Genomic DNA, 47,343 nt, shown 5'->3' with positions numbered 1-47,343 from the left:
TGGCCATTCTTGACGGTCCGTTCGGAGGTGCAGTCAGGGCAGGGCAGCATAGGCATCGTTGCGTAGCTTCTTAATCACCCTAACAAATTCATCATTACCTCTAGAGTTCTACCTGGAATTTTATTCACCACTACAACGCATCATTACCTCTCTAGTACTACCCATTTGGTTTGGTGTTAATTGTGATGTGAAGGTCTAATTCTCTCAGAGTTTCCATCACATTTTGATAAAAATTAGCAACAGAGCGAGGGTAGAGTGCGATCGCCCGTCTTGCCCCTTCACTGGTTTGAATCAGCAGCTCATGATCAATGAAATCAAAGTCGATTTGAAAGATGCGGCTGCCATAGGGAATCGTGGAAGTGGTCAGTCCCCGAACGGTTAAATAGAGGGGAATATGCCAGGAATGATTAATCCACGGAGTTTGGGCAAATCGGATTTTGCCGATGATTTGAGTCCACATGTGCAGGGTGGCATAGGTCTCTTGCCATGCGTCTAGGGGTAAACTCGGCCAAATATCTATTGGGGCAGGCTGATTTGACATCGTGGTTCCTTGCGAGTAGAAAAGGAGTGCGTGATCAATAGTTCTTCTGTTGCTCATCGGCAAAGCACCACGGCCATTGTTCTCCCAATTCCGCTGAACTGATCACCGCGTGTCCGCTTTCTTCGTAATGGTGGCGAGCGTGTTGATTTTTGGAGGAGTCGCAGCACAGCATTTTGCCGCAGGTTTGACAAATTCTCAAGTGAACCCAGCGATCGCCAACTCGAAGACATTCCTCACAGCGAAATACCGGGTAATTGGCTTTTGAAATCATAGTCTCTAGCGTCAGTTCGTTCAGGTGTTGACACGACATGAAGGATTCCTGTGAATGTGCAAGAGATGTACTTGATCAAATGGGATACAGCCATTGAGTTAAGGCGTTTGGCTTTGCACAGCGCGATCGCTCCTAATGCTTTCAACGTCGCTGCTTGAGCGTGCATTAATCCAGTTGCACTTTGAATATTCATGCCTTTAAGTATGGAATCGTGCAATTTACTTGATCGATCCATTTGTAGGACTGTTTGCACAAAATCAATATAGGTGGTCGCCTTCAAGCTGTCGCCTACAGCAAGTTAAATTTTTTACAGTACAAATTGGTAGATTAACCATGCCATCGCGGAGTAGAAGGCTGGCTCTAACTTAAGTTAGAATCCGAATTTGATCGAAAGTCCATTCATACAATTGATCGACCATCAATGTCTGAATGCAAAATCCGGTAGTGATGTCCTACACCCTTGGATGGGGCGACGACCTGTTTGCCCCCAGATGAAGCGGCTGTCACTACGGGCTATTGCCGTGAACCGACGACAACAGACCCTAGCCGTCTCAACGCCTCAACAGTACGGCTCTCGATGCCGAGGCAGCCTGTGAGAGATCCTGAATCTGAAGCCCCAGTTCCCTGAGGGAGTATCTCTGCCTTCCAGGCTGTTTCCTATGCCCTTGCCTCACACCAGTCTGACTGGCTACTGAGTTGAGCAATCACAAGTCAGGATATGAAGGATCTACACAAGGAGCTTTATATTCTGAAGTTTGGCAAGCGATATACTTTGGGGAACAGATGACAGTCCTTCATCGAGGGAGCATTCAATGATTACCCTGCCTGGAATTACCATCCACAGCAAAATCTATGAGAGCTTAGCTTCTTTGGTGTATCGGGGCATCAGAGAGCAAGATAACTGTGCAGTGATTGCCAAAGTTCTCAAGCAGGATTATCCCTCTCCTCAGGATTTAACTCGCTATAGGCAGGAATATGAAATTACTCGCTTTCTCAACATTGAAGGCGTAATCAAAGCATACAGCCAGCAAGACTACCAGCGCACGCTGGTTATGCTTTTGGAAGACTTTGGTGGAGAGTCCTTAGAATGCTGGATGCGGCGGCAACAATTAGACTTCTCTCCCATGCCGCTGTCGGTTTTTTTGACTATGGCGATCGCCATTACTGATACCTTAGGCAAAATCCATGCGGCTCATGTTATCCATAAAGATATTAATCCTGGCAACATTGTCTTTAATCCGAGGACTGGCGTTGTCAAAATCATTGATTTTGGCATCGCCACTCGCTTCAGCCGCACCAATCCCACATTCAAAAGTATTTATCTTTTAGAAGGAACCCCCGCCTATTTGTCGCCAGAGCAAACCGGACGAATGAACCGGATGCTCGACTATCGCACCGACTTTTATTCACTGGGTGCAACCTTCTACGAAATGTTGACGGGACAATTGCCGTTTCCCACTAAAGATCTTTTGGAGCTAGTTCACTGCCACATTGCCAGACCGCTGACTCCTCCGCATGAATTGAACGCAACGATTCCCCAACCTGTTTCAGATATTATCTTGAAACTGATGGCAAAGAATGCGGAGGATCGCTATCAAAGTGCTTGGGGCATCAAAGCAGATTTAGAACGCTGTGCCCAGCAATTGGCAGAAGTGGGTTTAAGTGAACCTATGCCATTGGGTCTGCAAGATATTTCTGAGCAGTTCCGCATTCCTCAAAAACTGTATGGGCGAGAAGCGAAGATTGCAGCATTATTGGCGGCGTTCAACAAAGTGGCAGGGAATGAGGGAGTAGGGGTATGGGGAAGTGGGGGAGCAGAAGAAGACATTACCCTACCACCGCATCGTGAAATGATGCTGGTTTCCGGTTATGCTGGCATCGGCAAAACGGCATTGGTGCAGGAACTCCATAAACCGGTCACAGCAAACCAAGGCTATTTCATCTCTGGCAAATTTGACCAATTTGGGCGCAACATTCCCTACAGCGCCATTGTGAATGCCTTGCAAAAGTTAGTGCAGCAACTCTTGAGCGAACCGGATGAACAGGTGGAAGTGTGGCGATCGCGCCTGCTCACTGCTCTGGGCAGCAACGGACAAATTATCGTAGATGTCATCCCTGAAGTTGAGTTAATCATTGGCAAGCAGCCACCTGTGCCCAAAGTTGGAGCAACAGAAGCACAGAATCGCTTCAATCTCACGTTTCAAAGATTTGTGCGGGCGTTTTGTGCAAAAGAGCATCCCCTAGTCATTTTTTTAGACGATCTACAGTGGATTGATTCTGCGACTTTGAAGCTAATTGAACTCATCTTACTTGATGAGCAAATCCAGTATCTGTTTTTGATCGGAGCCTACCGAGATAACGAACTGACTCCAACGCATCCGTTGGTTTTAACACTAGAGAGCCTGCGAAACCAGGGAGCAGTACTTCAGGAAATCACCCTGACCCCCTTAACCCTGGAACCGTTAACTCAACTGATAGCTGAGACATTACATCACAATCCTGATACCGTTCGTTCCTTAGCCCAAGTCGTGTTGTGCAAAACCGAGGGCAACCCTTTCTTTGTTGGTGAATTTTTGAAGCTGCTGTATGGCGAAAACCTGTTAACCTTTGATGCCCAACAGTTGAGTTGGCAATGGAACTTAACTGAGATTGAAGCTCAAGATCTCACGGATAATGTGGTGGAGTTACTGCTGCGTCAGCTGCAGAAATTGTCGGAAGCGACACAGAAAATTCTCTCCATCGCCGCTTGTATCGGGGCTGAATTTGATTTAGAGACATTGGCGATCGTTTGCGAAAAATCACCGAAAGCAATTTTTCAGGATCTACTAGCAGCCATACAAGCTGAATTAATTCAACCTTTGTCTGACTTGGACGAAGATTTGTTAGTTCAAGAGTATAAGTTTCTGCACGACCGCGTTCAGCAAGCGGCTTATGCTTTGATTGATAAATTACAGAAACAGGTTGTTCATCTCCAAATCGGTCGCAATTTGCTCGAAAAAACTTCTCCAGAGCAACGATCCGAGCGGTTGTTTGAAATCATCGATCATCTCAATCAAGGACTTGAGCTAGTCACTACTCGCTCAGAACGAACTGAAATTGCCAGATTGAATTTAATGGCAGGTCAAAAAGCAAAAACAGCAACGGCTTATGAAGCAGCTTTTAAGTATTTCACTACAGGGCTTAAACTCCTCAATTCAGAGAGCTGGCAGAGTGAGTATGACCTGACCTTAGCGCTATATTCAGAAGCAGCAGAAGCGGCGTATCTTCAGGGTCGCTTTGATGAGATGGAACAGTTGGTAGAAGTGGTACTTGATCGTGCCAAAACAGTGGTTGACAAAGTGCAGGCTTACGATAGCAGAATTCAAGCATATTTGTCTCAGGGCAACCTGAAAGAAGCACTAAAGACTGGATTGGAAGCGTTAAAGCTCTTGGGAATAGATTTAATAGAAGATCCAAGTCAGGCAGATATTCAAAAGGAATTGGAGTCAACGGCTGTATTACTCGCTGAACGAGAAATCGAAGACTTGATTAATTTACCAGAGATGACTGCACTAGAACCGCTGGCAGCTATGTCTATCCTGGCGAGTATGAGGTCTGCTGCATTTATCAGGTCACCAGCACTATTCATGCTGATTACTTGCAAAACGGTAAATTTATCAATCAACTACGGGAATGCTGTCTGGTCATCACTGTTTTACGCTGGCTACGGGTTTGTTCTATGTGGAGTTGTTCAAGACATTGAACTCGGTTATGAGTTCGGTAAATTGGCTCTCAGTTTGGCAGAACGACTGAACACCAGAGGAAATGCTAGAACCTTAATGTTTTCAAATGTCCATATCATGCACTGGAAGGTGCATCTTAGGAACACAATACCCATGCTGGCTGATGCCTATCAAAATGGAGTGAAAACTGGAGATTTTGAAGCTGCTGGTTATGCTGAATATTGCGTGTGCTATTACTCGTTCTTTGCTGGAGAAGAACTCACCCAACTGGAACAAAAAACAGCAACTTACAGCAAAGCGGTTGACCAAATTAGACGAGAAAGTCCCTCAACTTGGATTGCAATAGTGTGGCAGACCATTCTTAATTTGCAAGATAGGGCTGAGAGTCCCAGTCGTTTAGTTGGTCGGGTGTGCAATGAAGAACAGGCGTTATCACACGCTATTGCAGTTAAAGATGGAACTGCAATCCAGATGCTCTATTTGCACAAAGTCATGTTGTGTTATCTATTTGAAGAACACCATCAAGCTGAACAGACTGCTATTTTGGCAAGGCAACATTTTGAAGATGTGACAGCAATAACGGTTCTACCTATATTCTGTTTCTATCATTCTCTGGCGCTTTTGAGCCTATCGCCTGATGCTTCAAACTCTGAAAAAGCAGCTTGGCTAAGTTGTGTTAGCTCCAACCAAGAAAAGATGCAAAAGTGGGCGAGTCATGCCCCAATGAATTATTTACATAAATTTTATTTAGTCGAAGCAGAGAAAGCGCGAGTCTCAGGGCAATTTTTTGAGGCTGAAGAGCTTTATGAACGGGCGATCGCAGGTGCTGCTGAAAATGAGTATATCCAGGAAGAAGCATTAGCTTATGAATTAGCAGCAAAACATTATCTAGCGCGAGGTCGGGAAAAGATTGCTCAGACCTACATGAAAGAGGCGCACTATTGCTACGATCGCTGGGGCGCAACCGCTAAAGTTAAAGACTTAGAAACTCGCTATCCACAGTTCTTTTCTCAGTCTTCTAGAGCTGCTTCTGCTTCTGCATCAATTCCTGTTACTGCTGAAACTATCTCTAATCCCTTTCATACTGCTTTCGATTTAGCAGCAGTGATGAAAGCTTCACAGGCGATTTCTCGTGAAATCGAACTGAAGCAATTGCTGCGATCAGTGATGCAAACTTTAATTGAGAATGCTGGCGCACAAACCGGATATTTAATTTTAGAAAACTCAGGAGAATGGTTGATTGAAGCGGCTTGTGAACTCAATGCCGATGAGAATGCTTGTGCGACTCAGGTATTACAGTCTATTCCAATTGCCGATCAATTGCCAGAATCAATCATTCAATACGTGATTCGAACTCTGAAGCCTGTCACCTTAAATGATGCGACTCGTGAAGGTGCTTTTATTAATGAGCCATGCATTCAACAGAACCAGCCTCAATCTGTTTTCTGTTTGCCGCTGCTAAATCAAGCCAAGCTGGTCGGTGTATTGTATTTAGAAAATCGGTTGGCAGCTGGAGTATTTACACCAGAGCGATCGCAGGTCTTGCAGCTATTATCGACTCAAGCAGCGATCGCCATCGAAAATGCCAACCTTTACTCAGAACTACAGGCTAAGGAAAGCAAGATCACCCAGTTCCTTGAAGCAATTCCGGTGGGAATTGCGATCGTGGATGCGACGGGTTGCCCTTACTATGCCAACCAATGCAGCAATCAGCTCCTGGGCAAAGAAACTGATACTTCCATAGCACCGGAGCAGATCTCAGAGGCTTATCAGCTTTATGTAGCGGGAACGGATCAAATTTATCCACCGGAGAGCCTGCCTAATGTGCGGGCATTAAAGGGTGAACGCATCAGAACTGAAGATATAGAAATTCGTCGAGATCATGTTTCAATTCTAGTTGAAGCGCGGGGAACACCAGTTTTTGATCAACAGGGTAACATCACCCATGCGATCGCTACCTTTCAGGACATTACAGAGCGCAAACAAACCGAGAAGCTCCTAGCCGACTACAACTGCACTTTAGAGCAACAGGTCGCGGAACGAACTGCTGCGTTACGACAAAGTGAAGCAAATTACCGCAACCTGCTACAAACCGCGAATTCCGTCATCATTTGCTATGACACGCAAGGACGAATTCGATACATCAACGATTATGGGGTAAAACTTCTTGGCTATGAAGAACATCAGATTGTAGGGCGAACCTTATTTGAAACCATCATTCCAGACATCGAAACCTCTGGACGCGATGTGAGACCCATAGTCCACGATTTACTTCGTAATCCTCAATTGTACCCGAAAGGCGAGAGTGAACACCTGTGTCGAGACGGTCGGCGAGTTTGGGTTTTTTGGTCAAATCAAGCCATCTTCAATGACCAGGGAGAGGTCGTTGAAATCTTATCGGTGGGCAACGACACCACCCAGCGTAGGCAAGCAGAAGAGGCATTACAACGCAGTGAAGCCAAGTTTCGAGCTATCTTTGAAAACTCGCAGATTGGTATCTACCGAACCCGCCTCTCGGATGGATTAATTCTCAATGCCAATCGATGCTATGCCAATCTGCTTGGCTTTGATTCACCAGAAGAAATCATTGGGCTGGAACACACCATCGACTATTTTGTAAATCCCAGCGATCGCCAAAAAGCCATTGAGGTGATGAAGCGGGATGGGGAAGTGCGAAATTTTGAAACTCAGCTGCGAAAACGAGATGGGACATTGTTTTGGGGACTTTCCTCTGCTTATCTGAATGCAGACGATGGCTACCTCGAAGGGGTGACTGCGGATATTAGCGATCGCAAACAAGCAGAAGCTGCTCTACAAACGAGTGAAGAACGACTACGCTTAGCATTAACTGCTTCAAACCAAGGACTCTACGATGTTGACTTAAAAACTGAAGAAAGAATTGTTAACCCGGAATATGCTTTAATGCTGGGCTACAATCCAGCAACATTCCACGAATCCATTTCCGAATGGATTGCTCGTTTGCATCCTGATGACAGAGAATCAGTTGTCGCAAACTACCGTGCTTACATTGCTGGAGAAATACCTAGCTATCAAGCAGAGTATCGCCAGCGTACCCAGGATGGTCAGTGGAAATGGACTCTTTCTGTTGGCAAAATTGTTGCCTGGGACGAATCAAGTCAACCCATGCGGATGTTAGGAACCCACGTTGACATCAACGATCGCAAACAAGCAGAAGAAGCCCTACAAACATCAGAGACAAAGCTAAGGACTCTAGTTGAGGCAATTCCCGATCCATTGTTTGTACTGTCTGCTGAAGGGCGACTCCTTGAAATAATGGTACTGGAACCAGATCTGCTGTGGCAACCCTATGAGGAGATGATTGGTAAAACCATGCATCAAATCGGAAAGGAACAAGCCGATGAGTTTCTAGGTTATATTCAGCAGGTGCTGAGAACCCAGCAAACCCTCACGGTCGAGTACAGCGTGTTTCTAAATGGACGAGAAGCCTGGTTTTCGGCTCGCATTGCCCCAATTGATCACGATCAGGTGATTTGGCTGGCCCGAGATATTACGGCGCTGAAGCAAGCAGAAGAAGCCTCAATCTTAGAGGAGCGCAACCGTATGGCACGCGAAATTCACGACACACTCGCTCAGTCGTTTACAGGCATTCTGGCTCAGGTGGGAGCGGCAAAACAGGTGCTAACGGATGATGTAGACGCAACTCAGGCACACCTAGACCTGATCAAAGAATTGGCACGAACTGGACTGACTGAAGCGCGGCGATCGGTTGTCGCGCTCCGTCCTCAGCTTTTGGAGGAGGGCAGTTTACAGAGCGCTCTACATCGTCTCGTCGCTCAAATCAGAGCTGCCGCAATGGATACCACCCTACATTATGAGATTGAGGGTGCAGTATATTCTCTACCGACTGAAGTCGAGAGTAACCTACTGCGGATGGGGCAAGAGGCATTAACCAATGCGATTAGACACGCTAATGCTGACGAAATTCGAGTGGAGCTAATCTACGAGCGTGACCAGGTTTGCTTGCGTGTGCAAGACAATGGGCAGGGCTTTGGAGTCGGGAATATTCCAGCCTCTGAGGGTTTTGGCTTACTCGGCATGAGCGAACGGGCAGAACGCATTGGTGCACAACTCACGATTCGGAGTCAACCTGGACAGGGGACAGAGATCATCGTCACCGTCAACCCTTGAGTGAGCATCACAATGAGCCAAGCCACGACCATTCGAGTTTTGATTGCAGACGATCATGCCATTTTTCGGCAAGGATTAGCCACAATTATTAACCATGACCCAGATATGCAGGTGATTGCTCAAGCCGAAAATGGGGAACAGGCGATCGCTCTATTTGGGGAACACCAACCGGATATCACACTTATGGATCTCCGCATGCCTGAAGTAGAAGGAGTTGCCGCCATCGGTGCAATTTGTGCTGCTGCTAAATCGGCTCGGATTATTGTACTGACCACGTATGATAGCGATGAAGATATTTACCGGGGATTGCAGGCAGGTGCAAAAGGATACCTATTGAAAGAAACTGAACCTGACGAGCTTCTGAATGCTATTCGTACCGTTCATCGAGGTCAGCAGTATATTCCGCCCGATGTAGGAGCAAAACTGGCACAGCGCCTCAGCAATCCAGAACTGAGTGAACGAGAACTGGCGGTACTTCGCTCACTGGCACAGGGAATGAGTAACGCTGATATTGCGGCTGCTTTGAGCATTGGTGAAGGTACTGTTAAATCCCATGTCAATCGGATTTTGAATAAGCTAGATGTGAGCGATCGCACCCAGGCTGTGATTGTTGCCGTTAAGCGCGGCATTGTCAGTTTGTAAGATGTACTTTCGATCAAGTTCGGATTCTAACTTAAGTTAGAGCCAGCCTTCTACTCTGCGATGGCGTGATTACTCTATCAATTTGCACTGTAAAAAATTTAACTTCCTGTAGGCGACAGCTTGAGAGCGGCCACCTAATATTGAACTTATACAAACAGTCATGCGGTCAGGAGATAAATCTATGACCTCTACTTTCACCGATACAGACCCAACACTACGCCAAGGCGATTCCGGTGCTGCTGTTAATGAGCTACAACAATTGCTCAATGCGAATGAAATCAACATTACAGTCGATGGAGTCTTTAGCGGTGCGACGCGAGTCGCAGTGGTTCAGTTTGAGAAATTTTCTCGTCGCTGGCGAAACCTTCGATAACGCAGCAATCCCTGATCTCAAGACGCTGCGAATGCCCTGAGTCATAGGGTTCTTCTCAGCTTTTATTGCCAGGTTCCCTGCTTCAATGGTCTGTCTGACTGCTCTCCCTTTCTTGATTGCACAGGCACACGGACAGAAGCCGCTTAAGATCTTTACCTTTCGGTAGCAAACTTGCGGTCAGCACCGAGACGTAGTTTCGAAGGAATCGCAGCATACCTCAATAAGGAATTCATTATGCAATATCTTTCACAGGACTTAATTCTTATTGCACTCAATACCCAAACTGGGAAAACTCGCTTCTCTTGGTACTCTGCACTCGACTATGGCTTGGTTGGTTCTTTGTTACTAGACTTAGTACTACAAGGCAAACTTGAGATCGACAACGACAATCGTGTGATCGGTGCGATCGCAGGCAACACAGGCAATGAATTCTTAGATCAACGCCTCAGTGAGGTTCTAGCATCGTCTCGTCCTCGAACTGCAAGGTTCTGGGTGACTCGTTGGAGACGAAGATACCTAGAAATTCAAACAATTGTGTTGCAGAACTTAGTTGATTTAGGTGTTTTAGAACGACAAGAGCAACGCATTCTTGGGCTGTTCCCAACGCAGCGATATTTTCTAACCGATGAATCTATTCAACGCGAGGTTGTCCAGCAAGTTCGTGCAGCCGTGTTAGAAGGCATTGGACTGGATTCTCGGATGGCAGCATTGGTTAGTTTGATGCAAGCCTCTCACCTGACCGATGCGGTGTTCAGACCTGAAGAACGTCCTGAAGCGCGATCGCGAATTAAGGCGATCGCAGAAGGGGAGCTGATCGGTGAAGCAGTTTCAAAGGCAATTTTAACCGTTCAAGCAGCCACGACTCTGAGTGCAATCAATGGGGGATGAAATCGTTAGGAGTTGTATAGAACAATAGCTCGGAAATTTTTGACAGGAAAGCTTTTCTGTCAGAACTGTTCAGAGTGTTTTTGCTTGATGTAAACGTAGAAAAATGAACGATGATCGTAGTCACGGTCCCTTACTTGTACCCCCTTCAACCCAAGATTGGATGCAAGGTGTGCTGAGTGCAAAGGTCGTGCTGGTGATGTATGGAGACTATCAAGACCCTAGAAGTGCGGACGTTTACAAGCTAATTAAAGGGATCAAACGAGAGCTTAGTGCTACTTTTGGAGAAGATTATTTATGCTTCATCCTCCGTCATTTTCCACAAGCACAGATTCATCTCCATGCTCAACGGGCAGCCCAAGTCGCCGTTGCCGCCGCCGCCCAAGGAAAGTTTTGGTTAATGAGCGATACTTTATTTGACCATCAACGAAGGTTGGAGAACGGTTATCTTGTCGAATACGCCAATGATTTAGGGCTTGACGTTCCTCAATTTCTCAGAGAGTTATCTAAACAAGTGCATGTCGATCGCATCAATGAAGACATTGAAGGTGGAATACAGAGCGGAGTAACGACTGCCCCAGCCCTATTTATCAATGGAATTCGGTATATCGGGCACTGGAATACGACGGAGTTGATGGCAGCCATGATTGCTGCAAGTCAGTAAGTTCCCCGATCCCTACTCCCAATTCACATCTGACTTGTTGGTTAGTACTAGTCAGCGATCGCGCGTTCGATCGCTAGGTTTTGCCTGTTTTATTGAACAAATTGCCAATTTTTGAACCATGCTAACAACTACAACGTCAACCATTGAAGCCAATTACAAAGGCTTAACGCACACTCGATTGCAGCAAGTACTTGATTATATTCAGGCTCACCTCGATCGAGAATTGTCACTGGCTGAACTCGCAGAAGTGATCAACGTTAGTTCGACTTATTTTGCGAGTTTGTTTAAGCAAGCAATGGGGATTTCGCCCCATCAGTACGTGATTAAACAGCGCGTGGAACGAGCAAAAGTAATGTTGAAGAAAACGGATTTTGCAATCTCCGACATCGCTCTACAAGTCGGCTTCTCCAGCCAAAGCCATCTGACACAACAATTTAAGCGCCTGACTGGAATGACCCCAAAACAGATTCGCTAACTTCCAAGCACTACATACACGAATACATACATGCACGAGTCAAGGAGACAAAGATGAGGATCAAAGCAATCAAAGGACATCAGGGAATCGGAACGGAAGTGAAAGACACGACTTACGTGGAGGCTGCCCGGTGGGGTAAATATCGGGGGTGGCGGTATGTTTTGGGATTAGTAGTCATCCTCGTTGCGCAGCTGGTTGTCGGGACGGTCGCTAGCGCACTGGTCGCGATCGCGATCGCTGGACAGGAGGGACTTGCGGCGTACACACAGCAGGATTTCTCCGCGATCGGTTCCGTAGGGGGCTTCCTGGTGATCATGGCAGGTTTCCCATTTTTCCTTGCGGGAATCCTCATTGCCGTGTCCCTCATCCACCGCCGCTACCCCCGGACGCTCATTACGGCGCGGGAGCGAATACGCTGGAGCCGCATCGGCCAGGGGTTCGTGGCGTGGTTCGTCCCGCTAGGTCTGGTAGAGGGGTTGGGACAGTACCTCTTCTATCCTGACAACTTCTCGTTCACCGCGAATCTCGCGACGTTCGCGCTCTTTGTGCCGTTGGCGCTGGTTCTCACCGCGCTCCAGACCACCACCGAGGAGTTATTCTTTCGCGGATACATCGTCCAGGGCGCAAGCACGATCTGGGCCAACCGCATCTTTCTGGCGCTTGTATCGACGGTTGTCTTCGCCGTGCCGCACCTCTTGAACCCGGAGGCGATCGCGGGTGGCTGGCTCACGATCTTTTTATACTACTTCGTTGGTGGGGGGCTGGTGTTGGCGGTTGTCTCGCTGGTGGACGGAACGACCGAACTCGCCATCGGCGCACACTTCGCCAATAACATCTTCGGCTTTCTCGTGGTTAACGCCGTCGGAACCGTCGTGACCACGCCAGCTCTGTTCACAGTCAGCCAGTACTACGCAACCTTCCATGCGCTATCGATGCTGGTGATAGTCCCCATATTCCTGGCGATCGCTTACAAGGTGTTCAAACACGACAAGGTATCCGAACCCGTTTTCCTGAGCGATCGGATTGGTCGTCGGTGATCCCGTCAGTTCGTTGCTGAAGGTCAATTTAATTACAACAGGAGAAACAAAATGATATTGCAAGATAAAGTGGCGTTAGTTACAGGCGGAACTTCAGGAATTGGTCGTGCAACGGCGATCGCTTATGCCCAACAACAAGCAAAGGTAGTGGTGGTAGGTCGTCGGATTGATGAAGGTGAAAAAACGGTTCGATTGATCAAGGAAGCTGGCGGAGAGGCGATTTTTGTGCAGGCAGATGTTACGAAAGAAACCGATGTTAAAGCAATGGTTAATAAAACGGTTGACGTTTTTGGTTGGTTGGATATTGCCTTTAATAACGCAGGAATGGGCGGCGAAAACCCTTCACTGATTGAGCAAACAGAAGCGGAATACGACCGCACTATGAACGTCAATGTCAAAGGTGTTTGGTTGTCGATGAAATCTGAAATCGCTCAGATGTTGAAACAGGGAAGTGGTTCTATCGTTAATATGGCATCTGTGGTTGGAGTCGTTGCACTTCCTAACATACTCCTCTACACCGCGAGTAAACATGCGGTAGTAGGCTTAACAAAAGCGGCTGCACTCCAATATGCCAAAGCGGGGATTCGCATCAATGTCGTTGCACCAGGGGCAATCCAAACAGATATGTTTGAAGCAGTTACAGATGAAGCCAAAGCTTACTTGACAGGACTTCACCCGATCGGACGAGTTGGAACACCGATTGAAGTTGCAAATGCAGTCCTGTTTTTATCATCTGACCTGGCATCGTTCACAACAGGTGAAACGTTGATGGTAGATGGTGGGTATGTAGCGCAGTAGTCGATCGGCAATGCAAAATATTGCAGTAATTGAATGTGCGATGGCTAGTTTTTGACTGTTTTGTTGAGCAAGTTGCCAATCTTTTCTTGCTAACCTATGAAACAGAACTAAGATTGTATCTTCGTCCACAACGTCAACTAAGAATGGATCGTACGAAAATGAGTATTCAGCAATTAATTACGCCTGAAAAGCACGACCTAGGTGGGTTTAGCGTACAGCGAATCTTACCGAGTGAAACCCTAAAAATGGTTGGCCCCTTCATCTTCTTTGATCGCTTAGGCCCATCTATTTTCCCGCCTGAAAAAGGCGTCGATGTTAGACCGCATCCACACATCAATCTAGCGACGGTTACCTATTTGTTTGAAGGAAGCCTTCTGCATAGAGATAGTCTAGGTACAGTACAAGAGATTTTTCCGGGCGAGGTGAACTGGATGACTGCGGGCAAAGGTATTGTTCATTCTGAACGATCGCCCGAGAGCTTTAGAGAGAAAGAATCTACTCTTCATGGCATTCAGACCTGGATTGCCCTCCCCGAAAGCGCTGAAGAAGTTGAACCCAGCTTTTCACATTATCCGGCGACTGATTTGCCGAGGTGGATTCAAACAGGCACCAGCGCGACTTTGATCGCCGGTAGCTACCAGTCTCACCAATCACCCGTTAAAACCTACTCTGCTACTCTTTACCTAGCGCTCGTTTTCACGGAGGGTAGTCAATTTCAGCTATCGCCAATAGAAGGTTTAGAAAGGGCAATTTATAGCGTCACATCCGGCCTATTCGTAAATGGAAAGCCGTTAGAGCCATATCGTCTAGCCGTTTTAACACCGGATGAATCAGTAAATATCAGTGCGGGGGCTGAGGCAAAAGCAATGATTATCGGTGGGGCACCAGTGGGCGATCGCACAAAGTACTGGAACTTTGTGTCGAGCCGCTCAGCGCGTATCGATCAGGCAAAGCAAGATTGGCAAGACCGCCGCTTCCCGGCGGTTCCCGGTGAAACTGAATTCATTCCGCTCCCTGATAATTCGGATCACGATAGTAGCGTGACCCCTCTGAGTTGATGATGGTTTAAGCGTTTTTGCTGAGCGAGAGAACAGCAGCTTAGCTCGTACAGCAAGGCTTTCTACTATTTCGGATTAAGACTATTTCATTCGCAAAACGCTTGGGAAATGATATGGAAGTCGGAATTGACAGTTTTGCCTCGGTTGGAACGAGTGAGAATGGTGAAACCGCGGATGCCGCGCAGTCTGTCGCCGAACTGCTGGAGAGAATAGAGCAGGCGGACCGTTCCGGCTTGGATATCTTCGGTATTGGCGAGCATCATCGGCATGAATTTTTAGATTCGGCAAACGCGGTTATTCTCGCCGCTGCCGCCGCACGCACCAAGCGCATCCGTTTAACCAGCGCGGTTACAGTGCTGAGCGCGGCTGACCCAGTGCGTGTGTTTCAACAATTCGCTACGCTCGATTTGATTTCAAAAGGTCGCGCCGAAATGGTTGTTGGGCGCGGCTCGTTCACCGAAGCCTTTCCGCTATTTGGATTTAGTCTTGGCGATTACGACGAGATTTTCGCTGAGAAGCTCGAACTCTTGCTCAAAATTCGGGACAACGAAACGGTCGATTGGTCGGGCAAATTTCGCCCCGCGCTGGAAAACCAAGCAATTTATCCGCGTCCGCTGCAAAAGCCGTTTCCCATCTGGCTCGGGGTCGGCGGTACACCGCAATCTTTCCGCCGCGCCGGAATGCTTGGACTGCCGCTCGTTGTCGCCATTATCGGCGGCGAAACGCATCGCTTTCGCTCGCTCATGGATTTATACCGCGATGCCGGAGAGTACGCCGGACACGCGCCCGAAACGTTGAAAGTTTCATTGCATTCAATCGGTTATGTCGCCGAAACGACCGAGCAAGCCGTTGAAGAATTTTTTCCGGGCTACGCCGAAACCTTTACTAGAATCGGCAGAGAGAGAGGCTGGCCGCCTGTTACGCGCGCCGCTTTTGACGCGCAGCGCAGCGCGACCGGCGCGTTACTGGTCGGCAGTCCCGAAGAAGTCGCGGAGAAAATCCGCCGTCACAGCGAATCGCTCGGCGGCATTTCACGAATAACGTTTCAAATGGATAACGCGCAGATGAACCACGCCCAACTGATGCGCTCCATTGAACTGATTGGAACGCAAATGTCGCCACTCTTAAACAATTAAAATATGCGGGCATGGTTCAACTTAAGTTCCGTTAGGGTAACAAGACAGAGAGGCGAGTTGGAACACCGCTTAAAGTTGTAAGTTCAGCCCTGTTTTTATCATCTGACATGGCATCGTTCGTAACAGGTGAAACGTTGATGGTAGATGGTGGGTATGTAGCGCAGTAGTCGCTCGATAGTGCGAAATGTTTGATACAGCACTTTAAGCGACTCACTAAAGCAACACTGAAATCGGCTCGCTAATTCCATAGGAATCTGCAAGAAGTTGAGTGTTCGAACTGACTACACTCAAGTGAACTAAGACAAAGAGAACTTAGGAGCTGATGATTATATCCAAAGTTGGAGAATAGAAAAAGATGATGAACCAAAACAAAGAGATTTACGAGTGTGTCATTGTTGGTGGCGGTTCCGCTGGACTCAGTGCGGCCCTGCTTTTAGGCAGAAGTCGCCGTCGAGTGTTAGTCTGCGACAAAGGGAATCCGCGTAACGCTCCCGCACACGAGTCGCACAGCTTTTTCACCCGCGATGGCATAAGTCCACATGAACTTTTGAGCATAGGGCGCGACCAACTCAAACCTTATAAAAACGTTGAATTTCAAGCGATCGGGGTCAAGGAAATCAACCTATCCGGCAATCAGTTTGAAGTTGTGTTTGAGGATGGCACGATAAAAAAAACGCGCAAAGTTTTGCTGGCTTTCGGGGTAATGGACGAATTTCCAGCTCTCGAAAACTTTGGTGATTTCTGGGGCAAAAGCGTGTTTCATTGTCCCTATTGCCATGCCTGGGAAGTGCGCGACGAGCCGCTTGCCATTGTTGGAAATGGCGAAACGGGCATTGAAATGGCGGCATTGCTGAAAAATTGGAGTGCTGATCTAGTCCTCTGCACCAACGGCAAAGCTGATCTAACCGCTGATCAAAGGACACTGTTGGAAAATCACAAAATCCTTGTCCGCGAAGAGAAAATCATCCGACTCGAAGGCGATAACGGACAATTGGAAAACATCGTTTTTGAGACAAATGAGAAAATTGCGCGTCGTGGAATACTAATCCGACTAAAGCAAACGCTCCGTTCAAACCTAGCTGAAAAGTTAGGTTGTGAGTTGAATGAATTCAATTTAATCAAGACGACCAATGTTTTTAACGAAACTAGCGTCAAAGGTGTTTATGCGGCAGGTGACATCACTTCACCCATGCAAGTGATCGTTGCTGCTGTTTTTCAGGGTAGCATTGCTGCCAACGGCTTAAATCACTCTCTAATTATGGAAGATTTCGTCTAAATCAGGGTAATTCAATCTTCATCACAACAAGCATCGTGGCTGGTCTAGTTTCATAGACCAAGAGAGTAGGGAAAGTCATGCGTGTTAATTATATGTCAAGTCTATAGAGCGATCTAATGATGCAATCTTTGTGGTTTTTTGTTCTTACCTTACCACCCTTGCTGCTCGACGCTGGACACTTCGCGCTGGAGACTCATCCAGAGGAGGTGGCAACGTTGATCCGCGCGTTCTGTCGAGGAACGCGCGGATCAACGCTGTGTCTTGAAGGTGATTGCACAAGAATCTGACAAAACATCCTAAGAATCTGAAAGAAACAGAGCATTAGGAATCATTACGCTCAGACTATAAGACAGTAGATAGGAAGCAAAAACGCATTCTTCGCGATAATGGACATTCCATGAAACTCTATCATATGCCCGGTGCCTGTTCGCTGGCTGATCTCATCGTTCTTGAATGGATTGGATGCCGCGCGAAATCGTCAGGATGAGTCTTGAAAGTATCAAGTCACCAAACTATAGCTGTAGACAATTATATTAGGACACAAACTATAAGTCAAGATAGTCGCCGTAAAACAGCCATCATTAATCACGTAACTAAAAAGGAGTTTGATTGTGCAGAGCATCACACTTGACACTATCACTGAAGCCGTTATTGATCATGGCGATCGCGGCAAATCTAACCCGCGACTCTATGATATTTACACGAGATTGGTTCCACATTTGCATGACTTTGTGCGTGAGGTGAATCTGACAGAATCAGAGTTGCAGCAGGGACGTAATTTTCTCAACCAGGCAAGTCATCACACTCAAGAGATTCCCACGGGAGAGATCCATTTGTTGACGGATCTACTCGGGATCTCAGAGTTGGTAGAACTGCTGGACGATGCCCATCGCGGCACAGAGAGCAATTTAGAAGGACCCTTGTATGTGCCGAATGCACCAGAACGGCAGATGGGCGATCGCTTGGGTATTGATACAGAAGGAGATTCGCTTTTCCTGTCAGGCAGGGTTTTAGATTTGAACGGTCAACCGATCGCCAATGCTCTGATTGATGTTTGGCAACCCAATTCCAAAGGATTATATGATGGTCAAGAGCCATCTCAGCCGTCGGGGAATTTTCGCGGACGTTTCAAAACGAACAAGAGTGGAAAGTATAGGTTTGAAACCGTCGTGCCACTAGGTTACAAAGTGCCAAGCAGTGGTCCATGTGGCGAGTTGCTGGGACTCTTGGGACGGCATCCCTGGCGGCCGGCTCACATCCATTTCAAAATCAGTGCTCCGGAGTACACTCCACTGACAACACAAATTTTTATTGCTGGCGATCCTCACCTGGATTCAGATACAACCTTTGCCGTGCGATCCGCGATCGTTCAATTGCAAAAGCACGAAGCACTAGACGAACTCAAGGCACACAATCAAAGTAAACCGTTTTACACGACTGAGTTTGATTTTGTATTGAAACCCGTTACTCTCTAGCGGAGAATCATCAAGCAATGGTTGCCCATTATGTCTACACCATCAATTGAGAACAATCTGCTAATTGGCATTTGGAAGTTAATTTCTGCAACTGCCATTTACGCTGATGGAACGGTGACTCCAGACGTGTATGGAACTCATCCGGTTGGCTACATCACTTACACATCAGATGGTCACATGATGGTGATGTTTTCTAGGAGCGATCGCTCACCGCTGAGTCAGGAGGTCAGCTCACCGCTGACTCCCCAGATGCAATCTTTACCCGTGGAAGAGCTTGCTCAAGCATTTACAACATTCAATGCTTACGCTGGAACTTATACGTTGAGTGGCAACACAGTAACTCACCAGATCAAAATTGCATCAATTCCTAATCGCGTTGGTACAACGTTAGTTCGCACCTTTACTCTTAATGAGAGCCGACTAACGCTCGTGACACCGCCAGTCTTGAGTGATGGTGTTGAAGCGGTTTTTGAGCTGCTGTGGGAACGCATTATAGCAAGGTGAGTTTGTTGTCGATAAAGAAGTAGAGGCAAGTACGATCACGTTTCACTCACTGAAAACGTCGCTATCCTCGGTTATCTCGACAGATGAACTGGCTCACTGGCGAATGATCGATTGCCGCTCCCTACCTGTTCGTCATTCTGCGTTGGGCGATCAACACTCAGGTCGGACTACAAGGCTTTGAGAACTTGTCACGATTTGTAGACCCCATGAATCTCGATGCTGGTGTGCGTGCCGCGCTGGCTACCGAAGCAGAATCAAAGCCATCTTAGAGGCGGCAAACGCGGCGATCGCGCTCAGGCAACAATGAAAAATTCTTGTCGTTCTGAAGTGACGGTAGGCAATGGATGCTTGCTCCATCTTGAAGCCTGTTTAACGCAGCATTGTTAAGACGGTGCTCGATTGCTGCATAGCAATTGTGATGCAACAGACAAAAACACACCATCAATTTACAACGGAAAAACCTCTCATGTCTGACATTACCCTTGGTCAAGAAAACTCTGCAAACATCGATATGAGTATCGGAATTATTGGTTCAGGAGCCCTCGGCTCAAACCTGGCGCGCCTGTTGGCAAAAAATGGCATCGCAGCCACCATAGCCAACAGGCGCGGACCGGAATCGCTGGCTGACTTTGTGGCCGAAGTGGGCCCCTCCATAAAGGCCGGCACTGTTGCCGAAGCCGCTAGTGCCGACATCGTCATTGCGGCTGTGCGCTGGGTCGATGCAGAGAAGGTATTCAGTATCCTGCCTGCATGGAATGGTCGCATCGTCATTGACAGCACCAACCCAGTCGAATTCCTCGACCCCGATTCACCTGATGCCAAAGACCCCAGCAATCCGCTGGCAGCCTACGGTATCAGGGCTGTTGATCTAGGCGGCAAATCCTCCAGCGAGGTGTTCAAGCAATACATACCGGGTGCACGCGTAGTGAAAGCCTTTAATCATCTAGAGGTGGACCTATTGCAGGAGCCTAAAGTGTCTGGTGGACAGCGGGTGCTGTTCTACTCAGGTGACGATGCCGATGCCAAAACCCAAGTGCGAAAAATCATTGACGGCACGGGCTTCTTCCCTGTGGATCTAGGCACTCTGGAAGCTGGCGGCACGATTGCGTCTTTGCCGTTTGGTTCATTGGCTGCGCACAACTTCATCAAGATCTGATCGCGCAGAAGAAGTCTCCGACGAGCATCGAAACTTCATCGCGTCGGTCCTAGCTGCGGGCCATAAGCGCGCATCGGGTTTCACGCCTGTGAAGCCGCTGGGCGTTGGTCCCTATGGGATGAATACCCGCATGGGTGGCTTGAGCGGAGCACCCGATTAGCGACAGCAACACAACCGGACTGAACCATGACATTTAAATTACTCCCACGCTAAAGATCAACGCCACCGACGACCCCAACATGGCCATTGCCGAGTGGAGCGTCTCAGGCCGGGTGATCAGCAACGGCAACCCCTATGAAATGAGCTACGCCACGTTTATGACTTTCAAGAATGGATTGATCGTCAACTACCGTGAATACTAGAACCCGATGGCGTTCATGGCCGCCATGAGCGGCGCGGAGTTCTGAGGCCATGAGTACCGCGCGCCGCTTTTGATGCACAGCGCGGCGCGACCGGCGCGTTACTGGTCGGCAGTCCCGAAGAAGTGGCGGATTTTAGCAATAACTCTCCGGGATAGCTTTGCTTAGCGCAGACATTGTTCTACAAGCGGGCTTCTCCAGCTAAAGCCATTTGACGCAGCACTTCAAGTGATTCACGAGAAAGACCTCCAAGCAAATTCGCCAGCACCATAAGAATCTGAAAATTTATCCTAAGAATCTGAAAGAAATCGAGTCTTGGAAATCATACATTGAAGTTAAGTTAGGCAAGAATCTGAAGCAGCATTCGCGGGAGCTTCCATTGCCTTACGTTACTATCAGCCAAGAAAATTCTGAAACCATCTATCTCTACAAGGAAACCTATAGCTGTGTCTGAAAATTCAGAAATTGGCTTAGAAGAACTGCTTCGTCCAGAAGATAGCATCCTGGTACTACTTGACTACCAGTTCTGTCAGTTCAAGTAATTGCTAAACGGATCGGAGTTTGATTTTGTGCTGAAGATCAATCTTGATTGAAATAGGAGAAACAGAATGATACTGCAAAATAAAGTGGCGTTAGTTACAGGCGGCACATCGGGAATTGGCGGAGCAACGGCGATCGTGCTCGGCGCTGCTGAAGCAAAAGTCGTGTTCTCCGGTAGACGCGACGCAGAAGGTGAAAAAACCGCCAAACTAATTTGCGAAACAGGCGCTGAATGCTTATACGTCCATTGAAACAAGTTCACTAACACCACAAGAATCTGACAAATCATTTTAGGAATCTGAAAGCATTCAAGCATTGGAACTTAAGACACTTTATATAAATAGAACCAGGAGTATTTAATCATGGTCAAAGAGCCAACTGTAGACGGACAAGCAAATTTACAAGCAACTACCAATTTGACACCAGCCCAAGAGTCTTTGCAAGCACTTTGGGAAGAGCATTTACAGTACGAGTTTGGCACTCACAGTACTGAAGATGCCCTCGCTACGATGGTTGAAGATGCTTACGTTAACCACATCCCGGTAATGATTGGGGGAGTTGGGAAACCAGCACTACGCGAGTTTTATTCCAAATACCTCATTCCACAGATGCCGCCGGACATGGAGCTGACCCCAATCTCGCGCACGATCGGGACGGATCAACTCGTGGATGAAATGGTGGTTAAGTTCACTCATACTGTTTGGATGGAATGGATATTACCCGGCGTTGCTCCCACCGGAAAACGTGTGGAAGTGCCAGTAATAGCGATTATTCGTTTTCGTGACGGCAAGTTAGCCCACCAACACATTTACTGGGATCAGGCAAGTGTATTGGTTCAAGTCGGCTTGCTCGATCCGAGTACACTTCCCGTCGTGGGCGTTGACAGTGCGCGTAAGGTGATCGATCCCAACTTACCTTCAAACACACTAATCGAGCGCGACTAAGTATAGGAGCCAGCAAATATCAATACCTAAACCCGCCATTTTGCAACCAGGATCGCAACTCGCCTGATCCAGCCACGTTCTATACCCGTGGTGAAAAAGGCTATCTGAATTATCCAGCCCTAGCAAAAGTTTAGAAACTTAGAAAACAAAATAACTCACATGAAAGTTTTGATTGTTCTTGCACACCCAGAGTCGAAAAGCTTTAACGGAGCAATGTTTCAGACAGCAATTGACACGTTCAAAGACTCTGGGCATGATGTTCAATATTCAGATCTCCATACTATGAGATTTGACCCTATATCCGATCGCCGCAACTTTATGTCAGTCAAAGATCCTGACTACTTTAAGCAGCAACTTGAAGAGATGTATGCAAATGAAGTTGGAGGATTCATTCCAGAAATTGAAGCTGAGATCCAAAAACTGGAATGGTGCGATCTGATGATTTGGCAATTCCCTTTGTGGTGGTTCAGTGTCCCTGCAATTTTGAAGGGGTGGGTCGATTGCGTCTTTGTTATGGGGCGTGTTTACAGTAATGGACATATTTATGAAACGGGCAGATTTCGAGGTAAGCAAGCAATGCTCTCGTTGACCACAGGTAGCACAGAAGAGGACTATCTTGCAGGCGGTTTTAACGGTGATATCCATGCTATTCTGCGCCCAATTCAGCGAGGGATGCTGCAATTCGTTGGTTTTGACGTTCTTGCGCCGCAGATTGTTTATGCCCCCGTTCGCCAAACAGATGCAGTTCGTCAACGTATCTTGAATGATTTTTCGCAACGATTGCGAACCATTGAACATGAGTTGCCGATCGCCGTAGGTCAGTATTGATCGGCATGGAACTGGCGGGACTGGATTTATGGGGCACGCAGCCAGGATCGTACTCATCCTGGTTGTAGGAGGCGCTTCTTATTGCTGGCTCCTACACGTATTGCTCATTGAGTTTTTGACAAAGTGACACAGCTATTCACAACAAGAGGTAACTAACATGATGCTGAAAGACAAGGTTGCTTTAGTGACGGGAGGGACATCGGGCATTGGTAGAGCTACTGCGATCGCTTATGCCCAACAACAAGCAAAGGTGGTGGTGGTGGGTCGTCGAATGGATGAAGGTGAAGAAACGGTTCGATTGATCAAGGAAGGTGGTGGAGAGGCTATTTTTGTGCAAGCCGATGTTACAAAAGAAGCCGATGTTAAAGCAATGGTTGATAAAGCGGTTGACGTTTTTGGTCGGTTAGATATTGCTTCTAACAATGCAGGAACGATTGGCGAAAATCCTTCACTGATTGAGCAAACAGAAGCGGAATACGATCGCACGATGAACGTCAATGTCAAAGGCATTTGGTTGTCGATGAAATATGAAATCGCTCAGATGTTGAAACAGGGAGGTGGTTCGATCGTCAACACGGCATCTGCGAATGGAGTCGTTGCATTTCCGACCTTTCCCCTCTACACCGCGAGTAAAAGTGCAGTAATAGGTTTAACAAAAGCGGCTGCGCTTCAATATGCCAAAGCGGGGATTCGCATCAATGTCGTTGCACCAGCGGTAATCGAAACAGATATGTTTGCAGCAGCGACAGGTGGGCAGGATGAGGTCAAAGCTTACATAACAGGACTCCACCCGATCGGACGAGTTGGCACACCGCTTGAAGCTGCAAATGCAATCCTATTTTTATCATCTGACCTGGCATCGTTCACAACAGGTGAAACGTTGATGGTAGATGGCGGGTATGTAGCGCAATAGTCGATCGGCAGTGCGAAATGTTTGATACAGCACTTCAAGCGACTCACTAAAGCAACACTGAAATTGGTTCACTAACTCCAGAGGAAACTCCATAGGAATCTGCAAGAAGTTGAGTGTTGGAACTGACTACACTCAAGTGAACTAAGACAAAAAGAACTTAGGAGTTGATGATGATGGCCAAAGTGTCTTCTACCTCACCACCACAAAACTAAAAAGAGGAATCGTTACCATGAGTACCCAACCGACCGAAGTGATCAAAGAGTTTCTGGCGAATACGGCAATCGAAAAGGTCGAGGCGGCTGCCCGTCGGCTCGTTGCGGAGGACGCAACATACATTTCCCTGAATTTCGACAACCCTGAACTGAAGCAAATCTTGCCTTGGACGGGAACCTCCAAAGGTCCCCAAGCGTTCATCGATACGTTCTCCCGGGTTGAGAAATGGTGGACGATCGAGGACTTCGCCGTTACCGCCATCTTCGGTGAAGGCGAGAACGTTGCTGTGTTCGGCAGGTTCACGTACCGCTCGGTCTCGCTGAGCAAGGCGGTGACCTCACCGTTCTCGATCCACGCAAAGGTGCACAACGGGAAGATCGTGTACTTTCAGTTCATGGAGGACACTTTCGCGACCGCTCGCACTTTCAGCCAGAAGGGAACTTGGACCATCAAAATCGCTCTGAACCAGCCGGAGTTCGAGGTGTAATAGCAGCCTACGACGCTTAATCATGCGCTGCACCGGAACGCCACAATTTAGTCGGTTGAGTTTTCAAGGTTATCTGCGTCCGGTAAGCTTCGTCGTTAGGCAACGAGGGTGAAGAATAGACTTAATCGGAATTAAAAAAGCAATCAATTCTTAAACCGATTCCAAATCTTCTTGCAGCTTATCTGTCCATTGAGATATCGAGCACTTTATTACCGATAAGGTCTAATGAAAAGAGAGTTAGCGATAAATTTTTTGTTCTCGTTTGTGGGCGGCGCAATGGTCTGGGCCTTGTCACCATCTTTATCTGGGCAGGTCGAACCGTGGGATGCGAAAGGTCTTTATTATTCCGCAGCACTTCTGATTGTTGGCCTTACCGTTGGCCTTGCTCGGCCTAAACATGTTTGGTCGCACTATGCCGGTATTATTCTTGGTCAACTGACGTATATGCTTTGTTTTCTGCCCAGCGGTCCGTTAATCCCTGTTGGAGTCGCTTTTTTAGCGGCTTACTCCATAATCGCTTTAGCAGGAGTAGCAAGTGGGGCCTGGTTTCGTCGCGTCAGCCGGGGTGCGCGGTGATTTTGCTGCCTAACAAGGCACTGCAGCGAACCCGGTTGTCGCGCTCCGGTTGCAATCCACGCTGTCATCGCAGGCCGGGTCGCTGAACTTGGGTCGTTGGGCGTTTCGGGTAATGTGAGGTGTGGAACGGATGACGGATAAACTTGAGCAGAACAAACAGACGGTCACAGCATTTTATGACCTGATGTTTAATCAAGGGCTTTCGTCATCAAAACCGAGGTCAAGGATGAAACCAGTAGCGCGGCGTAAATAATTTGCCAACGTCAGGATGTCTTCTTGCAAAACAAATTGTCCGGCGAGTGATAACCTCCATATCAACTATTTGAGGCAATCGAATGACGAAGCGATTAGTTAATCCGGTAAGTCTGTACGATGGGAGTCCGTTGGGTTTATCGCACGGGACAATTGACGAAGAAAGTTCGCTATTATTCATCTCCGGGCAGGTTGCTTGGGACCTTCAACACTTAGTCTCCGACAATTCCGTCGCAGGTCAGTTTAGCTTGGCCCTAGAGAATGTGCGAAGAGTCCTTACCGAAGCGGACTCCAATGTGGACGACCTTCTACATATGAAAATTTATGTTCGAGGGGAGCTTGAAGACCATATGGAAGTATTGGCACCTATCTTATCTAGCTTTCTCGGTAAGTCTCGCACGGCAATCACGGGAATTGGCGTTTCCTCCCTTGCATCTAGAGCAACGCTTGTGGAAGTAGAAGCAGTTGCTAGGTTGCGACGACTCTAACACCTGTACCTGTCCAATATTTCGCGACGAAAGACCCATGTAAATGCTACCCGTTTCTTACCCAATCAAAACAACACCGAAGTGATAACCAGCTAATGGAGCGGACGGCGCGTTGTCCTCACTCTGGGAGGAGGTTCTCTCACGATGAAACCTTCGTGACAATTTGAAAAACGCAGGAGCTTTACCACTGGGCAAAGCAACGCTTTCACACAGACAAAACACACCATTGATCTACACAGGAGAAACTCTCATGCCTTACGTCACTGTCGGTCAAGAAAATTCTGCAACCATTGATCTCTACTACGAAGATCTTGGGACAGGTCAACCGATTGTTCTCATTCATGGATTTCCATTGAGCGGACATTCCTGGGAAAAGCAGGTTTTAGTTTTACTGAATGCAGGATATCGAGTAATTACCTACGATCGCCGAGGATTTGGCAACTCCAGTCAGCCCTCGTTTGGCTATGACTACGATACCTTCGCCGCCGATTTGAATGCACTCATGACCAAGCTTGACTTGCAAAATACCGTGCTGGTCGGTTTCTCAATGGGAACAGGTGAAGTCACACGTTATCTTGGCAAATACGGCTCAGAGCGGGTGCAGAAAGCCGTGCTGATGGCTCCCGTTCCACCGTTTCTATTAAAGACAGACGACAATCCAGAGGGTGTTGATCAAAGTGTCTTCGATGGCATTATGAAAGCGATTGTCGAAGACCGTCCAGCTTATTTCTCTGCCTTTTTCAAAGAGTTCTTCAATGTTGATGTATTGCTTGACGATTCTCGTTCCGAGAGGTTACACCACCGCATCAGCAATGAAGCGATTCAAGCTAGTTGGAATGTAGCCGCAGGGGCTTCTGCTAAAGGGACTTTGGATTGTGTACCCTCCTGGCTCACCGATTTCCGCGATGATCTGCCCCGCATTGATGTGCCGACTCTGATTATTCATGGCGATAGCGATCGCATTCTGCCACTGGAGTCCACCGCAGCAAGACTGCCGAAGCTGATTAAAAACAGTCAACTGGTTGTCATTTCTGGCGGGCCGCACGCCATCAACTGGACTCACGCTGATCAGGTCAATCCCCTGTTGCTGGACTTTCTTCAGCAGGAATAATTAGTGACCTGCTGCATTGAGATATTGAATGAATAGTGGATAACCGGACAACAATTTTTGCAAACGGCAGTTATACAACGCGGTAAGCAGACTAGGAGCATACCCAAAAATGGTTAAGGGCAGGTTGGAAGCATTCAGTGATGGGGTAATTGCTATTATTATCACCATTATGGTGCTGGAGTTAAAAATACCCCATGAGTCAGATTTAGCTGCACTACGTCCGTTGATTCCAACCTTTCTAGGCTATGTGTTGAGTTTTGTGCATGTTGGTATCTACTGGAACAATCACCATCACCTGTTTCAGGCAGCCCGACAAGTCAATGGTTCAACTTTGTGGGCAAACCTACATTTGTTGTTCTGGTTATCATTATTTCCCTTTGTTAACGCATGGATGGGTGAAAGTCACTTTGCTGCGCTGCCTGTGGCGCTTTATGGTGTGGTTCTATTGTTGGCTGCGATCGCCTACTTCACTCTGACCCGCACACTTGTTTCTCACCATGGTCAAGATTCCACACTTGCAAATGCTCTTGGTCGAAACTTTAAAGGCAAGTCATCTGTATTGATTTATGCAGTTACAATTCCACTTGCTTTTGCAATTCCTTGGCTTGCATGTGCATTATACGCTCTGGTTGCAGTCCTGTGGCTCATTCCCGATCGTCGTATCGAAAAGGCGTTGAACCCATAAAGTTCCATGTTCGGAATGCTTGTTTGTGAAATTAGATGCATCGAGTGAGGCGGATGTCCGGGAATTGCTGCAGAAAGCGATAACTTCGTTAAGCTTCGCTAACGCGACCTATAGCAGACCCGTTGGTAGAGCCACAGTGGGCTCTTTGACGGTACGAATCAGGGCAAACTCATCATTACAGTTTCAGAAAATTAGGAACTAAAAAAACCATAAGAATCTGAAAGAAGTTAAGCATTGGAATCAACACAGTTGAGATAGAACAAACTGGGAGAATCTAACATGCTCAAAGAACAAATTGTAGACAAACAAGCAAATGTACAGGCAACCCCCAACCTGACACCTGCTCAGGAAGCTTTACAAGCGGTTTGGGAAGAGCATATTGGGCACGAGTTTGGTACTCACAGCACTGAAGATGCTCTCGCTTCAATGGTTGAGGACGCTTATGTGAATCACATTCCGGTAATGACTGGGGGAGTAGGGAAACCGGCGCTGCGTGAGTTTTATTCCAAGTACTTCATTCCACAGATGCCGCCGGACATAGATCTAGCTCCGGTCTCGCGCACAATCGGAACCAATCAACTCGTCGATGAAATGCTAGTTAAGTTCACTCATACCATCCAGATGGACTGGATGCTACCTGGCATTGCTCCGACAGGGAAACGGATTGAAGTAGCAGTAGTAGCGATTGTCCAGTTCCGTGATGGCAAGTTAGCCCATGAACACCTCTACTGGGATCAGGCGAGTGTATTGGTTCAGCTCGGCATACTTGATCCAGTTAAACTGCCCGTTGTAGGTGTTGACAGTGCGCGCAAGATATTTGACCCGAGCTTGCCCTCAAACGCACTGATCGATCGTGAAGCGATCGCGACTAAAGGCTAACGAGTGCTTGATTCGCGTCAAGGCATTTTCGATGAATTGGGGCGAACTTAAGCGATCGCAATTTGTCCGCTTCGTGAACTCGCAACTCGCGCTCATGCACGTAGTTATCAGGGTAATACTGCCCGGACAAGCCGAAACTCGTCACGAGTTCACTGCCGCTATACGTCGTAACGAAATGCGATGAAGGCTGGCAGATCGAAGGGTTGCTCAATACCCGGAAGTTAACGCTAGAACGTCAATTCTTCTGATACGACGTTGACTCCCTGATTCAGGCTCAACGTCAAGTGACCGACCTCGTTGCAGGTCTCAAAGCGAGTGGAGTAATCACTCCGATGCAAATTGATGCGAAACAACGAAATGAAACCAATCTTCATTAGGAGGACAATCATGAAACCTCAACTCATTTTCGGAGTACTAACGATCGCTACAGGATTACTCGGAGGTTCATGCACTCATCCCGCGATCGCACACAGCATTTCTTTACAGCAAACATCACCCGTTCTGATCGCAACTGCCTACACTGACTTAACCTTACCCACCTTGCGCCAAGGCGATCGCGGCAGAGATGTGCAATTGTTACAGCGCATTCTTCAAGACAATGGCTTTTTAGGAGCCGCAGGTGTGAGGTTAGGCAATCCAAGAGGGGCGATCGTTGATGGCATCTTTGGTGCGGTCACAGCGTCTGCGGTACGCGATCTCCAGCAACGATACAGAATTCCAGTTACAGGGCGAGTCAATCCAACCACCTGGGAAGTCCTGGATATGCACGAAAACCCCTATCGATTGCCGCTTCCCTGGAAACAACAGAACATTACTCAACTACAAGCCACAGGAGATTTTTAATGAACCGAAAGATTCTTTCAACCAAAATCACAATTACAACCACAATCGCAATTCTTTTCGGCGTACTCCTACTGTCCAATTTTCCATCCTTGGCTCAAGTCAGTTCACAAGTAATTCCCAGAATCGAAGTGATCGAAAGTTCTGAAGGGATTCCACCCAGCTATCGTTTAGTCATTAGCCGATCTCAGGACAATGTTTATGTTCTCTGCCCGACTGGCTTTGAGCCACAGTTAGACTATCTGCGAAATGTGAAGGCGATTCAATGTAAGCCGTTTACCAGTCCCTAGAAGTAAAAAGTGAAGGGCAACAGCATAACAACTCACACCACTTTTTTGCTTTGAACAGAGGAAAGATTTAGATGTCAAACAACAACAAAGCCATTTTAGAAGCGGCAAATGCGGCGAACGCTGCAGGCGACTATGAAGGATTCTTGTCATTCTGCACTGACGACACGAAATGGACGTTCGTAGGGGACAAGACCCTTAACGGAAAAGAAGCTGTTCGCCAATATATGGCAGAGACATACATAGAGCCGCCAAAGTTTACGGTCGCTAACTTAATCGCTGAGGGTGATTTCGTCACGTCAGTTGGCGACATCACACTGAAGGACGCAGACGGGAAGGTGGATCATTACTCGTACTGCGATGTCTGGCGCTTTCGCGGCGGCAAGATGGTCGAATTAAAGGCTTTCGTGATCAAGACCGAGTGAGATTACTAGGGACGCGGTGCGCATGAGAGGAGTGACGATGGCTATTAAGCCAGTTGATCACAAATCAGCATTTCATTGAGAATAATCTGATGATGATGCATTCAAGATTACAGCACAAGAATGATTTTGAGCATGGGAGTATACCTCAGACTGATTCTCTCCATGACTCTAACGTTAATTATGCTCTGATTGCGATCGCTCAAGAAGTCGCTGAGTTGCTGAAAAAATCCTATCTAGCACAAGCTGATGAAATCGACAGCATAGAGTTAATAGTTGGAAGCAATTTTGCTGATGATGATCAGTGGCTGAGGTAGGAAAAGCTGTCTAAGGAGACGTTGACTATACTCCGCTTAGTCGGTCTGCAGCACCTTAAACACCCCGCCCACCGCACCATATTCAAAGTTTAAATAAAGTTTGTCATGCACATGTATACACTCGCCCGCAGAACGTTTCGATACTGGATGCTCACTATCGTCGCGGTCCTCGTCAGTTCAGTTGTAAGCTTTCCCCTCCTCGCCCAGCCTTCGTTCGACACGGCTCAGCTCGACACCTTCGTCAAGGAGATGATGGACGCCTACGACGTTCCCGGCGTCGGGCTCGCGGTCGTCGAAGACGGCGAAATTAGCTACGTCCGGGGTTACGGGGTCCGTGACGTGGCCACTGGAGCACCCGTCACGCCCGACACCCAGTTCGCCATCGGTTCGACCACCAAGTCGTTCACGGCGCTTGGCATGATGCTGCTCGTTGAGGAGGATCTCGTGGACCTCGACACGCCCGTCAGGACCTACCTGCCCGAATTTAAGCTCTCCGACCCGGAGTCCACCCGCACGGCGACGGTCCGACACCTGCTCAGTCACACCACCGGCCTGGTGCGGACCGACGCCTCTACTTTCGACACGAGCGTCACCGCCGCGGACGTCATCGAGGCCGCCGCCACCACCCCGCTGGTCGGTAAACCAGGTGAAGTGTTCGTGTACAGCAACGTCAACACCATCATCGCCGGGGAGATCATCGAACGGATCACGGGAAGGTCGTGGGAAGACTTCACCCGCGAGCGCATCCTCGAGCCCTTAGGCATGACCACGGCGACGCTCTCTATAGAGGAGCTTAAACGGCAGGATAACATCGCCGTGCCGCACGTACTCGACGTGCTGAACGGACTGCAAACTGCCGACTTCCTGAACTATCGGGCCGACGCCCCGGCGGGAGCGATTAACGCAAGCGCCGCCGAGATGGCCCGTTACGTGCGCTTCCAGCTCGGCGACGGTGCACCGCTCGTGTCCCAGGCGAGCCTAATGGAGATGCACAAAGGCCAGGTTGCCGCCCCTGACTTCAGCCTGCCGGGCACCGTCGCCGCCCAAGCTCAAGCGGTGGCCGCGCGCCCGGAGGATGTGCCGCCCGCGCTCGTCACGGCCGCCGAGTACGGCTTCTATTGGGGCGTTGAGCGCTTTCTGGGGGAGAAGCTGGTGCAGCACAGCGGCAACGTGGACGGCCTGACGGCTAACGTGACCCTGCTGCCCGAAAGCCGTTCGGGCGTAGTCGTCCTCGCCAACGCCGAAGGGGCCAACATCTTTATTGAGACCGTGCGCCTGCACGTTGCCCAACTCTTGCTCGGTCGCTCCAGCCCCGACGTGAACGCCACCTTGCAAGCGCAACTCAAGGTGTTAGGTCAAGACAACGCGAGCCGAAAGGCTGATCTGGAGGCGGCCCACAGCTACCAGCCCAAACCCGGCGAGTTTATGCCTTTGGTAGGCACGTATGAGAGCCTTGCGGATCCTCAGCCGACCCAGGTGAGCGTGGTTGGTGGCCGCACCCTGATGCTCGAGTCCGGCTTTCAAGCGGTCCGCTTCTCAGTAGAACTGCTTCCGCTGGGCGGAGACCGCTTTATCGCGACCTCCCAGCCGCTGACGGGTTATGTGGTCCGCTTTGTCGAGGGTGAGGGCGGGCGCACCATCGAGCTAGAAACCCTGCTCGGCGCGCAGCCGCTGGCCGTACGGCGCGGAACAGATAATTGACCGGGTACGCGTCGGTTTGATTTTTGATGTAGAGGTTTGAAAACTGCGCGCGGAACCTAACGTTGAGAACTGAGTTGTAACGCGCTGCTGCGCTACGGCCCGTTAGTCGGCGTCGTGGGCAGCACCCTGATCTTCGCCCTCGCCCACGGCGTCAACGAGGTGTTCCCCGCGGTTCTAGTCGTTGGCCTCATCGCCGGTGAGGTGTTTCGGCGCAGCGGCTCGGTCTGGCTCGGCGTCGTCATCCACGCCGTCGTCAACCTGCCCACGGTCTTCGTGTTGGTGCTCATTAGAGCGTCCTGAACAACCAGCATCACTCGAGAGGAGTGTCTACCCGTGACTCGCTTGTTTTCAAACCATCCGCCCGATTCCGATGGACACACACACAACGCCGCGCCAACCCCGCGCGCTCGGAGGAAACCCATGCACATAGGAAAAACCTACGTCCGAAGCCTGCTCTTGCTCGGGGCACTACTGCTTGTCCTTAGCACCCGCGGGCAGTTCGCAGCCGCGCAGCCGCCCACGCCAGAGGCGACCGCGACTGCTGCGGTTGCCACCGCCGACAACGCGGTCACGCACGCCGAGAACGATCGCGTTCCCCAAGGCGCGGCCTGGACGCAGCACTACTTTCCGTCCTCGGACGGCTCTGAGGTCGAGCTGCACGCCGACATTCTGTTGCCCGAAGGACTGGCCGCAGGCGAGAAGGTGCCGGTGATTCTGGTGGTCGGGCCGTACTTGGGGCACTCCGGCCAAATAGCACTGGAAAACCACGCGCACACCGGCCCCTCCAACCGCTTCAATGACTTGATCGAAGGGGCCGACCTGTTCGGGCAGGGCTACGCCTTGGTGATGGTCGACCTGCGCGGCTTCGGCGGCTCCACTGGATGCATGGACTTTGCGGGGCCGGGTGCTCAGGCCGATATCAGGGCCGCAATCGACTGGGCCGCGACGCAGCCCTGGTCTACCGGTGCCGTCGGGATGTACGGCAAGTCCGCCGACGCCATCACCGGACTGATCGGCAACAACCTCAACCATGACGCGCTCAAGGCGGTCGTCGCGCAGGAACCCATCTGGGACATATACCGCAACTTCCGCTCGAACGGCGTCCCCCGCGCGACGATTGTCAGCATCCCCAGCATCTATAACACCGCTGCCATGCTGCCCCAGATGTCGGACGACGACGAGCGTTACCGGACGAATGCCGAGTACGAGAAGACAATCCCAGGATTATTTTGCCAATTTGACAACCTGGTCAAATACCAGATCGCCGATCCCGAGTCCGATCACTGGACGACCCGTGACCTGGCGGAGCAGGCCAAGGGCACCGACACGCCACTGTTTTTCACGCAGGGCTTCCTCGAGTGGAATAGCGAAGCCGAGGCGATAGAGGAGTTTCTCTCGAACCACCAGGGGCCGCAGCGCGGCTGGCTCGGCCCGTGGGAGCACGTGCGGGGCAACGACCGCTCTGTTATAGACGGGCGGCTGGAGATGGGCCGCGAGGGCTGGTTCGATGAGGTGATTTCCTTCTACGACCAGTACCTCAAGGGCGTCGAACCGACCGCGGCCTACCCAGCCTACGTTGTGCAGGACAGTACCGGTGCCTGGCGTGCCCAGGACACCTGGCCGGTTGTGGAGTACTCCGCCACCATCTCGCTTGGCGGCGGGTCGTATCTGGACGACGGCCTACTCGCCGACCCCGCAGCCGAGGCTCCCAACCGCTTCTTCGTCTGGTCTGCGCCGCTTGGGCAGCCAGTTCGCATTACCGGCACTCCGCGGGTATCGCTTGAGATCGAGGGCTACAGCAACGTCATGGTCGACCTCTACGACGTTGCCCCCGATGGCAGCGCCGTCATGTTCAACCAGCAGGTGGCGGTGGTGAAACCCGGCACGACAAGCTTTGAGCTGCGGTCGACAGACTGGACGCTGCCAGTCGGCCATGCGCTAGCCGTCGAGATCGGCACCATTCAGCCGGGGTTTGCGAGCGCAAACGACTGGGTCGACACGCCGTCTTACGAGACGATCATCGTCCGCGACGCGCGACTTGAACTCGCCCTAGACGACCCGGCCAATGACACACCAACGTCCGGCAACCCTGCACCGCGGCTGGATCTCTACCGGCAGCCGCCGTTCATGGAAAAGCTGTCCCCCGGCACCCCGAGCTTCACCCTGCCGACGGGAGACCGCTGACCCACATCCTATGCTGGGTTGTGCTGTACGCACGACTCAACGCCAATAGTTTCACGAAGGAATACCATGTTCGCTACAACGTATAGCCGACACTCACTCTTGACCGGGGCCGTGATGCTAGCGCATGGGGATTGAAGATCTCATCGACCTGTACAAGCCACTTCTAGAATGACGTTGAGGATAGAGCTATGGTTGAGCATAAGAACGCTAGGCTGCAACTGTTCGGGCTGTTGTGGTTAGCAGGCATGGCTGGGGTGATGACCCTGGTGTTGCTACCTTTGCCTTTGCTCCCAGAGGATGCCCCACCTGCCGCCGTGGTCAGGCTACTGATGCTGGTGCAGCCCACTGTTTTGCTGTCGGTAGCGGTCCTGACAGGTGTGCTCTTGGCTCACCGGTTAGGGCTAATGGCACCGGGGGCAGAGGCTCTGGCCGTTGGGCGATCGTGGCGGCAAGCCATGGTTCCTCAACTGTTGCCCGGTGTGGTGGGTGGGTTGATCAGCGGCGGACTACTGACGGCGATTACCCTGCTGTCTCGCCCGCTGCTGCCACCAGCCTATGGGGCGGCTGAGCCCACGCCGCTGCTAGTGCGATTTCTCTACGGCGGTATCACCGAAGAAATTCTGATCCGCTGGGGATTTATGACGCTGCTGCTATGGCTGGGCTGGCGATTTGGGCAGCAGCGCCAGGGTAAACCCCAGGCCCGATGGGTGGTAGTCGCCATTGCCGTCTCCTCCCTGGTGTTTGCCATGGCCCACTTGCCCTATGCGATCGCCCTAGGACTGCCTTTAACCCCAGCCCTAGTGGGGTTCTTGCTGATCCAAAATTCTTTGGTTGCAGGGGTTGCGGGGTATTTATTCTGGCGCTACGGGTTAGAGACCGCCATGATCGCCCACCTGACGGTTCATGCCGTGCTGGCTCTCATAGGCTGAGGCCCATGGCGGCACTGTGCTCACCGTCGAGGGCGAACGGCACACCGTTACTATGGAGGGCATCAACCCCTGCATCAATGAGATCGTTGCCGACTACCTCATCGACCTCGAAATCTTTGTAGGCGGCGATCGCTGTGTCCTCTAGACGCCCCAACGCCAAAACTAAGGATTTAGAAATTCCTATCGACAATCGTACTGTACGGAGAAACACCATGGATAAGCCCAAGTTTTTATCACCCTCGGCTATGGGGAATACATGCTGAATAAATTGCATTACTCGCACAATTTGGACACAGGTAGGAGTTGCAGCACTTGGACTGCCAACGATGCGGATTGAAATCGCGTGACTGCAATTGTTCCATGAGTTTCGCATCAGTGGCAGCAGGGACGGCTCCGTTAAAGTACCACTTGAACGAAGGAGAGATTTAGATATCAGCGAACAACAAAGCCATCTTAGAAGCGGCAAACGCAACGATTGCTGAAGGCAACTATGAAGGATTCTTGTCGTTCTGCGCCGACGACGCGGAGGCGGCTCATTTTCTTACTACGATGTCTGGCACTTTCGCGGAGGCAAGATGGTCGAATTAAAGGCTTTCGTGATCAAAACCAAGGTAACCTTTTTAGGGAGACCAGTCGCTTTACGAAGTACCTTAAGCATGGCTCAGCCGTTAGGCTAGATGGCACCTTGCCCTGTTTAATTCTATTCACCTAATTGAGATCTCTAGGCACTAGCCTGTGTCCATTTGAATCTCTTGGGTCAGTTAACGGCGTAACAGCTTGACGTGTAATAAATGCTAGTAGAGATGCTGTAAAAGCAAAGATAAGACCCATTTGATCTTGAGTAAGACTAATAACTCCAAATCCAGCTAGAAGCGCAAAAGATGCTTGAAGCAATCCTTGAAACATAACGGGTTCTTGTTGAATTCGCTTAATAATCCACATTTAGTTTTCCTCCGCTTCCAATCACTTCTATATGATTCTACTTAGCTTAAGCAGACACTTATGATGATAAAGACTACAATTAGAAACAGTATTACCCTTGCGGGTAATTTGTAGGCTCCATTCAAATCGGGCGAATGTCTAAATCTTAGAAAGATGCGGAAGTGGGATAAGCAGCGATCTAGAGTACTCAGTCTGTAGCTGTCTGAACTAAGCTACTGGCGCCACTTGCTGGTCAAAACTGTCCGAATGTCAGCCACTTGCTCCATCCCAGCAAATTCAGCGCTGGTCTATAGTCCAAACTGTGTATTAAATCGAAAACCGCTTGTCATAAGCGCATCGACTGCTGCTCCTGATCACACTCTCGCGGCGCGATGTTTTGGCTCATTTTTAGCAGCTTGATGCGCTTTAGCCTTAAATGCACCAGTTGAGGCCCTGACTTGGCTATGACACCCTGGCTTGCCACACGACAGCACTAGACCACGCCTTAAGTACTCCAAGCGCACGCTGGTCTCACGGCCGCACTCACACCGGGCACCAGCGCGAAACTCTCTAAATTCATCTCGCCACATAGACGTTACCGTCAGCAGACCAATCGGACTGACCGACTTCCAGTAGGCAAGTTTCTCCTGTAGGCGTAGATCTAGGGCCGCCTTGTGCTTTTCAGCTTGCTGCTCGGCTTGGAGCGTCAGCGCCACTGGGTCTCTCTGCCGAACAGCCTCTTCCAGCGCGGATGCCGCCACTTGCATACTCCTGGCAATCTCTCTCAGGTCTTCAAGGTCATACAAACGACGAATCGCATTAACGAGCTGCTCGTCAGATACTGTACGAGACGCACTTTTCACGCTTTTCAAGCCGTAGAAACTCAATACCTGCCGCACTCGCTCACGAGACACATCCATCGCGTCGGCAATCTCGCCATTGTTCCAGCCTTGCTGGTGCAGCTCGATGTAGCGCTTATGACGTGGCAGCGCTTCTTCAATGGGCCTAACTTTACTGGGCATTGCCACGAACTCACTCTCCTCGTTTTCTACTCTTTCCGTCACAGGATCATAGCTGCTGACAACGACGCCAATTTCTGAGGAGTAGCCGCCGTTTTATCCGCCTAGCGGGTCTCTCTCATCACGAGCTGCTCGTGGGAGTTCAGGAATGATCTGAAAGAACTGGCTGAGGGAGCTGATCCACTGATTTCTCCTACAGTGCCGGGTTAATTGTCATACGTGTAACCACCCAACTCACACACATCGACTTTCGCATGTTTCCTGGAGGTGCCGTCTGCAAATACGGCCTTGATATTGGATACGCAGGGCGTTCCAGCCACAACCGTTATACGACGAGACTCTGTAGGCTGGAGGGGCTGATCCAGGATATTTTTTCCCCTTGTGCTTTTATTGTCAATATAGAATTCGACAATTGGAATGGCAGATTCGTTGCCCAACGTAAAGTACGAGTCTTCTGCACCATTACCAAGCGTATAACCACCCAACTCACACACATCGACTTTCGCATCTTTCTTGGAGGTGCCGTCTACAAATACGGCCTTGATATTGGATACGCAAGGCGTTCCAGCCACAACCGTTACACGACGAGACTCTGTAGGCTGGAGAGGCTTATCCAGGATATTTTTTCCCCTTGTGCTTTTATTGTCAATATAGAATTCGACAATTGGAATGGCAGATTCGTTGCTCAACGTAAAGTGCGAGTCTTCGGCACTCGTTCGTGCCGAAGTGCTGCCAAAGTCCGCAGGGATCGAACAAGCAGGCGAAGACAGCGCGGCTACGGGAATTGCTAATGCCAATGCAAGTTTTGGAAGGTCCATTCCGGCACCAGAGGGTGTTTACTATACGTGTCATTTTTTCAAGATGCCATCGCACACATCGGGATGACAAACTGCTCTGGGAGCACCAGGGAGAGCCCTTGTATCAGCTGCTACAGCCGTAAATATTTAAATCTCGTAGAGCCCACAAAAACATGGCTTTGCTACTATAGGCGACTCAGTCTGTGCTTTGTGTCCTGTCTATGGTCAGGGAATGACGGTTAGTGCCGTGTCGGCAATAGAATTTCGAGACTGGCTTCAACAGCAGCCTAAGAGCTACCAGCCTTTGGAGACCTTTCGCTTCAGGCCTGTTAGTCGTCAAGAGTTGTTGACTTCCTTGCTTACGGGCTGAAGCAGTCTAGCGCAACGAACTGTCTGGCCGGTGGTCGCAGTACGTAAGAAAGAGTTTCAATCCTTGTGAGCTGTAGAAGTCCAGTGCGACGGCACCCGATCGCAGATCTTCTAGATCTTCTTACCCACCAGATGTCGATGCAGGCAGTGTATCAATTGGTGATAGCGGAGAATTGAAGCTCAAGCATTAACAACGCTTATGCATTGTCTTGAAAGGTATAAACGTTACCAGCAAATGAGTTCTCGTTCATAAGTTTCGTTTAAGCATTCTTTCGTAAGGCATAAGCACTTATTGAAAACGCTTTAACGTTACGAGTAAACGCTTAAGCAATATCAACAAACGCTTATAGGTTCTTTTGAAGAGTATAAGCATTTATTGAAAATGCTTTGACGTTACAAGCAAACGCTTGAATATTAGCTGTAGACCTTTCGAAGTTATAGGCAAACGTTTAAGCAATAGCAGCAAGTCTTAAGGCAAAACCCACCAACGACAAAGCTCTTGTCGCTAACTTTTGAGCAACAGCAGCTACGGTTCAAGCACTAAGGGGAGAGCAAGATGGTTGAGAGAACTTGTTTATACGCTCGACGTCTTGCAGGATATGCTGTCAGTCTATTTGCCGATCGCGCCTCAGCAAACTAAACACCTCGCCCTGAGCTGGGGTAATTAAAATCCCCGATCGCGAGATTGGACAAGGTCATCGCATGGCCAGTGACGTTTTTCGACGGGGCGGTGGGAAGATGCGATCGAGCTCCGTCAGATCTGAGGTGGTCAGCGTCAGGTCTAGAGCCGCGCGATTTTCTTGAATGTGGGCTGGATTGGTAGCTTTTGGAATGGCGATCATGCCCTCCTGATGGAGCAGCCATGCCAACGCCACCTGGGTCGGCGTAGCCCCATGACGGTCGGCGATCGCCTTGAGCTGAGAATTTTGAAACAGGCCCTTTTGCTCAGCCGGGGAATGCCCAACGGGGGAATAGGCCATGGTTGGAATATGGCGATCGCGGCTCCAGGGCAGCAGATCCCACTCGATGCCACGGTTCATCAAGCTATACAGCACTTGGTTGGTGACGATCTCATCGCCGCCGGGCAACGCGATCGCCTCTTCCATGTCGTTGCGATCGAAGTTGCTGACCCCATAGCTCTGGATCTTGCCGGCCTGTTTGAGAGATTGCAGCCCCGCTAGCGTCTCTGCCAGCGGTACTGCCCCCCGCCAGTGCAGCAAATAGAGGTCGAGGGAGTCGGTCTGAAGCCGTTTTAGGCTGCGATCGCAGGCCTCTACCACCCCCTGGCGAGTGGCATTGTGCGGATAGACTTTGCTGACCAAGAAAACCTCATCGCGCCGTCCGGCAATGGCTTCGCCCACCACCTTTTCCGCACCGCCCTCGCCATACATCTCTGCGGTGTCAATCAGCGTCATCCCCAAATCGAGGCCAAGGCGCAGCGCTGCCACCTCTGCCTGGCGCTGGGCATGCTTTTCGCCCATTCTCCAGGTTCCCTGTCCCAATGCAGGTACCGATTGTCCTGACGGTAAGCTCACAAGTTTCATAGTCTAGATGCTCTCAATATTGGCTGCCCCGCCTGGCTAAACCGTTCAAATATGGCCCAATCCCGAGTAAGTTTTGACCGACGGCTCAGCCAAAATCCTTACATGTCTTGTGGGATAGCCGTCTCGGCTGTCCTCCAGTCCAGGACAGCCGAGACGGCTATCCCACTAAACCATAAGCAACCCCCTAGTCAGGCTTAAACATCACCTTGATGCACTGATCTTTCTTGTGCTTAAACATTTCAAAGCCTTGCTTTGCTTCACTCAGGGGCAGGTGATGGCTTAGCACCACTGACGGATCAACATCGCCGTTCAGCACGTGTTCTACCAGTTTGGGAATGTACTTTGGACCAAACATCTGCCCCATTTTAAAGGTCAGGCCTTTGTTCATCGCTGCGCCCATCGGCATTTTGTCTACAAAGCCGCCATACACCCCCATGATGGATAGGGTGCCGCCTTTGCGACAGGCCAAGATCATTTGCCGCAGCACATGGGGGCGATCGGTTTCTAAGCGAATGGCTTGTTTAGCTTTGTCATACAATCCCTCCGGTCCCTGGCCGTGGGCTTCCATGCCAACCGCATCAATACAGGCGTCGGGACCCCGTCCTCCCGTCATTTCTTTAAGCGCTTCGAGCACGTCGACCTCTTCGTAGTTGAGCGTCTCAGCCTTGGCAAAGTCTCTGGCGAGCTGCAGGCGCTCAGGAAAGCGATCGATGCCAATGACGCGCTCGGCGCCCAGTAGATAGGCACTTAGCATGGCAAACTGACCCACCGGGCCACAGCCCCAGACCGCAACAATATCGCCGGGTTGAATCTGGCACAGGTCTGCTCCCATATAGCCGGTCGGAAAGGCGTCAGAAACAGGCAGCAGTTTTTCATCGGGAATGTCTTTGGGCACAGCGGTGGCGGTGTAGTCTGCAAAGGGGATGCGGATGTACTCAGCAAAGGAACCCGCATAACCGCCAAAGGCGTGGGAGTAGCCAAAAATGCCTGCGGTGCCATGGCCGTAGATTTTTTCTAGCATCCAACTGTTCGGGTTGGAGTTATCGCAGAGAGACCACTGCTGCTGGTTGCAGTGCCAGCAGTGACCACAGCCGATGATCGAAGAGACCACTGTGCGATCGCCTTTTTTCAGACGCTTCACTTCGGGTCCAACGTCGACAATTTCTCCCATGAACTCGTGCCCCATAATATCGCCGGGTTCCATGGTGGGGATAAACCCGTCGTAAATATGTAAATCAGAACCGCAAATGGTGGTAGAGGTTACTTTGAGAATCGCATCCCGAGGGTTGAGAATGGTGGGATCGGGCACTGTTTCCACTCGCACATCTTCCGCACCGTGCCAACAAACTGCTTTCATTGTGATTAATCCTTTGGGTGAGAGTGTCCTGATGGCTGACCTTCGTTTGTCGCAATTTCGCCTGCTTCCATTAGCATTTTGAAGCGGGCCAGATCGTCGCCAATTTGCTGTTCGGGTGATTCACCAAACAGCTTTGCCAGCAGGTCTCCAACGGCCCCACCCGGTGGGTTATAGGCTGTGACCACTTTGACTTCGGTGCCGCGGTTACCCGGGGCGGGCTTAAATTGAACAGAGCCAGCGTTGTCAACGTCTGCTCCTGGAACTGATTTCCAGGCAATCAATTCGTTGGGGCGATCGTCAATAATTTCTGCGTCCCACTCAACGGTTCCACCTAAAGGTCCTTTGGTGACCCAGTGCGATCGGCTGTCGCTGCTAACGGTCACGTCTTGAAGGTGCCTTGTAAAGCGAGGCAAGTTCTCAAGGCGACGCCAAAAGCTGTAGAGTTCCGCTGCGGGTTTATCGATCGTTACTGTCTTTTCGACTTTGATGTTTTGGCTCACAATAGTTGCTTCCTACGAGTACTTTGGTCTTAAAACCACGTTGACTCTGCCATGCGCAAGTGACCACTAGAAAAATGAGATCCAGTGCGCTGGGTTTTCCAACATGTTCAACGGATGTACCAAGCACTACCTCTCTCAATGGGCCTATCTTGGACCTTTGTCTACCTAGGCACCAACCTGAAAGATCCCGCGCTGCTTTTGTGGTTGCCAGCTGATAAAAAAGCGTGTAAGTGGTTAAATCTACGAAGTAAACTTGTAAGGTTTTACTAAAGAAAACTACCTTTCTAATTCACCTATTCGGCTCGCTAGCTAAGGTTCACCAAATCAGCATTAGGGGGCAGGTGCCTTAAGTCCTAAAACCAGTACTCACTAACGCTAGGCACAACGGTTACCGGTACTATTTGAGCAATGTTTTGGCAACTCCCCAGTGAACGACCCATTGAACTTTGCAGCCCTTTCCCCCACTACCTGCGCCGATGCCTTGGGGCGTGAGCACTGTATGGATAGGGGCATTCGAGAACTGTGGCCCCGCATTCCCCGGCTGGCTGGCCCCGCCTACACCGTTAGCTGCCCACCGGGCGATAACCTGATGCTGCACGCCGCCATTTACCGGGCTGCCCCTGGTGCGGTGATAGTGGTGCAGGCGGGTGACGCCGACTACGCCATGGCGGGGGGGAATGTCTGTGCGATCGCCCAAAATCGAGGTATTGCCGGCTTTGTGGTCGATGGCGTGATTCGCGACCTGGCCGAGGTGCGCGAGGCTCAGTTTCCGGTATTTGCGCGAGGGGTAATGCCAGTGCCGGGGAAAAAGCAGCAGTTAGGCACGCTGAACCAGGCGATCGTCTGTGGGGGAGTGCGGGTCAACCCTGGAGATATCATCGTGGCCGACGAAGAGGGTATTGTTGTGATTCCAGCGGCTCAGCAGGCGGCGGTTTGGCAGATGGCCCAGCAGCGCACCGACCAAGACGCCGCCCAATCACTAGCGGATTGGGAAACCAACCACCGTGCCAAAGTCGAGCGGATGTTGCAGGACCTAGGTTTCGAGCCGGGCGGGTAAATCCTTTCCCCACGCACCACAACATGCAACCGTGGCTTTGCCGTGGACGCTATAGGGGTATCTGCGAAATTTGATTGGCGATGGGTTCGGGATTACCTGCTGAAAGATAGGTTTCAAAAGTAAAAAATCTCAGTCCGTAGCTCTCTGCTAAAGGCGGCAGAATACTGAACTATTGGGGATGACACGCCAAGGGAGTGCTTTTGCTACCTTGCTCAGAGGCTCATCCCTTGGCTTAAGAAGCTGCCTTTGAAGGATTAACCAATGAAAACAAATTTGTTTGCTAAAACTATCGGTCTCTGTGCGATCGCACTGATTGGGCTAGCGGGTTGCGATCGCCCCAATACTGCTCAGACCGACACCGTCACCCCTGGAGAACCCGCTACTCAGACCGATGCCCCTGGCAACCAAACGCTGGATATCAGCGATGCCGCTGACCAAATCGAAGACGCCCTCGACAGTGATGAAACCCTGAGGCCGTTTGATTTAGATGCCGAAGACGAAGACAACACCATCGTGATTGAGGGCACCGTCGACGACGCAACCCAGGTGACTCTAGCCGAAGACGTGGCTAGACAAACGGCTCCAGACTTTACGCTGGTCAACCGCGTCGAAGTTAAGTAATCGACAGCCATAGTCGCGTTGGTTAGCCCCTCACCCAGCCCGCCGCCCCTCCTACAGAGAAGCGGCTTGAAATAGGGTTAGCCCCAGCAGGCCGACTAACCCCAGCAAACCGGGCAAGGTGACAAACAAGAGGTTGCGGGCATCGTTGTGCGATCGCGGCGAATCTTCAAGCAGCCTAGAGTCATTCATGGTTAAGACACCAATTAGTAAACGGTACAGCCGTTAAACGGAATGCCCCAGTCTTGCCCCAGGCTGGGGTGCAATCAGCCTTACTTCTTCAAAATTCGGTGGAGAATTTCTTGCTTGAGCCGAATCAACTCTGGGTTGGCCAGGTCGCGGGGGCGAGGCAAATTGACCGCCACATCCAGCTCAATGCGACCGTTTTGAATCACCACGACGCGATCGGCCAGCACCACCGCCTCTTCCACATCGTGGGTCACCAGCAGGGCGGTAAACCTTTGCTCTTGCCACAGGGTTTCAATCAACCGCTGCATGTCAATGCGGGTGAGGGCATCGAGGGCACCTAGGGGTTCGTCGAGCAGCAAGAGATGGGGCTGCGTCACCAAGGCTCGCGCCAGAGCCACCCGCTGCTTTTGCCCCCCCGACAGCACCGTAGTCCAGTCTTTGGCGCGGTCGTCGAGGCCCACCTGCTGCAAGGCCCAGTGGCTGCGAGGGCGCGCCTGCGCACTCAGACCCAGCGAGACGTTCTCTAAAACGTTGCGCCAGGGCAGCAGGCGCGCGTCTTGAAACATGACCCGCGCCTTGGCGTTGAGCCCCGCCAACCGCTGGCCATCGAGCTTGATCTCGCCGTGAGAAGGGTCTTCTAACCCAGCCAGCAACCGCAGCAGCGTACTCTTGCCGCAGCCGCTCTTACCGACAATGGCCACAAATTCCCCCGGCGAAATTTCCAGGGAAAAGCGATCGAGCACCGTCAGCTCACCAAAGGCCTTGGTCAGATTGTTGATCCAAATGTGGCTGCCGTAGGCGGTTTGGGTTTGAGATGAAGGGGTTTGGGTGTAGGTCATGGGAGTGGGGAGGGGGAGAGTAGGAGGGTAGGGAGTAGGAGGGTGGGGAGTGGATGGGTGGATGGGTAGATGGGTGGAAGCGTAGGTGAGTAGGGAGTGGGAGGCTAGGGAATAGGAGGGTAGGGTAGGGAGTAGGAGCGGGGGAGGTAGAGGGCTAGGCAGTAGAAAGGCTAGGAAGTGGGGCGATCAGCCAATTCATCCACCCATCTACCCATCCACCCTCCTACCCTCCTACCCTCCTACCCATCCACTCACCCACCCCTCTACTTCAAGTTCTGACTGGGGTGCCAGGCGATGGTGATCTTCTCCAGCCAGCGCACGGAGGAGTCGGCCAGCTTGCCCAGCAGGGCGTAGAGCAAAATGGCTACTACCACCACGTCGGTCTGCATAAATTCGCGAGCGTTCATGGCCATGTAGCCAATGCCGGAGCTGGCGGCAATCGTCTCGGCCACAATCAGGGTGAGCCACATGTTGCCGAGGGCATAGCGCAGCCCCACCAGCATGCTGGGCAGGGCACCGGGCAAAATAATTTGCGAAAACAGCTGGCGACGGGTGAGGCCATAGACGCGGCCCATCTCAATCAGCCCGGGGTCAATGGCGCGAATGCCGTAGAAGGTGTTGACGTAGATGGGAAACAGCACCCCCAGGGCGACCAGAAAAATGCGGGCTTCGTCGCCGATGCCAAACCACAAAATCACCAGGGGAATCATTGCCAGGTGGGGAATGTTGCGCACCATTTGAATGGAGCTATCGGCAAGCAGCTCGGCGGGGCGAGAGACACCGTTCAAAACGCCAAAAAAGAGGCCGATGCTGCCGCCGATCAAAAACCCGACCACGGCTCGCCAGGCGCTAATGGTCACATGCTTAAACAACTCGCCGCTGAGGGTGAGGCGAATGGCCGCCTGCACCACCTCGGTGGGGGCGGGCAAAATACGGCTGTTGATCACGCCAATCTGGGCTAAGACTTGCCACAGCAGGATTAGGGCGGCGGGCACGACCCAGGGAACGATGTTGTCCCAGGGTATGCCGTTGGTTAGGTCAGACAGACTATTTTTTCGTTGAATGGTTTGCATGGTTCGAGCGTCTTTAGCGTATGAGTAGCAACCGGGCCAGAAAACGGGGTGGGTTTACCCGCTAGCGTTGGGTATAGGTCTCTAGACCTGCCGTGGTGGGGCAGAGCACCTCACTGACCTCCAGTTCTTTAGGGATGGCTTTTTGGGAGTACATCCAGTCGGCGCGGTCTTGGAGGTCAGTCAGCACCTGGTCGGTGAGAGGGTGGATAGTTTCCACCTGTTTGCGGGTGCCCAGTTGATCAACCACAGGAGTGGCGAGCTCTACCGCTGCGCCGAAGGCTTTGGCGGCGACTTCGGGGTTGTTGGCGGCCCAGTCTGCTTCTTTGACAATTTCGGCAAAAGCAGCCTCAACGATCGCAGGCTTTTGGGCCAGGGTGTCTCGGTGCACCACGTAGATGCCGTAGTGGGAGGCGGCTTCGCCAGAGGCGATGGGGCGTAGGTCATGCTCGACTTCGGCGATCGCCACGTTGGGCTCCCACACTGACCAGGCATCGACATGGCCCTGGGTGACGGCGGGTAGGGCATCGGTGGGGCCGAGGTAGACCCGCTCGACCTGCTCAACGGGAACCTTGGCGTCGGTCAAAACGCGCAGTAACAGGTGCTCGCCCCAGCCGCCGCGATTGACCGCCACTTTTTTGCCCACTAGGTCTTGGGGCGACTGGATGGCCGAGTCGGCGGTGACCAAGATGGCCTCTGCCTCAGGAATAGGGGCTTGGTAGGCCAGCACACAGACCGGCGTGCCCCCCACCAATCCCGAAATACCGGGAATATCGCCCCCCGCACTGATGTCTACGGAGTTGGCGTTAAAGGCTTCGAGCACCGGGGCAAAGGCGGGGAATGGCCCCACCCATTCCACCTGAATGTTTTGCTTGGCGAGTTCGGCTTCTAATACGCCCCGCTGGCGGATGATGGGCAGTAGCCCCCAGCGCACGTAGCCAATACGAATGGTTTCGGGGGCAGCGTTGGTGGGGGCAGCGGCTGCATCGGCGGTGGATGCGGGCTGGGTGGCGGTGTTAGTCGCGGCACACCCCCCGATCGCCAGCCCGACTGCGACTACGGCGGCCAGGGTTCTGAGGCTAGATTTTTGTCGCCAAACGGGCAGGCGGTAATGGCTGTTCATACTGAAACCCCTGGGGTATAAAACTCTGGAGCAAAGGATTCTGGAGCAGACAACGCTGGAGCAGGCATCCTGGGAAGCTTCAGGTGATCGCGCAGGGTGCTGCCGCTGTAGGTCTGGCGAAAGAGCCCGCGTTGCTGCAACGCGGGCACAACCGCTGCCACAAAGTCGGTGAAGGCCCCGGGCAGGTAGGCAGGGGAAACCATGAACCCGTCGCAGGCATTGGCCTGAAATAAGGCTTCGAGCTGGTCGGCAATCTGGGTGGGGGTGCCCACGATTTGGGGAATGAGGACGCTAGCCCCGTAGCGTTGGCCAATCTCTGCCAGGGTGGTGCCCTCAATGCTGAGGTGCTGCACCAGATCCCAAATGCCGCGCATGCCCTGGATGTCTAACTTCTCCAGGGGCTTGTCGAGGGGATGCTGGGAAAAGTCGTAGTTGAGGTGGTTAGAGAGCGTCGATAGGCCCACCAGGGGGTTGACCAGATTATTGTGTTCAGCCTGCTTTTGGCGAGCGATTGCCTCCGTTTCACCCACAAAGGGCATCACCCCTAGCAAAATTTTGCACTGGTCGGGCGATCGCCCCTGGGCCTGCACCCGCCCCTTGAGATCGCTATAGAACTGCTGCGCCTGGGGTAGGGTGGGCTGAATGGCAAACACTACTTCGGCCCAACGGGCGGCAAACTCGCGCCCTCGACCCGACGCTCCGGCCTGGATCAGCACCGGCTTGCCCTGGGGGCCAGGCGGCACGTTAAGCGGCCCCCGCGACTGAAACCATTGGCCCTGATGGTGGATATAGTTCACCTTGT

At 50.8% G+C, this 47,343-nt stretch carries 49 protein-coding genes and 2 pseudogenes (1 of these 51 only partly in view); 37 read left to right on the top strand and 14 right to left on the bottom strand.

All coding sequences use genetic code 11. From position 1 onward, the window contains the following. Positions 1 to 157: 157 nt before the first annotated feature. From H6F75_RS13495 to H6F75_RS13485, 3 genes are read right to left on the bottom strand one after another with little or no spacing between them, the layout of a single operon-like run. Positions 158 to 541 carry a DUF5996 family protein gene (locus tag H6F75_RS13495; RefSeq protein WP_190752989.1) on the bottom strand — a complete coding sequence of 128 codons (384 nt, stop codon included), beginning with the start codon at positions 539 to 541 and terminating at the stop codon, positions 158 to 160. Positions 542 to 575: 34 nt separating this feature from the next. Continuing rightward, positions 576 to 812 (bottom strand): UBP-type zinc finger domain-containing protein, encoded by a 237-nt coding sequence (locus H6F75_RS13490; RefSeq protein WP_242019975.1) that lies wholly within the window; start codon positions 810 to 812, stop codon positions 576 to 578. Continuing rightward, entirely contained in the window at positions 775 to 1,092 is a 318-nt protein-coding gene (locus H6F75_RS13485) for a hypothetical protein (RefSeq protein ID WP_190753003.1), read from the bottom strand. Before H6F75_RS13485 ends, H6F75_RS13490 begins: the two co-directional genes overlap by 38 nt. Positions 1,093 to 1,624: 532 nt before the next feature. On the opposite strand from H6F75_RS13485, the gene H6F75_RS13480 reads away from it, so the two are divergent. The 35 genes and pseudogenes from H6F75_RS13480 (at position 1,625) to H6F75_RS28795 (ending at position 35,815) form a co-directional block, all read left to right on the top strand. Beyond that, complete coding sequence (locus tag H6F75_RS13480) at positions 1,625 to 8,704, top strand: PAS domain S-box protein (RefSeq protein ID WP_190752987.1); 7,080 nt, start codon at positions 1,625 to 1,627, stop codon at positions 8,702 to 8,704. Positions 8,705 to 8,716: 12 nt separating this feature from the next. Continuing rightward, positions 8,717 to 9,346 carry a response regulator transcription factor gene (locus tag H6F75_RS13475; RefSeq protein ID WP_190752986.1) on the top strand — a complete coding sequence of 210 codons (630 nt, stop codon included), beginning with the start codon at positions 8,717 to 8,719 and terminating at the stop codon, positions 9,344 to 9,346. 181 nt (positions 9,347 to 9,527) lie between these two features. Beyond that, the gene (locus tag H6F75_RS13470) at positions 9,528 to 9,719 is read left to right on the top strand and encodes a peptidoglycan-binding protein (RefSeq protein ID WP_190752985.1); all 192 of its coding nucleotides are present in this window, start codon (positions 9,528 to 9,530) and stop codon (positions 9,717 to 9,719) included. 234 nt (positions 9,720 to 9,953) lie between these two features. Then, positions 9,954 to 10,607 (top strand): GPP34 family phosphoprotein, encoded by a 654-nt coding sequence (locus H6F75_RS13465; RefSeq protein ID WP_190752984.1) that lies wholly within the window; start codon positions 9,954 to 9,956, stop codon positions 10,605 to 10,607. A gap of 103 nt (positions 10,608 to 10,710) precedes the next feature. Next, entirely contained in the window at positions 10,711 to 11,268 is a 558-nt protein-coding gene (locus H6F75_RS13460; RefSeq protein WP_190752983.1) for a DsbA family protein, read from the top strand. Between the two features lie 118 nt (positions 11,269 to 11,386). Beyond that, on the top strand, positions 11,387 to 11,743 hold the full coding sequence (locus H6F75_RS13455; protein ID WP_190752982.1) for an AraC family transcriptional regulator: 357 nt from the start codon (positions 11,387 to 11,389) through the stop codon (positions 11,741 to 11,743). 53 nt (positions 11,744 to 11,796) lie between these two features. Beyond that, positions 11,797 to 12,780 (top strand): CPBP family intramembrane glutamic endopeptidase, encoded by a 984-nt coding sequence (locus H6F75_RS13450; protein WP_190752981.1) that lies wholly within the window; start codon positions 11,797 to 11,799, stop codon positions 12,778 to 12,780. Positions 12,781 to 12,831: 51 nt separating this feature from the next. Next, positions 12,832 to 13,578 (top strand): SDR family oxidoreductase, encoded by a 747-nt coding sequence (locus H6F75_RS13445; protein WP_190752980.1) that lies wholly within the window; start codon positions 12,832 to 12,834, stop codon positions 13,576 to 13,578. Between the two features lie 158 nt (positions 13,579 to 13,736). Next, on the top strand, positions 13,737 to 14,636 hold the full coding sequence (locus tag H6F75_RS13440; RefSeq protein ID WP_190752979.1) for a pirin family protein: 900 nt from the start codon (positions 13,737 to 13,739) through the stop codon (positions 14,634 to 14,636). 113 nt (positions 14,637 to 14,749) lie between these two features. Then, the gene (locus H6F75_RS13435) at positions 14,750 to 15,772 is read left to right on the top strand and encodes an LLM class flavin-dependent oxidoreductase (protein ID WP_190752978.1); all 1,023 of its coding nucleotides are present in this window, start codon (positions 14,750 to 14,752) and stop codon (positions 15,770 to 15,772) included. 53 nt (positions 15,773 to 15,825) lie between these two features. Further along, a pseudogene (locus tag H6F75_RS28800) lies at positions 15,826 to 15,939 on the top strand (SDR family oxidoreductase); the annotation flags it as partial. A 188-nt stretch (positions 15,940 to 16,127) separates the two neighbouring features. Next, on the top strand, positions 16,128 to 17,048 hold the full coding sequence (locus H6F75_RS13425) for an NAD(P)/FAD-dependent oxidoreductase (protein WP_190752977.1): 921 nt from the start codon (positions 16,128 to 16,130) through the stop codon (positions 17,046 to 17,048). Positions 17,049 to 17,659: 611 nt separating this feature from the next. Continuing rightward, complete coding sequence (locus H6F75_RS13420) at positions 17,660 to 18,523, top strand: dioxygenase (RefSeq protein ID WP_190752976.1); 864 nt, start codon at positions 17,660 to 17,662, stop codon at positions 18,521 to 18,523. A gap of 30 nt (positions 18,524 to 18,553) precedes the next feature. Beyond that, complete coding sequence (locus H6F75_RS13415) at positions 18,554 to 19,027, top strand: lipocalin-like domain-containing protein (RefSeq protein ID WP_190752975.1); 474 nt, start codon at positions 18,554 to 18,556, stop codon at positions 19,025 to 19,027. 511 nt (positions 19,028 to 19,538) lie between these two features. Beyond that, on the top strand, positions 19,539 to 20,183 hold the full coding sequence (locus H6F75_RS13410; protein WP_190753001.1) for an NADPH-dependent F420 reductase: 645 nt from the start codon (positions 19,539 to 19,541) through the stop codon (positions 20,181 to 20,183). 239 nt (positions 20,184 to 20,422) lie between these two features. After that, on the top strand, positions 20,423 to 20,545 hold the full coding sequence (locus tag H6F75_RS28485; RefSeq protein ID WP_277874261.1) for a hypothetical protein: 123 nt from the start codon (positions 20,423 to 20,425) through the stop codon (positions 20,543 to 20,545). A 605-nt stretch (positions 20,546 to 21,150) separates the two neighbouring features. Further along, on the top strand, positions 21,151 to 21,333 hold the full coding sequence (locus H6F75_RS13400; protein WP_190752974.1) for an SDR family NAD(P)-dependent oxidoreductase: 183 nt from the start codon (positions 21,151 to 21,153) through the stop codon (positions 21,331 to 21,333). A gap of 111 nt (positions 21,334 to 21,444) precedes the next feature. Next, on the top strand, positions 21,445 to 22,026 hold the full coding sequence (locus tag H6F75_RS13395) for a nuclear transport factor 2 family protein (protein ID WP_190752973.1): 582 nt from the start codon (positions 21,445 to 21,447) through the stop codon (positions 22,024 to 22,026). 159 nt (positions 22,027 to 22,185) lie between these two features. Beyond that, positions 22,186 to 22,854 (top strand): NAD(P)H-dependent oxidoreductase, encoded by a 669-nt coding sequence (locus H6F75_RS13390; protein WP_190752972.1) that lies wholly within the window; start codon positions 22,186 to 22,188, stop codon positions 22,852 to 22,854. A gap of 157 nt (positions 22,855 to 23,011) precedes the next feature. Then, on the top strand, positions 23,012 to 23,767 hold the full coding sequence (locus tag H6F75_RS13385; RefSeq protein WP_190752971.1) for an SDR family oxidoreductase: 756 nt from the start codon (positions 23,012 to 23,014) through the stop codon (positions 23,765 to 23,767). A 229-nt stretch (positions 23,768 to 23,996) separates the two neighbouring features. Beyond that, entirely contained in the window at positions 23,997 to 24,467 is a 471-nt protein-coding gene (locus tag H6F75_RS13380) for a nuclear transport factor 2 family protein (protein WP_190752970.1), read from the top strand. A 225-nt stretch (positions 24,468 to 24,692) separates the two neighbouring features. Then, positions 24,693 to 25,043 (top strand): hypothetical protein, encoded by a 351-nt coding sequence (locus H6F75_RS13375; RefSeq protein ID WP_190752969.1) that lies wholly within the window; start codon positions 24,693 to 24,695, stop codon positions 25,041 to 25,043. A 335-nt stretch (positions 25,044 to 25,378) separates the two neighbouring features. After that, positions 25,379 to 25,783, top strand: a complete 405-nt coding sequence (locus tag H6F75_RS13370; protein ID WP_190752968.1) for a RidA family protein — start codon at positions 25,379 to 25,381, stop codon at positions 25,781 to 25,783. Between the two features lie 250 nt (positions 25,784 to 26,033). Next, positions 26,034 to 26,894 (top strand): alpha/beta hydrolase, encoded by an 861-nt coding sequence (locus H6F75_RS13365; RefSeq protein ID WP_190752967.1) that lies wholly within the window; start codon positions 26,034 to 26,036, stop codon positions 26,892 to 26,894. Positions 26,895 to 27,003: 109 nt separating this feature from the next. After that, the gene (locus H6F75_RS13360) at positions 27,004 to 27,579 is read left to right on the top strand and encodes a TMEM175 family protein (protein ID WP_190752966.1); all 576 of its coding nucleotides are present in this window, start codon (positions 27,004 to 27,006) and stop codon (positions 27,577 to 27,579) included. A gap of 279 nt (positions 27,580 to 27,858) precedes the next feature. Beyond that, positions 27,859 to 28,458 (top strand): ester cyclase, encoded by a 600-nt coding sequence (locus H6F75_RS13355; protein WP_190752965.1) that lies wholly within the window; start codon positions 27,859 to 27,861, stop codon positions 28,456 to 28,458. A gap of 387 nt (positions 28,459 to 28,845) precedes the next feature. Then, entirely contained in the window at positions 28,846 to 29,301 is a 456-nt protein-coding gene (locus tag H6F75_RS13350; RefSeq protein ID WP_190752964.1) for a peptidoglycan-binding domain-containing protein, read from the top strand. A gap of 358 nt (positions 29,302 to 29,659) precedes the next feature. After that, the gene (locus H6F75_RS13345) at positions 29,660 to 30,010 is read left to right on the top strand and encodes a nuclear transport factor 2 family protein (RefSeq protein WP_190752963.1); all 351 of its coding nucleotides are present in this window, start codon (positions 29,660 to 29,662) and stop codon (positions 30,008 to 30,010) included. Positions 30,011 to 30,099: 89 nt separating this feature from the next. Continuing rightward, on the top strand, positions 30,100 to 30,324 hold the full coding sequence (locus H6F75_RS13340; protein WP_199303921.1) for a hypothetical protein: 225 nt from the start codon (positions 30,100 to 30,102) through the stop codon (positions 30,322 to 30,324). 147 nt (positions 30,325 to 30,471) lie between these two features. Beyond that, positions 30,472 to 32,025 carry a serine hydrolase domain-containing protein gene (locus H6F75_RS13335; RefSeq protein WP_190752962.1) on the top strand — a complete coding sequence of 518 codons (1,554 nt, stop codon included), beginning with the start codon at positions 30,472 to 30,474 and terminating at the stop codon, positions 32,023 to 32,025. 69 nt (positions 32,026 to 32,094) lie between these two features. Continuing rightward, positions 32,095 to 32,325 carry a CPBP family intramembrane glutamic endopeptidase gene (locus H6F75_RS13330; protein WP_190752999.1) on the top strand — a complete coding sequence of 77 codons (231 nt, stop codon included), beginning with the start codon at positions 32,095 to 32,097 and terminating at the stop codon, positions 32,323 to 32,325. A 120-nt stretch (positions 32,326 to 32,445) separates the two neighbouring features. Next, a complete protein-coding gene (locus tag H6F75_RS13325; RefSeq protein WP_190752961.1) occupies positions 32,446 to 34,209 on the top strand; it encodes a CocE/NonD family hydrolase in 1,764 nt (587 codons plus the stop codon). 188 nt (positions 34,210 to 34,397) lie between these two features. Next, positions 34,398 to 35,138 (top strand): CPBP family intramembrane glutamic endopeptidase, encoded by a 741-nt coding sequence (locus tag H6F75_RS13320; RefSeq protein ID WP_190752960.1) that lies wholly within the window; start codon positions 34,398 to 34,400, stop codon positions 35,136 to 35,138. A 52-nt stretch (positions 35,139 to 35,190) separates the two neighbouring features. Further along, positions 35,191 to 35,283: a hypothetical protein gene (locus H6F75_RS13315; protein WP_242019981.1), complete on the top strand. Its 93-nt coding sequence runs from the start codon at positions 35,191 to 35,193 to the stop codon at positions 35,281 to 35,283. Positions 35,284 to 35,567: 284 nt separating this feature from the next. Further along, a pseudogene (locus tag H6F75_RS28795) lies at positions 35,568 to 35,815 on the top strand (hypothetical protein). Between the two features lie 31 nt (positions 35,816 to 35,846). Here H6F75_RS28795 and H6F75_RS13310 read toward each other — a convergent pair. From H6F75_RS13310 to H6F75_RS13285, 6 genes are all read right to left on the bottom strand, one after another. Beyond that, the gene (locus tag H6F75_RS13310; RefSeq protein ID WP_190752958.1) at positions 35,847 to 36,080 is read right to left on the bottom strand and encodes a hypothetical protein; all 234 of its coding nucleotides are present in this window, start codon (positions 36,078 to 36,080) and stop codon (positions 35,847 to 35,849) included. Between the two features lie 353 nt (positions 36,081 to 36,433). Then, positions 36,434 to 37,123, bottom strand: coding sequence for a hypothetical protein (locus H6F75_RS13305; protein WP_190752957.1), 690 nt, complete (start codon positions 37,121 to 37,123; stop codon positions 36,434 to 36,436). Positions 37,124 to 37,284: 161 nt separating this feature from the next. Next, a complete protein-coding gene (locus tag H6F75_RS13300) occupies positions 37,285 to 37,896 on the bottom strand; it encodes a hypothetical protein (protein WP_190752956.1) in 612 nt (203 codons plus the stop codon). 1,043 nt (positions 37,897 to 38,939) lie between these two features. Continuing rightward, positions 38,940 to 39,788 carry an aldo/keto reductase gene (locus H6F75_RS13295; RefSeq protein WP_190752955.1) on the bottom strand — a complete coding sequence of 283 codons (849 nt, stop codon included), beginning with the start codon at positions 39,786 to 39,788 and terminating at the stop codon, positions 38,940 to 38,942. A 184-nt stretch (positions 39,789 to 39,972) separates the two neighbouring features. Further along, entirely contained in the window at positions 39,973 to 41,145 is a 1,173-nt protein-coding gene (locus H6F75_RS13290; protein WP_190752954.1) for a zinc-dependent alcohol dehydrogenase, read from the bottom strand. A gap of 5 nt (positions 41,146 to 41,150) precedes the next feature. Continuing rightward, a complete protein-coding gene (locus H6F75_RS13285) occupies positions 41,151 to 41,645 on the bottom strand; it encodes an SRPBCC family protein (RefSeq protein WP_190752953.1) in 495 nt (164 codons plus the stop codon). Between the two features lie 427 nt (positions 41,646 to 42,072). Here H6F75_RS13285 and H6F75_RS13280 point away from each other — a divergent pair, with 427 nt between their 5' ends. Beyond that, positions 42,073 to 42,702, top strand: coding sequence for an RraA family protein (locus H6F75_RS13280; protein WP_190752952.1), 630 nt, complete (start codon positions 42,073 to 42,075; stop codon positions 42,700 to 42,702). A 261-nt stretch (positions 42,703 to 42,963) separates the two neighbouring features. After that, positions 42,964 to 43,323, top strand: coding sequence for a BON domain-containing protein (locus H6F75_RS13275; protein ID WP_190752951.1), 360 nt, complete (start codon positions 42,964 to 42,966; stop codon positions 43,321 to 43,323). Between the two features lie 51 nt (positions 43,324 to 43,374). On the opposite strand, the gene H6F75_RS13270 is transcribed toward H6F75_RS13275, so the two are convergent. The 5 genes from H6F75_RS13270 to H6F75_RS13250 all read right to left on the bottom strand — a co-directional run. Next, positions 43,375 to 43,512, bottom strand: coding sequence for a hypothetical protein (locus H6F75_RS13270; RefSeq protein WP_190752950.1), 138 nt, complete (start codon positions 43,510 to 43,512; stop codon positions 43,375 to 43,377). Between the two features lie 80 nt (positions 43,513 to 43,592). Further along, complete coding sequence (locus tag H6F75_RS13265) at positions 43,593 to 44,348, bottom strand: ATP-binding cassette domain-containing protein (RefSeq protein ID WP_190752949.1); 756 nt, start codon at positions 44,346 to 44,348, stop codon at positions 43,593 to 43,595. A 263-nt stretch (positions 44,349 to 44,611) separates the two neighbouring features. After that, positions 44,612 to 45,421, bottom strand: a complete 810-nt coding sequence (gene ssuC, locus H6F75_RS13260; RefSeq protein WP_190752948.1) for an aliphatic sulfonate ABC transporter permease SsuC — start codon at positions 45,419 to 45,421, stop codon at positions 44,612 to 44,614. Positions 45,422 to 45,482: 61 nt separating this feature from the next. Next, positions 45,483 to 46,541 (bottom strand): aliphatic sulfonate ABC transporter substrate-binding protein, encoded by a 1,059-nt coding sequence (locus tag H6F75_RS13255; protein WP_190752947.1) that lies wholly within the window; start codon positions 46,539 to 46,541, stop codon positions 45,483 to 45,485. Then, positions 46,538 to 47,343, bottom strand: the 3' portion of a protein-coding gene (locus tag H6F75_RS13250) for an LLM class flavin-dependent oxidoreductase (protein WP_190752946.1). Its footprint extends 574 nt past the window's final position; the window shows 806 of its 1,380 coding nt (coding positions 575–1,380); its start codon lies off the right edge, out of view; it ends in the stop codon at positions 46,538 to 46,540. Before H6F75_RS13250 ends, H6F75_RS13255 begins: the two co-directional genes overlap by 4 nt.

The organism is Nodosilinea sp. FACHB-131 (assembly GCF_014695395.1).
Taxonomy (GTDB): domain Bacteria; phylum Cyanobacteriota; class Cyanobacteriia; order Phormidesmidales; family Phormidesmidaceae; genus Nodosilinea.
This window is presented reverse-complemented; position numbering and strand designations above follow the sequence as displayed.

Bases quoted from the DNA above. Each gene is read 5' to 3' on its own strand.
- H6F75_RS13495 (WP_190752989.1), bottom strand. From the start codon at position 541: ATGTCAAATCAGCCTGCCCCAATAGATATTTGGCCGAGTTTACCCCTA.
- H6F75_RS13490 (WP_242019975.1), bottom strand. From the start codon at position 812: ATGATTTCAAAAGCCAATTACCCGGTATTTCGCTGTGAGGAATGTCTT.
- H6F75_RS13480 (WP_190752987.1), top strand. From the start codon at position 1,625: ATGATTACCCTGCCTGGAATTACCATCCACAGCAAAATCTATGAGAGC.
- H6F75_RS13475 (WP_190752986.1), top strand. From the start codon at position 8,717: ATGAGCCAAGCCACGACCATTCGAGTTTTGATTGCAGACGATCATGCC.
- H6F75_RS13470 (WP_190752985.1), top strand. From the start codon at position 9,528: ATGACCTCTACTTTCACCGATACAGACCCAACACTACGCCAAGGCGAT.
- H6F75_RS13465 (WP_190752984.1), top strand. From the start codon at position 9,954: ATGCAATATCTTTCACAGGACTTAATTCTTATTGCACTCAATACCCAA.
- H6F75_RS13460 (WP_190752983.1), top strand. From the start codon at position 10,711: ATGAACGATGATCGTAGTCACGGTCCCTTACTTGTACCCCCTTCAACC.
- H6F75_RS13455 (WP_190752982.1), top strand. From the start codon at position 11,387: ATGCTAACAACTACAACGTCAACCATTGAAGCCAATTACAAAGGCTTA.
- H6F75_RS13450 (WP_190752981.1), top strand. From the start codon at position 11,797: ATGAGGATCAAAGCAATCAAAGGACATCAGGGAATCGGAACGGAAGTG.
- H6F75_RS13445 (WP_190752980.1), top strand. From the start codon at position 12,832: ATGATATTGCAAGATAAAGTGGCGTTAGTTACAGGCGGAACTTCAGGA.
- H6F75_RS13440 (WP_190752979.1), top strand. From the start codon at position 13,737: ATGAGTATTCAGCAATTAATTACGCCTGAAAAGCACGACCTAGGTGGG.
- H6F75_RS13435 (WP_190752978.1), top strand. From the start codon at position 14,750: ATGGAAGTCGGAATTGACAGTTTTGCCTCGGTTGGAACGAGTGAGAAT.
- H6F75_RS13425 (WP_190752977.1), top strand. From the start codon at position 16,128: ATGATGAACCAAAACAAAGAGATTTACGAGTGTGTCATTGTTGGTGGC.
- H6F75_RS13415 (WP_190752975.1), top strand. From the start codon at position 18,554: ATGTCTACACCATCAATTGAGAACAATCTGCTAATTGGCATTTGGAAG.
- H6F75_RS13410 (WP_190753001.1), top strand. From the start codon at position 19,539: ATGAGTATCGGAATTATTGGTTCAGGAGCCCTCGGCTCAAACCTGGCG.
- H6F75_RS28485 (WP_277874261.1), top strand. From the start codon at position 20,423: ATGGCCATTGCCGAGTGGAGCGTCTCAGGCCGGGTGATCAGCAACGGC.
- H6F75_RS13400 (WP_190752974.1), top strand. From the start codon at position 21,151: ATGATACTGCAAAATAAAGTGGCGTTAGTTACAGGCGGCACATCGGGA.
- H6F75_RS13395 (WP_190752973.1), top strand. From the start codon at position 21,445: ATGGTCAAAGAGCCAACTGTAGACGGACAAGCAAATTTACAAGCAACT.
- H6F75_RS13390 (WP_190752972.1), top strand. From the start codon at position 22,186: ATGAAAGTTTTGATTGTTCTTGCACACCCAGAGTCGAAAAGCTTTAAC.
- H6F75_RS13385 (WP_190752971.1), top strand. From the start codon at position 23,012: ATGATGCTGAAAGACAAGGTTGCTTTAGTGACGGGAGGGACATCGGGC.
- H6F75_RS13380 (WP_190752970.1), top strand. From the start codon at position 23,997: ATGAGTACCCAACCGACCGAAGTGATCAAAGAGTTTCTGGCGAATACG.
- H6F75_RS13375 (WP_190752969.1), top strand. From the start codon at position 24,693: ATGAAAAGAGAGTTAGCGATAAATTTTTTGTTCTCGTTTGTGGGCGGC.
- H6F75_RS13370 (WP_190752968.1), top strand. From the start codon at position 25,379: ATGACGAAGCGATTAGTTAATCCGGTAAGTCTGTACGATGGGAGTCCG.
- H6F75_RS13365 (WP_190752967.1), top strand. From the start codon at position 26,034: ATGCCTTACGTCACTGTCGGTCAAGAAAATTCTGCAACCATTGATCTC.
- H6F75_RS13360 (WP_190752966.1), top strand. From the start codon at position 27,004: ATGGTTAAGGGCAGGTTGGAAGCATTCAGTGATGGGGTAATTGCTATT.
- H6F75_RS13355 (WP_190752965.1), top strand. From the start codon at position 27,859: ATGCTCAAAGAACAAATTGTAGACAAACAAGCAAATGTACAGGCAACC.
- H6F75_RS13350 (WP_190752964.1), top strand. From the start codon at position 28,846: ATGAAACCTCAACTCATTTTCGGAGTACTAACGATCGCTACAGGATTA.
- H6F75_RS13345 (WP_190752963.1), top strand. From the start codon at position 29,660: ATGTCAAACAACAACAAAGCCATTTTAGAAGCGGCAAATGCGGCGAAC.
- H6F75_RS13340 (WP_199303921.1), top strand. From the start codon at position 30,100: ATGATGATGCATTCAAGATTACAGCACAAGAATGATTTTGAGCATGGG.
- H6F75_RS13335 (WP_190752962.1), top strand. From the start codon at position 30,472: ATGCTCACTATCGTCGCGGTCCTCGTCAGTTCAGTTGTAAGCTTTCCC.
- H6F75_RS13325 (WP_190752961.1), top strand. From the start codon at position 32,446: ATGCACATAGGAAAAACCTACGTCCGAAGCCTGCTCTTGCTCGGGGCA.
- H6F75_RS13320 (WP_190752960.1), top strand. From the start codon at position 34,398: ATGGTTGAGCATAAGAACGCTAGGCTGCAACTGTTCGGGCTGTTGTGG.
- H6F75_RS13315 (WP_242019981.1), top strand. From the start codon at position 35,191: ATGGAGGGCATCAACCCCTGCATCAATGAGATCGTTGCCGACTACCTC.
- H6F75_RS13310 (WP_190752958.1), bottom strand. From the start codon at position 36,080: ATGTGGATTATTAAGCGAATTCAACAAGAACCCGTTATGTTTCAAGGA.
- H6F75_RS13300 (WP_190752956.1), bottom strand. From the start codon at position 37,896: ATGGACCTTCCAAAACTTGCATTGGCATTAGCAATTCCCGTAGCCGCG.
- H6F75_RS13295 (WP_190752955.1), bottom strand. From the start codon at position 39,788: ATGAAACTTGTGAGCTTACCGTCAGGACAATCGGTACCTGCATTGGGA.
- H6F75_RS13290 (WP_190752954.1), bottom strand. From the start codon at position 41,145: ATGAAAGCAGTTTGTTGGCACGGTGCGGAAGATGTGCGAGTGGAAACA.
- H6F75_RS13275 (WP_190752951.1), top strand. From the start codon at position 42,964: ATGAAAACAAATTTGTTTGCTAAAACTATCGGTCTCTGTGCGATCGCA.
- H6F75_RS13270 (WP_190752950.1), bottom strand. From the start codon at position 43,512: ATGAATGACTCTAGGCTGCTTGAAGATTCGCCGCGATCGCACAACGAT.
- H6F75_RS13265 (WP_190752949.1), bottom strand. From the start codon at position 44,348: ATGACCTACACCCAAACCCCTTCATCTCAAACCCAAACCGCCTACGGC.
- ssuC (WP_190752948.1), bottom strand. From the start codon at position 45,421: ATGCAAACCATTCAACGAAAAAATAGTCTGTCTGACCTAACCAACGGC.
- H6F75_RS13255 (WP_190752947.1), bottom strand. From the start codon at position 46,541: ATGAACAGCCATTACCGCCTGCCCGTTTGGCGACAAAAATCTAGCCTC.